Raw genomic sequence first — 57,671 nt, 5'->3', positions numbered from 1 at the left:
AAGGAAGTATCGTGCTTGCGGCTTCTCCTCAATTAAAAAAGGACTTTGGGATTAAAACAGGATCAAGGGTTTTTGAAATACCAAAAGATCCGAGGATTAAAATTGTAAATCCTTCAATGTCAAAATACCTAGAAATCTCAACAAATATCGTAAAGTTATTAAATGAATTTGTACCTTTAGAGGATTTACATGTATACAGTGTTGATGAATGTTTTTTAAAGGTGGATGGAGTAAAAAAATTATGGGGGGATGCATGGAAGGTCGCCGAAAAAATACGTGCTGAAATTATGGCACGATTCCAATTACCTTGTGCAATTGGGATTGGTCCGAACATGCTTTTGTCAAAGCTCTGCTTAGATTTAGAAGGGAAAAAAGCTGGGATAGCGGAATGGACTTATGAAGATGTAGAAAAAAAACTATGGCAGGTGAGTCCTCTTAGCGAAATGTGGGGAATCGGTAAAAGAACTGAGCGAACTTTAAATGCAATGGGGATTTTTACGGTAGGACAGCTGGCGAAATATCCTCTTCATTTGCTTGAAAAGAAATTCGGAGTAATGGGTAATCAACTATATCATCATGCGTGGGGAGTGGATTTGTCTGAGCTAGGTGCGCCAATTATGAACGGACAAATTAGTTTTGGTAAAAGCCAAATATTAATGAGAGATTATACAAAAGTAGACGAAATTAAATTCGTTATTCGTGAAATGTGCGAAGAGGTTGCGCGCCGAACTCGTAACGCTAAAAAAGCAGGACGAACGATTACATTAGGAATTGGATATAGTCGTGAAGAGTTCGGTGGGGGATTTTCTCATGCGTTTACAATGGATGAACCTACAAATATTACTTCAGATTTGTATGAAATATGTACAAAACTTTTTGATCGATATTATGAAGGGAAGACAGTTCGGCAAATTCTCATTTCCCTTTCGAATATTGTAAGTGATGAGATTATGCAATTAAATTTATTTGATCAGAAAAAACCTCAAAAGCGTAAATTAGGATATGTTATGGATGCAGTCCGAAAAAAATATGGATCAACCGCGCTCCTTTGGGCTGTTTCTTACGCAGAAGGAGGAACGGCACTTGCTCGAAGTAAGCTAGTAGGAGGACATAAAGGCTAAAAAGTTGGTTCTTAAAGTGCTCTACCTTGCTTTTCTCTTAGAAGTGAAAGCTACTAGCTCTTGCCCAAACAAAACGAAAGAAAAGGAGAAGAATGCCGATGATTCGTGACCGTGGCACGATTAAATGGACCTCAATGATGTTACCGGAACATGTAAAAATGCTTCGTGACTGGAAAGTATCACAAAACTACGAACAACAAAAGGATGTAGATGAACAATTATTAGAGGAAATGAACCGTCATCTTCAGCAGGCAATTCACGAGGATGAAAGTGTGCAAATTACTTATTATAAAGATCACTATCATCATAATGTAAAAGGAAAAATAGGAAAAATCAATTTACACCAAAATAGACTATCAATTTATGAAGAACAAGCTGGATATATGGAGCTATTATTAAGTGATATTGTGGACGTCAAAGTTGGCACATAAAAATTAAATTGAAAAAAATAATATACCGTTAACGAAAAATCCCTCCCTTTCCTGTATATATACATCGAAAGGGGGAGTTGAAAATGGCTCAAATTGCTACTCAACAACTAACATTGTATGTAAATTTACATGCAGGAAAAGACGCACAAGGAAAAATCATCATCAAGAGAAAGGCATATAAAAATGTCCGCGTGGATGTTGATTTAGTGAAGCTAAGCGAAGTAGGAAATGCTTTAGCCTCACTGCAAGACCTACCGTTAGTAGAACTAGAAGTATTAAGCAACGGACTACTTTTAAACAGTCTATAAAAAAGGAGGAAAGTGACATGATCCAAACATTAGAACTTAAATTTTTAAATGCAAATGAAAAGGTTGTTACGCTAACAGTCGACAATCCAACAATGCCAGTTAATCCAACACTAATCAATCAAGTAATGGATAAAATTGTAGCAAATAATGTTTTTACTTCTACAGGTGGAATTGTCGTAGCAAAGCAGGGTGCACGTTTGGTTGGTAAAGAGATTATTGAGATTGAGTTGTAGGATCTATTAATCTTTAGAAAGCGTAGGTCAAAAATTAGATTCTCAGGCTGATTGCAAGCGCTTGTCTNNGAAGAAAGCGAGCGTTTGGCGGTCAGTCTAAGACCTTCTGACATGCAGAAGGTCTTTTTTTGCGTTATAATAATAAAGAATGAAAACATAAATTAGTAAATAGTTAAATTGTAATAAGAAGATTTTAGTAGAATTAGTGAATACTTAGCATTCAGATTATAATAGAATAGTAGAAAAGGAGAGAACGACATGGCATTAATTGCAATTGATATGGATGGTACACTGGTAAATGGTAAAAATGGGATACCAATAGAAAACATTGAAAGCATCCGGGCAGCGCAAAAGGAAGGAATCCATGTTGTCATTTCTACAGGTAGAATGTACGAAAGTGCGAAGGAAGTATTAGATGAAGCTGGACTAACTTGTCCGATCGTTTGTTTAAATGGCTCTCAAATCTATGATTATGAAGCGAAAATTTTGCAAAACGATTCAATGGATAAAAACATTTTTGCAAAAGCCTTAAGTATATGTGAAGCCGAAAATAAAACATTTATTATTAGTACTAGTGAAGGATCATTTACAAAATGTCGAGATACATTATATGATGAATTTTTTACTGATAAGAAAACTGGCAAGGCATACAAAGTTACTGCTACTTTAAGAAAGATTCGAAATTACGCTTCAATTGAAGATTTTAATGATCTTGATGTATATAAAATATTATTTCTTTCCAATAACGAAGAGGCTATTAACCGTATCCGACTAAAATTAATGCAAGAAGAGGAGCTACTAATTACTTCGTCAGGTTCAAATAATGTTGAAATTAATGCGGCGAATGTAAGTAAAGGAGCAGCATTATTAAAGCTTGCACCAATTCTTGGAGTAGAGTTAAAAGAGAGTATGGCAATTGGTGATAGTTTTAATGATGTTTCTATGTTCAATCGAGTAGGATTTCCAGTAGCAATGGGAAATGCAAAGGATGAGCTAAAAAGCCACTGTTCATTTGTTACAAAAACAAATGAAGAAGCAGGCGTAGCACATGCAATCTATCATTTTTTAGATCAAAAACAAAAAAAGAAACAAAACTAATTCAAAGAGGGAGTTCAAAAGTCAAAGTACTTTTGAGACTCCCTTTTTATTTATGGCAAGCAATACGAACACTTTGTGTACTTTATTGATAAAGCTGTGAACTTTGTTCATAAAGTAGTTTTTTAGTGCATAAAACAATGAATTTGGTTCATAAACTATTTTTACCCATTCAAGGTAGGGGGATAGAACATATTTGAAATGAAGTTCAGATTAGTAGAAATCTCCAACAATTTCTTTAAAAGGGGCAGTAATTTAACAAAAAACACAGTAAACCAGGTGGAATTAATTTATAAACACCTCCTAGATTGTAGACATAAAGATTAGGCGAGTAAACATAATCTAAATAAAAACTATAAAGGGTGTGGAAAGTAAAATGGATGCATTCTTAGGTATATTCCCGCTTGTTATTATACTTTTTTACATTGCAATTCCTGCAGGTATTATAGCGATTATCTACTTCTTTTATAAATTATTTAAAGATCGAAATGAGGAATTAAAAAAGCAAAATGAGATATTAAATCGGATTGCTAATGTACTAGAAAGGTCTTAGGCTTTCATACTATTTTATGTTTAAAAGAACTTAGTCCAATGATGACTAAGTTTTTTGTTCTATTAAATTAAAAAAAGTTAAAAAACTAGTGGACATGCTGTAACGAAAAGGAAAAACTTTCATATTAATAAACTATATTACAATAAAGACAAGCCTTTAATATGTTACTTCTAAGAGGGGTTAAGTCGAATAATAAGAAAGGTGATAGTATGAGACATCCAAGACCACATAGACATCATTTTCCACCAATACCTCCTGGGGAAAGCTTTGCATTTGTTACAAATAGTGGAGGAACTGTTAATGTAGTAAGTGAAGGTACAAATGTAACTTTTCCATCATTTCAATATTTAGGTGAAGGAATTACAATTAATCAAGCAAATGATCGACTAGCTGTTGAGGAACCAGGAAATTATTTTATTGATTACTCAGTGAATTTAAATGCACTATTAGATTTATCTACAAGAATACTAATAAATGGTAGACCTATAAATGCATCCACAATTGCACATGAAGTGAATAGATCGATCTTTGCTAGTCAAATGATCTTACCATTAGAAGCTGGAGATACAATTTCACTTCAACTGTTTGATTTTGTGGGAGCTGTTACGCTTTTACAAGGCGCTGGAGCAACAATTAACCTATTCAGAGTTCATTAATACAAGTTGCGCTTCAAAAGGTTGTTCTATACCGTTACAAGAATGCACTGCCTTTTAAAAGGAGTGCATTTTTAATGCGTTAAAATCATAGTGTAATAAAGGGGAAATTAGTAATAGTCACGAAAGTACATAATTGTAAAGATAAAAAAGAAAAAGGGAGAATGATATATGGGTAAAAAAGAATTTATACTAGATCAATTGGAAGTCTGTCGGAATGTTGGAAGTTGGATCCAACCATTAAGTGTAGCACTTGAAAATTTACGATTAGAGGATATTAGTTGGAGACAAAATGATTCTACTCATACGATTGGTGAAATCGTCTATCATCTATACTTCTATAATCAAAGGTGGTTGAGAAGATTTAAAGGGGAAACACCAACTGAAGTGATCGAAAGTAATGCTTCAACTTTTCGAAGTATGGAAAATTTAACGCAGGAAGGCTGGCGGGACCTTGTTGAGCGGCTAGATGAAAATTTAGCGAATTGGCAGCAAGCTATAAAAGAAATGGATGAGTCAAAGCTTTATGAACAAATTCCAAACTTTCCAGTCGATGCAGCCTGGTGGGGCGCTTTATCTAATCTATGCACCCATATAACATATCATATAGGGCAAATTATCTATATTCGAAAAGCACAAGGCTCATGGGTATCAAAAGAAGAGTAGGAATCTTTATTTTTTATGATTCGGTACTATTTTAGAAAAAATAAAAATGAAGGCCGTTTTTTTATTGAAGTTTGAGAAATTGTAGGCTAATTTTGAGGAAGTAAGAATTTATAGAAATAGGATTGAGAAAGGATACATATAAAAATAAGGGGAAAATGGGGATCAAAAGATGATAGAACAAAATGTTAAGGCTTACATTTTGAAAAAATACAATAAAAGCGAAGCGGATTTTTTAGGAAAGGGACAAGAAGCAGAAGTTTACTCTTATGATCATGGAAGAGTTTTAAAATTATATAAAGCTACAGCATACCCAAAGCTAAACATATTAAAGCAATTTTATGAATCAATGGATTCTAGTGACGTAGACTTTGAATTGCCAAAAATTCACGATATCATAAAAGAGAAAGAAGTAGTTTTAACAATTGAAAAACGAATTGAAGGTAGAAATATTCAAAAGGATTTATCAAAATATGATGATGTAGAATTGGATTCTTTTTTTGAAAACTATTTATCTACAATATTAAGTATTCAAACGATTAAATTAGAAAATCGTTTTGATGGGATCAAATTATTAAGTGACTATGAAATAGAATCAAAGGATTGGTTTGATTTTATAAAACAGTCGTTACTTAAAAAGAATATAGAAGTACAAAGCTATTTGAAAAAAGATGTATTAGATTATGAAGTAAAGCTAAACCGATTACTAGAAGCGTTTTCAGTTAAATACGAAGGGAAATATGCGTTAGTTCATGGGGATTATTATCCATCAAATCTATTAGTAAATAAAGAAGGGCGTATCAATGGTGTAATTGATTTCGGATTAATGACATTATATGGAGATCCATTATTTGATGTAGCATTAAGTTGGATTCTATTTGATTTATATGATGAATTAGGAGAAATAAAATTAAATAAGTATTTAAATAAAGTAGTAAATAAATTGGGTGAAAAAAATAGAGGTACAATCCATTTATATATTCTTTTTTATAGCATTTATTCAGCTAATTTCTTTTCAGAAAATTGCAGTGATGGACACTATCAATGGAGCGTACGTAATTTAAATAATGAAAAATTTTGGTCTGTACTAGAAAATTAAAAATATATAAGACTACTAATAATAAAAAATGCTCACTATTAATAGCGAGCATTTTTTTATTATTTATTTATTCACTTCAGATTTAGCTAAACTAGCGACAAGTATATAACGTTGTGGTGCATGTCCAATAAAATTAAATGGATAACACGTGCTTACCGTTAAAGTCGGTCTTGGTTTTGGAATAATAACAGTGCGATCATCTTTATCGACAATACGAATTTTGTGAACTTTGTAAGTAAAAGTACCAGCAGATGTTTTTACAATTAACAAATCGCCAATTTTTACTTCGCCAAGATGACGAAATACAGTATCTCGATGACCGGCAAGGACACTATTATCTCTTTCACCTGGCATCACAGATTTAGCGTAATGACCGATTCCCTTTGCAAGCTCGTCCTCATCTGTCCCGTGGAAGATTGGTAAAGTCGATTCAATTCTAGGAATTGTTAATGTACCCATTTCTTCGCCAAATTTAGGATAAGTCTTATAAAGTGGTTCATTTTTTTTAATTTGCTTCAGATTAGTCGCAGTTTCTTTATTGATTTCTTTTTTGAAATCATCCTTTGACTGTTTATACAGTACATAGGTTTTAAGCATAGAAAAAGCATTCGTTGAAGCAAAAAATAACCCGACAATAAAAAGGAGTGCTGCAAAAATAAGAAGAAATTTTCGTTTCATAGCTTATCGTTTAGCAATTACCTTTTTACGTAAAACAACAGCAGCTAACATCATGATCATGCCAAGCATTGTCCATTCAGTTGTATGAGTAGCAGTATTTGGAAGTTTTCCACCATTTTCTGTTCTAACTGTAACAGTTGACTTTGTTGGTTGTTTAATTGCTTTTGCAGTATCTTTAACAATATCGACTACTTTGTCATCGCCTAAAAGCTCATCTGGTGAAAATACAGCGTCTAATAATAGATTACCAGCGTTATCGTAAATCTCTAAATATACTTTTACATTTTCCATCGATTCCATAGAATCATCCATAGTAAGTAATTTAGCAAAAGTTAAAGGTGTTTTAACGCCATTTTGTTCAATTGCAATTTTAATATCTATTTTTAAAGTAGATTGAAGCTCTTTTACGATATTCATTAGTTCTACTTTTAATGCATCAGGTAATTCTTCTGGAGCAGCCTCAGTATCCATTGAGAAAAATTCAGGATAATTTTCTTCTAAAGCAGTAGCTCGGTCAGCTAAAGCTTCTAATTTTGCTTCGATAGCAGGATCATCATTCACAACTTTTTCTAAGTATGAAGATAGATTATTAATTTCTGCCTCAGTAATTCCAAACTCCGAAAAAACATCAGAAAGATCTTCCGTAGAAGGGAATTCGTCTTCTAAACTACCAGACTCATCTTCATCTAAATAAATTAAATTTTCAATATCAGAAGTAAAGTAGTACGTGTCTAATAATGATGCATTTTCGTCCATATCATCATAGTAGACTGCTAGATCAATGATTTCATCTTCAGTATAACCGTATTCATCAAGAAGATCGTCTAACGTTTTTTGCGTAAGTCTTTCACCTAAAGTATCCTTCAACTCATCAACTGAATCGAAATCAGAGATCGATTCACCGTAGTAAGATTGTAAATAATCCTCTAATTGCTTTTGAGTCAAATCGATACTCACTAAATAAGTTTTTAATTCATTTGTATCTGGTGCTGCGTATGCGGTTACACCAGGTGCAACTAATGCTGCGGATAAAACGATTGCTGCTACTGCCTTTTTCATGACGCTTCCCCCTTAAAAGTGCGATCCTTTAAATGTAAATGTGGTTAGTTTGGTTAAATGAAAGATAGATTCAAATGTACGTAAGGTATGAGTGCATAAGAAAGCCGATTATTTAGATGGATCAATAATCGGCGTCAGAAAAATAATATTATTCTGATTCTTTAGGAACTCGGACAACAGATTCGAATCTTCCTTTATGAGTACCGTCACAATATGGTAATTTACTTGACAAACCGCATCGACATAATGAGAAAGCTGCTTTTTGCGGGTATGAGTTCCCTTCAGCATCAACTAGATCAACAGTACCAGTGACACGTAAAGGACCATTATCTAAAACCTTAATTTGAACATCAGACATATTCATTTCCTCCTACACATTTAAATTTATTATATATTACATTAACATTAAATTAAAAGGGGTATTTTAATATAATATTAACTTTTAACATGATATCTACATGAATATGGTATAAAATGATAAAGTTGTTTTTTAGAATACTAAAAAATAATTAAATAAATCACATTAAGGAGTGACAATCATGATTCGATTAGCCAAAAAAGAAGATGCAAACCAAATTGTCCCTCTAATTGTACAAGCAATTGAAGATATTGTATTTATGTTAACCGGGACAACGTCATTTGAACAAGCAACGCCAATTTTAGAATACTATGTTCAATCCGAACAAAATCGACTAAGTTACCATAATTGTTTAGTTAAAGAAATAGAAGGACAAATCGTAGGAATTATCATAGCTTATCATTCCTCAGAATTATCAGTGTTAGATCGTGAAATGCTTGAAGTCATAAGTCGTAATTTAAATATCCAAAATGTTAAAGTTGACAAAGAAGCAGATGATGAGGACTTTTATATTGATACACTGTCAGTAGATCCAAATTATCAAGGCAAAGGAATTGGAACTGAATTATTAGAAGGTCTCATTTCTTTTGCCAAAAACAAGGGAATTGACCGAGTTTCATTAAATGTCGATCAAGACAAACCATCTGTTCGTCGTTTATATGAAAAAGTTGGCTTTAAATATGAGAAAGTAAGATTTATAATGAACCATTCATACGATTACTTAGTTTTCCCAATAAATGAAAAAATATTCGAAACAAAAGTCGTTTAAGATGCATCCTTTCGACTGTTTAAGTTAAAATTAACCTTGAGCAAAAGGAGGGATACATATGAATTTTTTTACATTTGCAAATCCAACAGAATTAATATTTGGTAAGGATAGTGTACAAAAGTTAAAAGAAAAATCGACTAGCTTTGGAAAGAATGTTTTACTTGTATATGGTGGTGGAAGTGTTAAGAGAAATGGCTTATACGATCAAATTGTAGGTATTCTTAAAGAAGCAGACAAAACGATATATGAACTAAGTGGAGTTGAACCAAATCCAAGACTATCAACGGTTCATAAAGGTATTCAAATTTGTAAAGACGAAAAAATTGACTTTATTTTAGCTATTGGTGGTGGGTCTGTAATCGACTGTACAAAAGCTATTGCTGTTGGTGCGAAATTTGATGGCGAGATTTGGGATGTTATTACACGTAAAGCAGTCCCTAATGATGCTTTAAAATTTGGAACAGTATTAACGCTTGCAGCAACTGGTTCAGAAATGAACGCAGGGTCAGTTATTACAAATTGGGAAACAAAAGAAAAATTAGGCTGGGGAAGTAAATTTAGTTACCCTACATTTTCAATTTTAGATCCTCAAAATACATTCACAGTTCCTCGTGATCAAACAGTTTATGGATCCGTGGATATTATGTCACATGTTATTGAGTCATATTTTCATCATGGAACGAATACAAAAATTCAAGATCGCTTCTGCGAAGGAATTTTAAAAACTGTTATTGAAACTGCTCCGATAGCAGTTGAAACATTAGATAATTATGAAGCACGTGAAACACTATTATATAGTGGAACGATGGCACTAAATGGAATTTTAAGTATGGGTGTTCAAGGTGATTGGTCAACACATAATATTGAGCATGCAGTATCTGCAGTAACAGATATTCCTCACGGTGGAGGATTAGCAATTATTTTCCCTCATTGGATGGAATATGTAATGAACGAAAATGTTGATCGCTTCTGTCAGTTTGCAGAAAGAGTTTTTGATATTAAACAAGATTCAATGTCAAAAGAAGAGTGGGCATTGGCGGGTATTAAAGCTTTACGTACTTTCTGGAGCTCAATCGGTGCACCAAGCTGTTTAAGTGAGTACGGTATAACAAAAGAGCAACTACCTGAAATGGCAGCCAAAACCGTTAAATATGGTCCATTTGGTTACTTTAAAAAATTAGATCAAGAAGCTGCATTGAAAATCCTAGAGGCAGCACTTTAATAAATTCTATAAAATAAAAAGGACAGAGAGGAAATTCTGTCCTTTTTATAATGAATTATGTTCAATACCAATATTATTTAAAAAAGATGAAACAATTGAATAATATTCATCTCTATTTTCATTTAAACTCATTGCATGTGCACCTTTTTTTGCAATGAATAATTCTCTTTTATCTTGAATTTTCGCATCAAATAATTTGAGTGTATGTGTATAAGGAATATAAGGGTCTAGTTTACTATGAACAAATAATACAGGTTTTTTTATATTATGTGTTGCTAGTATCGGAGAAATATCTTTAATGAAAAATCCATTCCGAAGCTTTAACCAAATGCTAGAAACTGGAAGAATTACCCATTTTGGAAGATTATAATCCATTTTTAAACGATATGTAAGCTGCTCCTTAAATGTAGAGAATGCACAGTCAGAAATATAAAAAGCTGCAGAATCCTCAACCAACCCAGCGTATTGTAGCATCGTACAAGCGCCCATTGACTCCCCATGAATACCAAGAACAATATCACCTTTTAAATCTTTTAAATAGTGAACAATTGTTTGTAAGTCATATTTCTCGTAAAATCCATAGCTAGTTGTATGACCACCTGACTCACCATGTCGTCTATGATCATAAGTAAGAACATTAAAACCAAGCTTTAAAAATAACTCAGCATATTTAATAGAGTTATTTTTGTTAACCGTTACACCATGTGTAATGATAACCCAATTATTTGTATCAAAAGCCTCGAATAAGTACCCCTTTAATTCATAGCCGTAACGAGATTGAACAGAAAAAGGTTGTTTTTGAACAGAGCGATACAAGCCCTCATCAAATCGGAAATTTTCCAATTCGCGTTGATAAATAAACTCAAGCGAATTTGTTTTCATAAACAAAACTTGCTGCGTAAAATAAAAACCAACTCCAGTAAAATAAATAAGAAAAAGTAAAGCCACAACAAGCCAGACTATTATCATATTAGCATCATCACTCTCTTACCCAAAAAGAATATCAAGAATAGTTGTCAACTCACCGCGGGTTTTACCTTCTAAAATTGAAGGATTATAAACCTCAACAAAACCGCAATTTAAACAAGAAACAAATAAATAATGATTATAGTCAATATCTAATAATTTACTTAAACCTGAACCTGCCATTGATACCTCTTTAATTTTAGCGTTCGTATGTTTACATTTCGAACAAACAAATTTATCCTTTATTAATTGTTCAGCTCTTGCCATAAGACCACTCCTTTTTAGTAAAGTGTATCATAAGAAAAAGAATAGTTTGTAAATGGATTTTGACAATAAAATTAAGAAAATATTGGAATGACTAGTTTGAAGTTTGAACTTTGTCGATTTTTGATTACAACCATTTTCCTAACTCATGAGGGGGCCATGAGTTAGGAAACAGGGGAAAAAAGAGATTTTTTAACTCATGAAGGTTCATGAGTAAGGAAAAGAGTTGAAATCTGAGAATTAGTAACACATGAGGGGTCCATGAGTAAAAAAAAAGCAAAAACATAAGGGGTCATGAGTTAGTAATAAACAAAAAAATGACCATTTTTAAGAGTTTGCTTGAGTAAACTCTTTTTTGAGTTTTAAACAAGAGTCATCATACCACGTTAGAGTAACGAACAAAAAAACTGTACATAAAATAGCAATATATTGGACATGCATTCATTTTTTCTTTCATTAATTGAATGTAATCCGAGCCAATTTTGTTTTTGTAATAGATATTAAATTATTACTAGGAGAATGGCTATGAGCATTGAATTTTTTTCGCTATCACCAACAGCATTTCAAGTATTGAAAGTGGGAGAAGCACAGCCTAAAAAAGTAAAGCGAATTGTGTATGGGCAAGCTACGTCGGACCCAAATGGTGTAGCAACACTTTATTTTACAGACAATGGATTATCTACAGGTAATCCGTTGTTGACAGAGATTGACTAAGCAGTGGCAAGTGTCTATTCAACAAATGTTAGTATAAATGCAAGACCGAGAGTACAAATGCGAGAAAAGAATGTTTCTGGAAAATATGTATCTGCTAATGTAACGAATATTAGTGGTGTAACAGTGTTAGGGATTAGTGTATTGGGCTCAGAAAATCCTGTAAGTGGAGCATTAGTAGATTTTATGATCTTAGGTAGTTTTAATAGTTAGTGATGAAAAAAATGATCGACTAAACTGGTCGATCGTTTTATTTTCGCTAAATGTTAAAATTTCTAGGGGACAACTAGACAAGAGTTTATGTTTTATGATAAATTATACAAGAAAAATTCCTTTAAAAACTACATATTTAAATCGATGAAAAGGAAAGTAGTTTTTGCTATATTCGATAGAGAGCCGGGGATGGTGGAAGCCTGGTGATGAAGCATGAATGAAGAACACCTTTGAGTTCTAACCGAAAGGGATAACTTAAGTAGGCTTAGACGTTACCAGCACGTTATTAACTGGAATAAGCAATAGTAGCTTTAAAGTTGGTCATATTATGACAATTTGGGTGGTACCGCGGAAGTTAGTCTTTCGTCCCTTTTATAGGGATAGAAGGCTTTTTTTATTGGAAAATTAATATAAGGAGGCTAATTATGATTAAGACTGTAGTAAAAGATTTATACAGAAATCAAGAAAATTTTAAAGATAAATCAGTTCAAATTTCAGGATGGATTCGTACTCTTCGCGATTCTAAAACGATTGGCTTTATGGAGTTAAATGACGGTACATTCTTTAAGAGTGTACAAATCGTATTTGAGGACAATCTTGATAACTTCAAAGAAATTACAAAGTTACCAATTAGCTCTACTGTTACAATAGAAGGTGAGTTTATTCCAACTCCGGAAATGAAACAGCCTTTTGAAATTAAAGCGACAAAAATTATTGTTGAGGGATTATCGGATGTAGATTTTCCTTTACAAAAAAAGAGACATTCTCTTGAATATTTAAGAACAATCGCTCACTTACGTCCAAGAACGAATGCTTACTCAGCGGTTTTCAGAGTAAGATCTCTTGCATCATATGCTATTCATAAATTCTTCCAAGAAAAAGGATATGTATATGTACATACACCAATCATTACAGGAAGCGATACTGAAGGCGCAGGAGAAATGTTCCGTGTGTCAACAATGGATTTAAACCAGCTTCCAAAAACGGAAGACGGTAGAGTGGACGAAAGCGCAGATTTCTTCGGTAAAGAGACTAATTTAACTGTTAGTGGCCAATTAAATGGGGAAGCGTATGCACTTGCATTCCGTAATGTGTATACATTTGGTCCGACTTTTAGAGCAGAAAATTCAAATACTGCACGACATGCTGCAGAATTCTGGATGATTGAGCCGGAAGTTGCCTTTGCAGAACTGCCTGATATTATGGATCTTGGGGAAGACATGGTCAAGTATGTTATTAATTACGTATTTGAACAAGCACCTGAGGAAATGGAATTCTTTAATAGCTTTATTGATAAAACACTTATCGATCGATTAAAGAATGCGTTAGAATCTGAATTTGGTCGAGTTACTTATACTGAAGCTGTTGAATTATTACAGAACTCTGGTAAAAAGTTTGACTACCCTGTTGAATGGGGAACAGATTTACAAACTGAACATGAACGTTACCTAAGTGAGGAAATCTACAAGCGTCCTGTTTACGTAACTGACTATCCGAAAGAAATTAAGGCGTTTTATATGAGAGCGAATGAGGATGGCAAGACGGTGGCTGCGACAGACTTACTAGTTCCTGGTATTGGCGAGTTAATCGGAGGAAGCCAACGTGAAGAAAGAGAAGACGTCCTTGTAGAACGTATTAAAGAACTTGGTATGAACGAAGAAGATTACTGGTGGTATTTAGAGCTTAGAAAATACGGTGGTACAAAGCATTCTGGCTATGGAATTGGATTTGAACGACTTGTTATGTATTTAACAGGAATGAAAAACATCCGTGATGTAATACCATTCCCTCGTACACCAGGAAATGCAGATTTTTAATTTAATCTAAAAATGAACAATAGGATGCTACGGCATCCTATTATTGTTAAGAAGCACTTTTCAATCCAATTAACCGTAAAGAGTATGAATTTTAGCATTTGAAGAATAGTGAATAGTAGTTTAATAATATGAGTAAAGACGAATTACTTCTCTTTCTACTATAAATTCGTGTTAAAATAATGGAAATGGAAGGTGATAGAAAATGAAAAAAAGAAAGCCACAACAGCCTGTAAAACCAGCATACGAACAGAAAGAAAAAATATCATTAGGATCATTAATGAATGAAGACATTCTTCAAAAACTAAAGAATACCAAAAAACAATTGCAAGAAAATGAAGTAAAGCTAAAAGAGGAAGAAGAAGCTCGTATTCGAAAAGAAAAAAGATTACGTGAGAAAAATAAATCATTCGAAGAGCTATTAAACGAAAGTAATATTTCTTGGAAAGACTTTAAATGATAAGGCGTCTAATATGATGTCTTATTTTTTTTATACAATCTAAAGAGAAAAATGCTGATCAACTTGAATAGCTTCCAAAAATAAAGATGAATTTAATCATTTTTTTTATAAGAAATTTCACATTATGAAATTTTTTGATTGTTCTAAATTTTATAATTTTTTATAGTGAAATTAAGGTAAATAAAAAGTAGTAGGTGGTGCAAATAATTTAGGATAGTGAAATTGAATTTTATGAAAGCGCTTTAAAAAAATTTCCGAATTCGATTTAAAAACCAATGGTAAAAAATTACATATCGGAGTGGAGGAATTAATAAATGGGTATTCGTACAGGAGCGCAATATATTGAGGGGCTAAGATCTAGAAAACCAGAGGTATGGTTAGGTGGAGAAAAGGTTGAAGATATCGTAAACCACCCAGTCTTTAAACAACCTATTTTAGAGATTGCAAAATTATATGATATGCAGTTCGACCCAGCTTATCAAGAAAAAATTACACATATTTGTGAAGAAACTGGGGAACGAATTTCTAATGCTTTTTTAGTGCCTAAATCATATGAAGATATTAAAGCGCGTGGAGAATTGTTCGAAGCATATGCAATGTCGACATTTGGTTTAATGGGAAGAACACCAGATTTCTTGAACATTGTATTAACTTCAATGGCTAGTAATTCATGGTTTTTAGATAAATATAATCCAGAGTGGTCAAAAAATGTCCAAAATTATTTCAAATTTGTTCGTGATAATGATGTCTTCTTAACACATGCAATTATTAATCCTCAAAATGATCGAAGCAAGCCATCGTATGAACAAAAAGATCTTTTTACTCATTTAGGAGCTGTAGAAGAAACGGCTGAAGGGTTAGTTGTTCGAGGGGCTAAAATGCTTGCAACATTAGCACCGATTACAGATGAGGTAATCATCTATTCATTCCCTGGATTCCACCAAGGTGATGAGCGATATGCTTTAGCATTTGCACTTCCAATTGATACTCCGGGATTAAAGATTTTATGTAGAGAACAAATGCAAGATGGTAAAAGATCATTCTTTGATCATCCACTAGCTTCTAGATTTGAAGAGATGGATGCTGTACTTGTATTTGAAGATGTGTTGGTTCCTTGGAATCGAGTGTTTATTCATAATAATGTTGAAGCAGCAAATAATCTATATCCAAAAACAGGTATTGCACAACAACCTGCACACCAGTCAGGCGTACGAGGCTACGTAAAATTAGCATTTGTAGTGGAAGTAGCTTGTAAACTAGCAGATTCAATTGGCGTAGATGTTTATTTAAATGTACAAAATGACTTAGGTGAATTGCTACAATCGGTTGAAACAATTCGCGCATTACTTCGAGTGTCAGAAATAGAATATGAAACACTACCTTCAGGCGAAGTAAGACCGGCGTGGGAGCCGCTTGAGACGATCCGTGGCCTGCTACCAACTATGTATCCAAGAGCAATTGAAGTCATTCAAACGATCGGTGCAGGTGGCTTATTAATGTCACCAACAGAAGCAGACTTTGAACATCCGGAGTTAAGAGATGCAATGGATAAATACTATGTTGGTCGTGAAGGTGTATCATCCTTAGACCGAGTTCAGTTATTCAAACTTGCTTGGGATTTATGCGGAGAGGCATTTGGACAAAGAGCACTTCAATATGAACGATATTATACTGGTGATCCAATTCGAAAAAGAGCAATTTACTATAACCAAAAGAAACGTAAAAAAACATTTAGTATGGTAGACGATGCTTTAAATGGAGCAAAATACTTAAAAGGAGTATCTACTAATCTAGCGAATTCTAAAGTTAACTGATTAATTTTAGAAAGCAGGGGTTTTATGAAATTTTTTAGCATCAATGAGGAGGGGATCTAATGATCTCTTCAGTTCAAAAGATTTCTAGAATATTAGATTGCTTTACAGAAGAAGAGCCAGTACTAGGAAATTTAGAAATAGCTGAAAAGTTGAATATGAATGCGAGTTCAGTCCATCATTTAGTACGAACACTTTGTGCTGAAGGAATATTAATTCAGGATAGCAAAAAGAAGTATCGACTTGGCTGGAAGTTGCTTGAATGGAGTAATCACGTTATGTATCAACAAGATATTTATAGAGAAGCTATTCCATTATTAGAAAATCTACTAAAAAATTATGATAGTACAGTTCATATCGGAATGTTTGATAAAGGGGATGTAAGATTTGTCTTAAAAGTTTCCTCCAAACATTCGATACCAGTTCCGACATTTATAGGCGCTAAACGTCCTGCATATTGTACGAGTAGCGGTAAAATTCTACTATCATATAATCCAGCGTATTTAAAAACGACAATTGATAGAGGGTTTAAAGCTTATACAGCTAATACGATTACAAATATTGATGCACTAAAAAAAGAGATGGCTGCGATTAAAGAGAATGGATATAGCATTAGTAACAACGAAAATGATTTAGGATTATTCGGTATTGCAGCTCCGATTCAAACATATACTGGTCAAACTTTTGCAGCATTAAATATGGTTGGACCAGTTTCGTATATGATGAGCCAAGACATCGGTCGAATGATTCAAGATGTTGTGAAAACTGCTAAAACAGTTTCAAATCAGCTAGGTTATATTAATGCATAATGATAGCGCTTACTAAACGTCGAATAAAAATGAATTAATTGGGAGGATTAGAGATGAATTTAAAAAGTCGAGTTTTTAATATTTTCAAATTGATTGAGGATAATAAAGAGCTGTTAAAGCCACCAGTTAATAATAAAGTTATTTGGGAAGATTCCGAGTATGCTGCAATGATCGTTGGAGGACCAAATAAACGTAGAGACTTCCATATCGATCCTGCAGATGAATTTTTCTATCAAATTAAAGGTAATTGCTACGTTGAGTGTATTACACCAGATGGTAAGCGCGAAGTTGTAACAGTTTCTGAAGGTGAAATTTTTATGCTTCCTTCTTTTGTTCCACATTCACCTCATAGAGTAAAAGATTCATATGGAATTGTACTAGAAAGAAAAAGAGCAGAAGGTGAATTAGAAAGCTTTGTTTGGTTCTGTGATGAGTGTAATGAAGAAATGCATAAAACGACAGTTCAATTAACTGATATTGGTACGCAAGTTAAAGAAGCAATTGAACAATTCAATGGTAGCCTTGAATTGAGAACGTGTAAAAACTGTGGTCATGTCATGAAAGAGGAAGCGGATGAATGGGTATGCGTATAGACTTCCATACACATATAATTCCTGAGGATTTACCGAATTTTTTTGAAAAGTATGGTCATGAAAGATGGCCAATTTTACAACCGACCTGTTCATGTGGTGCAAATATTATGGTTGCTGGGAAAGTATTTAGAGAAGTAACTGATCAAGTATGGAGTCCCGAAAAGAGAATTGAGGACATGAATAATGAAGGCGTCACAATGCAAGTGTTGTCACCAATTCCAGTTACATTTTCGTATTGGGCACCAGCTCAAGTCGCATTGGAAATGGCGCAAATTCAAAATGATTTTATAGCGAATACGGTTAAAAATAATCCATCTAAGTTTATTGGATTAGGAACAATACCAATGCAGAATGCTGAAATCGCCATTCAAGAAATGGATCGTTGTATTCATACACTTGGATTAAGTGGATTAGAAATTGGTACGAATGTGAATGGTACAAATTTAGACAGTGATGAATTTAGTCCATTTTTTGAAATGGCTGAAAAATGGAATGTACCATTGTTTATTCATCCGTGGGAAACGTTAGCTAAAGATCGCACCCCGGATCATAACTTTATGTACACCGTTGGAATGCCGAGTGAAACGGCTTTAGCTGCTGCCAGCTTAACATTTGGTGGAGTAATTGAAAAATATCCAAAACTAAGAATATGTTTTGCACATGGTGGAGGTTCATTCCCATTTATTCTACCTAGGCTAGATCAAGGATGGAAGGTATGGCCACACTTGAGAAAAACAGCCTATCCACCAAGTCATTATGTAACTAATTTCTATTTTGATTCGCTTCACTATGATCCTATTAACATTCAATTTTTAATTAACCGTTTTGGATATGACAAAATTGTGATGGGTTCGGATTATCCTTTCTTATTAAGAGAAACGCCACCTGGAAGAGTCATTAATCAAATGGATCTTAATAAAGAAATGAAAGAAGCTATTTTAGGAAAAAATGCTCTGAAATTTTTAAATATAAAGGAGGCAGATTTACTTCATGGAAAACAAAGTATTGACTCCAGAAGATAGATTAATAAGTTTAGGTTATACAATCAAACCAATTAGACCGGCATCAGGAAACTATGTTAAGTCTGTTCGTACTGGAAATCTACTATTTACATCGGGTCAAGGTGTAGATGAATACCGTGGCAAACTAGGCCGAGAGTTAACACTCGAGGAAGGGTACGCAGCTTCTCGAGAGTCAATGTTAAATTTAATTAGTGTACTAAAGTACGAATTAGGTGAACTTTCGAAAGTAAAACGAATTGTCAAAATATTAGGCTTCGTAAATAGTACAGAAGATTTCTATGATCATCCAAAGGTGATGAATGGAGCTTCTGACCTTTTAGTAGAAGTATTTGGTGAAAGAGGAAAACATGCTAGATCAGCTGTTGGGATGGCGCAGCTTCCGCATAATACAGCGATCGAAATTGAAATGGTTGTAGAAATAGAGGATTAAAAAAATTGGTGGCACTTGTGTCACCTTTTATTCTATTAGAATGGTAGGTGCTAGAGTATGCAAGTTACTGAGAAAAAAAATAAAACATTACCGATTGATTGTAAGCATTTTATTGATGGACAATCTATTCCTTCTTTTAATCAAAAAACATTTTTAAATATTAATCCTGCAACTGAAGAAGTATTAGGCTCTGTATCTGAAGGTGGAGAGTTAGAAATTGATTTAGCAGTGAAAGCGGCAAAACGAGCTCTAAAAGGTGAGTGGAAACAATTAACTAGCAATCAGAGAGCGGCAGTATTAAGAAAAATTGGAGATGGTATATTAGCGCGAAAAGAAGAATTAGCGGCTTTAGAGGCGATGGATACTGGAAAGCCATACGATCTTGCTTTAGAAGTTGATATTACTAGATCTGCTCATAATTTCTACTTTTTCGCTGACTATATTACAACATTAAGCTCTGAGTCTCACATGCAAGATCAAACAGCCCTGCATTATACATATCGTAGGCCAGTTGGAGTTGTCGGAATGATTAACCCATGGAATCTACCGTTATTACTACTAACTTGGAAGCTAGCTCCTTGTTTAGCGGCAGGAAATACAGCAGTTATGAAACCAGCAGAATGGACGCCTATGACAGCAACTGTTTTAGCTGAGATTTGTAAAGATGCAGGCGTACCGGATGGAGTTGTGAATGTTGTCCATGGATTTGGAGCTAATGCGGCAGGTTCAGCTTTAACAGAACATAGCGATGTTGATGCAATCACATTTACAGGTGAAACAAAAACAGGTACAGCAATTATGAAGGCAGCAGCTCCAACATTAAAAAAATTATCGTTTGAGCTTGGCGGGAAAAATCCAAATATTATTTTTGCAGATTCTGATTTAGATGAAGTAATTGAAACAACGTTAAGATCATCGTTTATGAATCAAGGAGAGGTCTGTTTATGTGGATCTCGAATTTATGTGCAGAGATCAATCTTTGATGAGTTTATTGATAAATTTGTCGCGAAAACAAACGAATTAAAAATTGGTGATCCATTTGAAGAAGGTACAAAAGTCGGTGCGGTTATTAGTAAAGAACATTACGAAAAAGTATTATCTTATATCGAGATTGCAAAAGAAGAAGGCGGCAACATTTTAACTGGAGGAAGTAGACCAGCATCAATGGAAAAAGGATGCTTTATCTCACCTACAATTATAACTGGTTTAAGTCGTGATTCTAGATGCGTTAGAGAAGAGATATTCGGTCCAGTTGTAACAGTTATGCCGTTTGATACCGAAGATGAAGTAATTGAATGGGCAAATGATACTCACTATGGTTTAGGCGCAACAATTTGGACAAATGATTTGCGCAGAGCTCATCGTGTTGCACATCAAATTGAAGCCGGAATTATTTGGGTAAACACTTGGTATTTAAGAGATCTACGTACACCTTTTGGAGGTATGAAGCAAAGTGGTTTAGGTCGTGAAGGTGGAATTCATAGCTTTGAGTTTTATAGTGAATTATCGAATATCACGATTAAATTATAAAAATCCAAAGGGGTGGAGAACGTGAAAATTACTAGTGTAGACGAGCTAACGATTCTGCTACAAGAAGCAGAGGAGACTGGAGTTAGTATAAAAGCTTTAACTGAGTTTTATCCTGGAATTACTGAGAAGGAAGCATATCAGATTCAACTAACAAATATCGAAGAAAAATTAAAAAAAGGACAGAAAATCATCGGTAAAAAAATCGGATTAACTTCGATTGCCATGCAGGAGCTATTAGGGGTAGATGAACCAGATTATGGTCACTTATTAACAAAGATGAAAATCCCTAATTTCGGTGAAGTACAGGTTGGAAACATGATTTTACCAAAAGTAGAAGCTGAAATTGCCTTTGTTTTAAAAAAGGATTTAATCGGTTCGAATATTACGTTTGAGGATGTAGTAGATGCAACAGATTATATTGTGCCTGCTATAGAGGTAGTTGATAGTAGAATTGAAAATTGGAAAATCCGTTTAGAGGATACAGTAGCTGATAACGCGTCATCCTGTTTATTTGTTCTTGGAAATGAGCGTTTCGATGTAAAGGAAATCGATTTACCGAATGTCACGATGGACCTATATCGTAACGATGAACTGATGAATTCAGGTAAGGGAGAAGCAGTGCTAGGAAATCCAATTCATTGTGTAGCATGGTTAGCGAATAAACTATGCGAGTTTGGAATTTCGCTAAACGCTGGTGAAATTATTTTATCTGGAGCTTTATCAGCTGCAATAAATGCAAACGCTGGTGACCAATTTACTGCAAAGTTTCCTTTACTAGGTGATGTATCGATTTCATTTAAATAAATGAGGTGAATTTATGAATAAGTTAAAGGTCGGAATCATTGGTTCAGGTAATATTGGTACTGATTTAATGATGAAATTACAAAACAATCCATTTCTTGAGTTAACGGTGATGATTGGAATTGATCCAGAATCTGATGGTTTAAATCGTGCAAAGGAAATGGGAATTGAAGTAATTGATAATGGTATACAAGGATTTGTTGGAAGAAAAGAACTGGCTGATTTATTGTTTGATGCGACATCTGCTAAAGCACATTTTCATCATGCAAAAGTGCTGGGTGAATTAAAGAAACGTGTCATTGATTTAACGCCTGCTGCCATTGGTCCATTTGTCGTACCGCCTGTTAATTTAGGCTCACATATAGTAGAAGGCAATGTCAATTTAATAACATGTGGTGGGCAAGCAACAATCCCAGTTGTACATTCAATCAGTCAAATTGCAGAGGTTGAGTACGCAGAAATCGTTGCAACGATCAGCAGCAAAAGTGCCGGACCTGGAACACGTGCGAATATCGATGAGTTTACTGTAACAACGGCTAAAGGCCTTGAAGAGATTGGCGGAGCTAAAAAAGGAAAAGCGATTATTATTTTAAATCCAGCAGAGCCGCCAATTATGATGAGAGATACAGTTTATTGTAAGGTAACAAATGAAGATTTTAACCATGAAAGCATGATTAATTCAGTTAAACAAATGGTTAAAAAGGTTCAAGAATATGTACCTGGATACCGATTAAGAATGGACCCGATTATAGATGGTTCCACTGTAACAGTATATTTAGAAGTTCAAGGGTCGGGTGACTACTTACCTAGCTATGCAGGAAACTTGGATATTATGACCGCATCGGCAGTAAAAGTAGCAGAAGAGATTGCGCAATTTGAAGTTGTAAAAACTGTCTAAACAAACTATTGATGAAAGTGAGGGATTGGAATGCTAGGAAAAAAGGTCATTGTAACTGAAGTAGCACTTAGAGATGGAAGCCATGCAATTGCCCATTCGTATACAGTCGACCAGGTAGTAAGAATTGCAAAAGCTCTAGATGATGCAAAAATGCCTTTTATTGAAGTGTCACATGGAGATGGTTTAGGTGGTTCTTCATTACAATATGGTTTATCGACAACAAATGAATTTGAATTGATCGAAGCAGCAGTAAATACATGTAATCATTCAAAGATTGCTGTTTTACTATTACCTGGTATTGGAACTGTAAAAGAATTGAAAACAGCAGCAGGTATTGGAGCAAAAATGGCTCGTATAGCTACACATGTAACTGAGGCTGATGTTTCGAAACAACATATTTCAATGTCCAAGGAACTTGGATTAGAAACTGTCGGATTTTTAATGATGTCCCATATGGCGTCTGTTGAGAAATTAGTAGAGCAAGCAAAATTGATGGAAAGCTACGGTGCAGATGTTGTGTATATGGTCGACTCTGCAGGTGCATTTCTTCCACATGAAGTAAAAGAGCGAATTGCTGCTTTGCGAGGTTCTCTTACTATTGAAGTGGGGTTCCATGCTCATAATAATCTTTCTCTAGCGATGGCTAATACATTAGTAGCGATCGAAGAAGGAGCAACAAGAATTGATGGAAGTGTACGTTGCTTAGGGGCAGGAGCTGGAAATACTCAAACTGAAGTATTAATTGGCGTATTAGAGCGCTTAGGAATCAAAACAGGAATTGATTTCTATAAAATGATGGACCTAGCAGAAGACATTGTGGCACCAATTTTACAAACACCACAAGAAATTACAAAGGGAAGCCTGATTTTAGGATATGCAGGAGTGTATTCAAGCTTTCTATTACATGCAAATCGAGCAGCTAAAAAATGGAATGTTGATGCAAGAGATATATTAATTGAATTAGGAAAACAAAAAGTTGTTGGTGGGCAAGAGGACATGATTCAAGAAGTAGCATGTATGCTAGCAAATAAAAAATTGACTGTTTTTTAAAGAGGAGTGTAAACAAATGATTACTGAAATTGCGAAAAATATATATATGCACCAAAAAAATGGGTTAGAAATGGATAAAATTACGATTGAACATCCAGAATTAAACGTAAATAATGCTTATGAAATTCAAAAATTAAGCATTGATTATGCGATTAAAAATGGGGATCCATTAATTGGTTGGAAAATGGGGCTAACAAGCATTGCGAAACAAAAATCGGTTAACGTGGATGAGCCAATCTATGGACGTTTAACGAAATCGATGGAATTAGAAGAAAATGAATTAAAGATGGAAGGATCAATTCATCCTAGGGTTGAGCCAGAAATTGCATTTATGATTAATAAGCCATTATTTGGACAAGATGTAACAGCTAAAGACGTATGGGATGCAACTGAATATATCGTACCTGCATTAGAAGTAATCGATAGTCGTTATAAAAATTTTTCATTTACACTTACAGATGTAGTAGCAGATAATGCATCTTCATCAAAATTTATCATTGGCAAACAACAATATTCACCTACATATACTTCTTGGGATCAAATCAATGTTGAATTATATAAAAATGGCAAAAAAGTACAAAGTGGTGTAAGTTCTGATGTACTAGATCACCCAGTTGAATCTGTCGTAAAGTTAGTACAGATGCTGAGTAAAAACGGTGAACAAATTGAGCCGGGAATGATTATTTTAACTGGTGGTATTACAGAAGCGATTCATGTTGGCGATGGCGATATCGTAGAAGCTCGTTTTGAAGGAATCGATACAATGACACTTCAAGTAACGAGGTAATGGATGATGCCGATTATTCAAATTCAATTACTTGAAGGTAGAAGTACAGAGTTGAAAAAGCAATTAATGAGAGAAATAAATGAGGTAGTTTGTCGCACATTAGACGTTCAGCCACCACAAGTAAGGATCTTAATAAACGAATTACAAAAAGAAAACTGGTCCGTCGGTGGTGTTGCTAAGGATGAATAGAAAAGCCCCTGATTTTAAGGGGCTTTTTATCTTGTAAAGAATAGTTTTTTTATCTTAGACAGAATTGGTCAATTACTAAATGATAATAGTTAATGATTGATTTCGTCTTCTAATTTACTTAGATTAACGACGTAAAAATCTTTGCTATCAAGTGAAATGGCAGCTTTTTTCCGTAGTTGGGTTAAAGTTCTACTTACTGTTTCCCTTGAGGTACCAATCATATTGGCTAGTTCTGTATTTGTGAATTTAGTTGTGATTTTGTAGGAGTCGCCAATTTTCTCGCCATTTGATTTAGATAATCGTATTAAAAGCATAATCACTTGTTCGTATGTATTGTGAAGTATTTTTTCTTCAAGACGATTTTGTAAATCAACAATTTTTTCTCCCAATACTCGAAACATTTTTATACATAGTTCAGGATAACTTATTAAAATTTTCTCAAAATCATTTATTGGTGTTACGATTAGCTGTGCATTTTCAATTACTTCTGCATTTGCAGGAAACGTCCCTTTTCGGAAAAAACCAGCATGGGGAAACATTTCTCCTTCTTTTAGGACAGATACAATTTGTTCTTTGCCATTTGCATCAGTTTTATAAATTTTCACTGTACCAGTATGGATAAAGAATACACGGTCTAACAATTCGTCTTGCATAAAAATGATGGAATGAGCATTATATTTTCTCGGTGAAGAAATTGAGATAATAGGTTCTAACTCTTCTTCAGTTAATTCTTTAAATAACGGAACTGTTTGCAAATGCTTTCTAATATCATCTCTTTTTATCATTGGAATACTCCCTTCAAGATTGAACCTTAGGAATATAAACACATGCTGGCTCACTTTCTAAGTAATCACCAGTTAGTGCATAAGCTCTAGAACGAGATCCACCGCAAACATAGCGATATTCACATTTTCCACATTTTCCTTTATATTTATCAGGATTTCTTAATTCTTTAAAAATTGGAGAATAACGATAGATTTCTGAAAGCGATTTTTCTCTTACATTGCCGGCTTTAATGGGAAGCAGACCACTAGGAAATACGTCACCGATATGAGAAATAAACAATATCCCATTTCCATCATTTACGCCTCTTGGTGCTCTACCCAATTCGAACTGTCCTGTTTTACCAGCATTTAATGCATCTTGGTATTGAATATTCTTTTGAGTATCTTTATTTTTTCTTATTTTTTCTGAGATGACTACTCGCCGATAGTGCTGTGCAGCAGTTGTTTTAATATCAAAAGGTACTCGTTTGCTTAATTCATTTAGCCAACGGAATACTTTTTCGTGTTCTACTGGTGAAATCATGTCAGTTACTTTGCCTCTTCCTGTTGGAACAAGGAAAAATACACTCCACAATACACATTTTAATTGTTGAACCAAATCTGCCATTTCTTCTAAGAAATCGATATTATAACGCGAGATAACAGTGTTAATTTGTAATGGAAGTTCTAACTCGTGAATGTATTTAATTGCATTCATTGTTAAATCGAATGATCCAGAAGTACCTCGGAAGTGATCATGGATTTTTGCAGTTGGACCATCTAAACTAAATGCCCAACGAGCAAGACCTACTTCTTTTGCTCTTTCAATGGCTTCTTTTGTTATATTTGGTGTCGCACTAGGGGTCATGGAAACGCGCACACCTTTTTGAATCGCGTAAGAAGCAAGATCATAAACGTCAGGTCGCATGAGTGGGTCGCCACCGGTGAATACAAGCAATGGATTATTCATTTCATAAATTTCATTAATCAGTTTTCTACCTTCATCCAAGTCAAGTTCAAGAGGATGCCGTTTGTATTGAGCTTCAGCTCTGCAATGAAGACAATTGAGTTCACAGGCTCTAGTTAATTCCCATATCACAATAAATGGATCCTGATCAAAATTAGTCTCAAACATAGATATTCCTCCAATTGATAGCTTTTACTTTATGATACAGGACAATAATTGAAAGATTAGTGAACTATATCACAGAAAACTCCCATTTGTATAAGTATGATGGAAGAATAATAATGAAAGTGGGTGTTATAACGTGAAAATAGTAGTTCCAAACCAACACGGGGCTTGGGCAATGCTTTTAATTCCTTATATACTTGGTGTTGCCGCGAGTTCGTTTCGTTTAATTCATATCCCTTTATTTATCGGTTGGTTTTTTCTATACCTTGCAACCTATCCTTTAATTATGGTAATTAAAGGGAATCAAGTGTCATTTTATATTAAATGGGCGATAAGTTATTTTTTCATTTCATTCGTATTTTTAGCACTCGTGATGTTTGCTGAATGGAGATTGATCTACTTCGGTTTAGCCATGCTTCCATTCTTTCTATTAAACATATACTTTGTTAAGAGAAAAAACGAACGAGCCTTTACGAATGACATGATTGCAATAGGTGTTTTTTGTATAGGTGGATTGGCTAGTTTTTATATAGGGCAGGGGGCACTTACAAGTGAAGGCTGGAGTGTAGCAATCTTAGTATTTTTGTTCTTTTTAGGTAGCACATTTTTTGTAAAATCAATGATTCGAGAAAAAAAGAATAAGAGATTTCGTTGGTATTCATGGGGATACCATTTTATCGCTCTATTATTAATTATTACTTTAAAAGATTCTTGGCTTTGGATTATTCCTTTTGTCCCTAGTTTAATAAGAGCAATTTCCTTGTATAATAAAAAACTTACAATTATGCAATTGGGAATCATTGAGATTATCAATTCTGTCATATTTTTAGTGGTAACTAGTTTTCTATTTTTGTAAATTCTGCACATTTTTTTCAAACGTTCAAACTACAAAAGCGACTTCTGCTAATTGAAGTCGCTATTTTAGTATTATTCAATTCCTTTAAACTATCTTTTAAGCGTTAAATTTCAGATTAATTGTAGTAGCTAACTCATTATAATGATGAAATAGAATAGTATTCTCATCATAAATAGACGGAGTGTCTGAATTCTCGATAACTTCTTCAATCGGAAGTTTGGCAAGTACTTTCGTTCCTAATCGATCGGCTAATAAATCGCCTCCTCCTTTTCCGAATATATAGTACTTTTCGGATCTGTCGTTAGGTTGGAAGTAAGACATATTTTCAACTACTCCAAGAATATCATGGTTTGCTTTTAGGGCCATCGTTCCTGCTCTCTCGGCGACAATTGATGCCGTTTGATGAGGGGTAGTGACAATAATTTCTTTACTTTGAGGAATAATGTGATGCATATCGAGTGCGATATCACCTGTCCCTGGAGGCATGTCTAGAATGCAATAGTCTAATTCTCCCCAAATGACATCTTTACTGAAATGCTCAACCATTTTTCCTAACATAGGTCCTCTCCAAACAACTGGATCGTTGTTTTTGATGAAAAAACCCATCGACATAATTTTTACTCCGTGTGTCTCCACAGGGATGATTTTTCCATTAAAAGTTTTTGGACTGGTGAAGGTGTTTAGCATTTTAGGAATGCTAAATCCATAAATATCTAAATCAATTAAAGCGACTCTTTTTCCTTTTCTTGCTAGGGAAACTGCAAGATTTGCCGATACGGTTGATTTACCTACTCCACCTTTTCCACTTGTAATCGCAATTACATTACCTGATAACATGTTCTCACCTCTTTTAAAATTTTAAGGGTCAATTGTGTGATGTACTTCACAGTCTTGGAAATAGACTTTCTGTACAATTATGGCAAAGAAGACTTCATCTTGAATCTCATTCTATCAATTAATTAGGCACTTCGATGTTAAAAAAGTCACATGGAGGTTGAACGTAAGATGAGAAAGCCACTCGAACGCTCATTTTATTCAAAAAGCAGTATGTTTTCATTTTTCATTATTTTGTTTCTACTCTTTACAACGTGGGTTGGAACAGACCAGTTTTTACACTTCGATATGGCATTAATGGGGTATTTTATTTCTGCAATTATCTTTGCTGTAGGTTTAACAATCAGGATGTCTGCGTGGCTTATCAGGCCAGCAACTCATCAGGTAATAAAGCGTAGTTTAAAAAATTTAAAAGAAAATTCTAGAAAAAAACGTAATTTAAAATCTATTTTCAAAACAGCATTTGAAAATATTTTTTTGCAGAAATTTATTTTTAAAAGAGGGATTTACAGAGGTGTACAACATTTTCTAATTTCATGGGGATGCATCGGTTCATTTGCGATCACCTTTGGTTTGACATTTGGCTGGATGCACTTCGAACTCGTTGATCCAAATACTTACACGATTGTCGTTATGGGTGTAGATACCATATCTATGGCAGCACACGGTATATTCGCTGAAATGGTTTACAACGGCTTAAACATTACAGCTGTTATGGTTCTTATTGGTGTAAGCATGGCAATCGCAAGAAGAATTGTGAGCCAAGATGTGAAAGTGACACAGCGTGCTGAATTTGATTTATTACCTTTATATTTATTACTAGCTGTAACAGTGACGGGACTCTTATTAACTGTTTCATATGTTCTTTTAGATGGTTGGATGCATCATTACTTAACGCTAATTCACCAAGTGACAGTCGTTATTTTACTTATCTATTTTCCATTCGGAAAGTTATTTCATTTACCAATCCGTCCATTAGCAACAGCTGTTCCAATGAACTATCAGCAAGAACTTAGGGTAGATACGAGGCCATGTAAAAGATGTGGTACACCTTATAGTTCTGATGATCAAATCAGCGATGTAAAGGATATATTAGCTGTCCAAAGCTTTGATTTACAACTAGAAGATAGAAGTTATCTCTCAGACTATTGTTTACCATGCCGAAGAAGAATTAGAGTCATGAAACAGCTAAATTCAGAGCCACATCTTAAGAGCAGTAATCCAATTTCTACACTAAATGGAATTCAAATGTCTGGATTTAGCAAAAAGAGATCTAATGACTATTATCGTTTTCCAGAGGAAGTACAAAAAGATCTTGATCAATATAACGAAGGAGGTAGTGAAAAATGAGCCAATACATTGTCAAAGAAGGTGTTAAAAACCTTCATAAACCTGGAGAAAAGTTAATTACTACCCATTGTTGTTACTGTGGAATGCAGTGTGGAATGCATATACGTGTGAATGAGAAGTCAGGGAAAGTTGTTGGGGTAGAGCCAAGATATGACTGGCCAGTTACAAGAGGGAAAATGTGTCCAAAAGGAGTAACCGCATACCAAACTGTTGAGCATGATGAACGAATTCTTACTCCGCTTATTAAGAAAAATGGCGAATTTGTTAAAGCTACTTGGGATGAAGCGCTAGACCTTATTGCAGAAAACTTTACACGAATACAAAAAGAAAGTGGAAAGGATGCTTTATCTGTTTTTGGTGGAGTATCGATGACTAATGAAAAATGCTATTTAGTAGGTAAATATGCGAGAGTTGGTCTCGGTACAAGGTTTATCGATTACAACGGTCGATTTTGTATGAGCTCTGCCGCGGGAGGATTTTTAAAGACCCTCGGAACTGACAGAGGTTCAACCCTTCCGTGGCCTGAATTAGAACATACGGATTGTTTCTTTATCGCTGGCTCTAATACAGCTGAGTGTCATCCTACGAGCATTCAATGGTTGTGGAGAGCAAAGGACAAGGGAGCAAAACTGATTGTGGCAGATCCACGAGAGACTCCAACAGCGCGTGTTGCGGATGTACATTTGGATCTTATGCCGGGTACAGATTCTGCACTTGCGAACGGAATGTTGCATCTACTCATTAAAAATGGATATGTAGATCAAGACTATGTAAATGAAAGATGTAATAATTTTGATGAATTAAAGAAAACAGTTGAAAAGTTCACACCTGAATATACTTCAAAGATAACAGGCGTATCGATTGGAAAAATCGTAAAAGCTGCTCATATCTTTGGATTATCTCCAAAATCTGTTGTTATGTTTGCTAGAGGAGTAGAGCAACAGTCAAAAGGTGTAGATAATGTTTCGCTTTATACAGCGATGGCACTCCTTAGAGGACAAATTGGTAAATTTGCTTCCGGGGTTGCTACTTTTACGGGTCAAGGAAATGGTCAAGGAGGAAGAGAGCACGGGCAAAAAGCTGACCTTCTGCCAGGATATAGAAAGCTAACAGATCCAGAAGCGGTGAAGTATGTATCAAAAGTATGGGGAATCAATCCAAGCGAAATGCCAAAGCCAGGTGTTTCTGCTTATGAAATGTTCGATGAAATTCAAAAGGGTAACATTCGTGGTATGCATGTTATTTGTAGTAATCCTGCAGTTTCTGCCCCGAATCTTGAACATATTTGGAACGGATTTAGGAAGCTTGATTTCTTAGTTGTCAGTGATTTTTTCTTATCTGAAACAGCAGAGTTTGCTGACGTAGTATTACCAGCCACAACTTGGGCAGAGGATGATGGAACAACAACCAATCTCGAAGGCCGGGTGATTCGAATTCGTAAAGTTCGTGAGCCTTTAGGTGAATCAAAACCAGATTGGAAGATTGTTAGCTTAATTGCAGAACGAATGGGCAAAGAGAAATATTTTCCATATAAAAATGCTGAAGAAGTTTTTGAAGAGTTTCGTATAGCTACTAAAGGTGGGAAAGCAGACTACTACGGAATAACATGGGATCGAATAGATAAAGAAGACGGAGTGTTTTGGCCTTGTCCTTCCAAAGACCATCCAGGTACTCCAACGATGTTTACAGAGCAGTTTGGAACGCCTGACGGTAAAGCAAACCTCCCAAGTGTCGAATGGAAGGAAGCTGGAGAAATTCCTACAAAGGAGTATCCATTGTTCTTAACTACAGGTAGGGTAGTATTTCACTATTTATCTGGTGCACAAACAAGGAGAGTCAAGTTTCTTATGGAACAATGCCCCGAACCATTTGCAGAGATGCATCCGGCACTTGCAAGCCAATATGGATTGGAGGATGGCGAGCTTGTAAAGTTGATAACACCGCGCTCCCATATGATTGTAAAAACGAAATTAACAAAAGCAACGAGAAGAGATACGGTATTTGTTCCTTATCATTGGGGAAAAGAATTAGCTGTCAATCAATTAACCAATCCTTGTTTAGATCCGATTTCGAGAATGCCAGAATTTAAAGTATGCTCACTGAAGATTGAGAAATATAAATAAATTGAAAGGAGTTGGGCTAGATGAATAAAATCATGTACCTAGAGTTTGAGCGATGTATAGGATGTCGTTCTTGTCAAGCAGCTTGCCGAGAATGCGGTGATCATGACGCAAAAGAAAGAAACTATGTAGAATATGTAGATTTCATGGAAAGTCGTCAAACTTATCCGATGCTTTGTATGCAATGTAAAGATCCAGCCTGTGCGCGTGTTTGTCCCGCGAATGCCATTCAAATAACAGAAGAAGGTGTAGTTCTTTCAGCAATGGAAGAGAAATGTATAGGATGTAGGAATTGTACCTTTGGTTGTCCGTTCGGTATTCCGAAGTTTGATTTTGAAGAAAATAAAATGTACAAATGCGACATGTGCTACGATCGCTCAAAATACGATATTGCACCAATGTGTGCTTCTGTATGTCCTAGTGATGCAATTCGTTTTATTGACTTTGATGAAATGCAGCAATTGCGTAGAAAAAGATCTCAGATGAATCTCGTTGAAGGTAAAAAACCACAAGAAGGAAATAAGTGGGAGTACGTTCCAGAATTCTTTGGAGTATATACAGAATAAGATCATATAAGGCGAAAGGAGACGTACCTATGCCCCAAGATAAAAAAGGTAAACGAAATGTAAAAGAATCAAATGATGATATGATTAACTTAATCGATAACTTAAACAGGGATGAAGATTTAAAATTAAACAGAAGATCTTTTCTGAAGTCTGTTGTAGGTGCTTCAGTTGCTCTTGGATTAGCAACTGTTCCATTTTCAGCTATTGCCCTTAAAAACAAGAAAGAGGATTTAAACAGACAGAAGATTATAACTTTGAAAGACTTTCCAAAGGATAGTTCAATGAATTTTAACTATCCTACAGTTGATGAACCTGCGATATTAGTGCACACAAAAGAAGGTAAGCTAAAAGCTTATAATAATAAATGCACTCATTTACAATGTCCTGTTTTTTACGATAAGGAAGAATCAAAGCTATTGTGCCCATGTCACCGCGGATTCTTTAGTGTGGATAATGGTCAGCCGCTAGCTGGTCCACCTCAGCGTGAATTACCTCTGATTGAATTAGAAGTAATAGATGGGGTTGTATACGCTGTCGGAAGGAAAGTTCGTCATGGTTCATAAAAAATATTGGATAATCATACTTATAACCTTAATTATTAATGTAGTAATGCTTCAATGGACGATTGAGTCTTATTATGGAGAAAAATATGATCATGTTTGGTTATTTTCTGTTATAGGAGTGTTTTCTTCTATCGTTTGCTTTCTTACTTACTTAAAATGGAGAAAGCAAGAATATCAAAATTAATCAAGGTTAACAGATAGATTGTATGCAGGAAAGTAATAATAAAAATCCCCCGGTTTTAAAAAACTGGGGGATTTTATTAATTACAAAAAACAGATTATTGATAGATTTTGTGTTTAGTTAAGTATATTCAGTTACCACTCGTTTGTTGGTTCAATTAATATATTGCTTCCTTTAAAGGACCTCTCACCAAAATGTGTAATCAATGTACATTCTGTAATATTTGATGATTGATCATCCATCTTGTAGCTTATAAACATACCGGAGGCAATTTCTTTGTTTGTTTCATCGAATAGATTTACTTTTTTTCCCTCTAAACTACGTAGTTTCGCTTTTTGAAGAAAGGCGACCCAGTCGGCCCAATTTGTAATGATGTATGCTCCTTTTCCATTTGTTAAATAACCTAATAGACTTTGAGAATCAGTATATTCAGCATTAAGAACGAGAATAAGATTCTTAATAATATTATGTACGATTGTATATTGTTTTAGGTTTAAATGTGGGGAGAAATTGATATTTAGAGATCTTTTATTGGAATCTATAACACATTCTAATTTAATATTATTGTTTGTGTAAATAAACGTTTCTTCTTGTTTTCTAAACCCTTTTATATAAAGAGTCTGTTCGATAGATTGATCTGGGCTAATTGTGTGTAATTCAATAGTTAACATGATGAATATAACCTCCTGTGAACTTTATCTCTTCTAACGATTTATTCACTATTATTATAGAAGATAACGAGGAAAGATACTGTGACATTTAATACAGGTAAATAAAATTAAGTTTAATAAGTATAGTTCGTTCAACACGCTAAAAGAAAAGGTGTCCCATTACAGGAACACCTTTTTGTTAAGTTGTTTAAGAATCAAACCAATAGATTCAATCTTTTATAGAATCTAATAAACTAGTTTTTTCACTTTCAGACAGGATGTTTTGAGCCATAGGAAACAGTACTTGTTCTTCTTTCATAAAATGGGAAGTTAATACATGATAAGCTTCAATTACTAGTTTACAAATTTCATCAAAGTTACTGTTCATACTTATGACCTCTGTTTGAGTCAGAAATTGTTTGAATAAACTTTTCGCCTGATCATGTTCCATTTCCATTACTACAATAGGACCAATTTCCCTTCCAATATATTTAGCCATTAATTCAAATAAATGACCTTCTTCTTTTTGAGAGTGACGATCTAGAATGGCTATAAATAGTATGACTTTGGAGCGTAGTTCTTCTAGTTTTATTAATTTATTTTCTAGCAAACTCTCTTTAATCAATGTATTTGAGCTTTCATATAAATCTAACTTCTGAGCATTTAATCCAATATGTTCATCCTTAAGTAATTGTAAGGCTTTACATAATTCTACTTGATGATTATTTTCAATTATATTATGACATTCAAACATATTTTTTCCTCCTAATAGAGTTATTTACTAACTTTAGAGTACAAAATATTGACTGACAGTGATGTGATTCTACTCACATTTTGAAGGAATATTTTTGAAAAATTATATAAGTCGTTACTTTTAGCTGCTTCAGTGAGATTCGCTACAGTTCGAGAATAAACACTATGAATAAATTAGTTTACTTTACTCTTACTCGAAGATATATCGTTAAACTGACCAATATAATAAATCACTTTGCCATTATCGTTACACACTTGAGTGATCGTCAGCCATTCTACATAAACCTCACCATTTTTACGTTTGTTCCAAATTTCACCTTGCCAATAGCCATGATCTTTGAGCTGTTTCCATAGTTGCGTATAGAATGCTTTATTGTGATGTCCAGATTGAAGGATGCTTGGCGTTTTCCCAATGACTTCTTCTTTATTGTAGCCTGTTACTTTAGTGAAAGAAGGGTTTACTTTTTGAATTACTCCTTGTTCATTTGTAACCATCATTCCTTGGGCTGTATTTTCTAGTATTTTATATTCTGTTTTTAATTTTTCACGGAAAGTCATCCATACTACAATAACGAAACTGAGAAGCGCAAATTCAGATAATGCCATAAATCCAATCGCATAATGTCCTGTCAAGCTAAACACAGTTGTTAAAATTAACGGAGGGAAGAAGCCTCCTAAACCTCCCATAGCAGCGACTAAACCATTTACAATTCCGGCTTGTTTTGTAAAGTAAAGTGGTACTAATTTAAAGATTGTACCGTTTCCGACTCCTGCACAAACTGCTACTAATAAAACTCCTATTGTATATAGCTTAATAGTAGGAGAAAAAGATAAAAGAACTCCAGAGAATGTTAATCCACCAAAGACAAACAATAATATGTTGAAAGGATTGAATTTATCTGAAAGAAGACCACCGATTGGTCGGAAAATTGTTGCTAGAGCAATGAATCCAGCCGTACGTATACCAGCGTCAACTGGACTTAAATTAAAATTATTAACTAAGAAATTTGGTAGATAGATTGTAAAAGCAACAAATGATCCGAAGGTAATGAAATAGAATAAATTAAGTGACCATAAAGTAGAATTACGATAAACTTCTTTTACCTGCTTTACAATCGGAATATTTACTTTCTTCTCATTTTTATCACCGAACAGAAAATTTAATAAGGCAAACGCAATTAATAATACTAAATAAAATCTGACTGTTGTTTCCCAATCAAATGATCTAGCTAAAACAGGTGCAGAAAATGCAGTAATAGCTGTACCGATATTACCAGAACCATAGATTCCATTCACAAAACCATGTTTATTTGAAGAGTAATACTTTGGTAGTGAAGTTACTCCTATTGAAAAGACTGCACCACCTATACCAATAAACAATCCCCCAATAACTAAATCTAAAAGTGAATCAGCATGACTAATGAAAAATACAGGAAATAAAAGTGCAAGAAAACAGATGGTGAAAATGGGTCTTGCTCCAAATCTATTTGTGTAATACCCGATTGGAATACGTAGGATGCTTCCTAAAATAACAGGGATGGCAGTTACTAAAGAGACCTGACCATTTGTTAATTCTATATCTTGGCGAATGTTTGGCATGAGCGAAGAAATGAGTACCCATACCATGAACCCTACGATGAGACTGGATGTTTGAAGTGGTAATTGAATTTTAGAACTTTTCATATAATGATTCCCCTTTCTACGGTTCAATAATAAAATTTACTAACTAAATATTACCAATCAAAAGAAAGAATCGTTGTGAACTATATCACACAAATGAGGCAAGGATGAATAACTTATTTTAAACGATTTGTTAACTCATTAAATTGAAGACTTCTTCGTAAGTTCCTCGAAGGTTTTTATGTAAAGAGCGCAAAATATTACGATTTAAAACAGGCTCTTTAATAGACAAATTTCTCATAAATAAAAATGGAACTTCTATATATGCCGAAGACTGGGTAACTTCAAGAAAAATGGAATGATTAACATGGGTATGAAGAAAGATACTAGGCAAGCAAACATCACCTGATTTTAAGTAGCCAATTCTATATTGAAGTCCATTTGATTCTTTCATATGAACATTTACATTTCCGGTTAATATGATAATCAGATTGTGTTCATTGTGAATATGTATATTTTCATTTGTTTCTCTAAAGTATAACTTGGAGGCATCAAAAATTTTTTTTAAGAGGTTATGATTGATATCTTGAAACAAACAGAGGCTTTTCAAATAAAGTAAATAATCCTGTTTATACAATTTTTTCACCGCCTATATTACAAGACTGCATATTTTCATCATTATATAAAAACGATTTGAGCTAAACTGTGACTCTTTTCACACAAATAGCCCCACAAGTAATCAAAAAAAATAACCTTAACTATTTAGAAACAAAGTTAAGGTTACTTACTATGACGCTTTTAATAAAATTATATAAAGGACAAATTCAAATAGCTTAATATTAATATAGCCTTATAGAGAACTAATCTATGTTACAAATATCTTTTGGACAGTTATCACAGCCGATTTCATTTTTAAGAAATTGTAAGTCTTTGATGATAATTTTTCCATCAGAAGAATAACTAATAACATCTTTTTTCTTTAAATCGCTTAGCATCCGATTAACACTTTCTCTAGTAGCAGCACAAAACTTAGCTAAGTCTTGATTGGTAAGATGAATGTTAAGAAGAATTCCGTTTTCTTGTAATACCCCATAAGAGTTCGAAATACGGATAAGTGTGGAATAAAGTGCCCCTTTTTTTCCATTTAATACTAAGTCTCGAATTTTTGATTGATTTTTTCTAAGGTGAGTAGAAATCCATTTCATAAATTCAAATGTCAATGGAGCATGGTTAATTAGCTGTTTTTCTAAGATTTCTATAGGAATGATTTGCACTTCCGCTGCCTCTATAGCATAAGCACTTAGCATATAAGTTGCATTCTCAGAAAAAAGAGTCAATTCTCCAATTAAGTCATCTTTTTTACAAATGCGAAGATTTAATTCATCACCATCAAGGGTTAACTTACTTATTTGGATAATTCCTGATTTAATTAGATACAATTCTTTAGCATCTTCTCCTTCTTGAAATAAGAAGGTGTCTTTTTTTACTGAACGAGTCGATCCGATTGACTGTAATAAAGAAGCCAAATCTTCTGAAACGATTGAAAGGTCACTTTTTCTTTTATTATTTTTTTCCATCAAAGTATCTCCGCTTCATTATAGTTGAACACCAATGTTGTTTATCAAGAAAACATATATTATTTATATTACATTTATCACTATAATACCATGCTATTGAATTGCATAGAACAATATTCTAAGTAGATAGAATATGAATAAAATTGATGTGTTAGTGGGTTAGACTTGCATGCGGTAAATTTATAAGTTACTTGACCAACAAGGCATTCTATTTAGAAGAATAAATAGAACAATGAATTTGAATAGTTTAAACAACAGGATTGTGACATACATCATACGGTGAAATAATTTTGTATGCTAATATAAACGAAAATTCGTACAAAAAAATGAGAGGTGCGAAAAAAATGACGAATATTCTCGATACCCGCAATCGTCCATTATGTGATTTAAGAATATCTGTAACAGACCGTTGTAACTTTAGATGCAGTTACTGTATGCCAAAAGAGGTTTTTGGGATTGATTATCCTTTTATGAGTAAAAATGAAATCCTTTCCTTTGAGGAAATTGTTCGACTAGCAGAATTATTTGCAAAAATAGGAGTGGAAAAGATTCGTTTAACAGGAGGGGAACCTCTTTTAAGAAAAGACCTCCCAACACTGATTAAACGACTTTCAAAAATTGATGGAATAAAAAAGGTCACGTTAACCACAAATGGTGTATTTTTAGAGAAACACGCTAAAGCACTTAAAGAAGCAGGGATATGCCAAGTAAATGTGAGCTTAGATTCTCTTGATGATCATGTTTTCATGAAGATAAATAATATGAATACGAGCGTTTCCACAGTTTTAAAAGGAATAGCTGCAGCTAGAGAAGCAGGGTTAGAAGTCAAAGTAAATATGGTTGTAAAGAAAGGTTTAAATGATACTGATGTATTACCAATGGTGCGTTTTTTTAAAGAGAAAAATATAACATTACGATTTATAGAGTATATGGATGTTGGGTGTACCAATGGATGGAATTTTAAAGACGTTATCTCGAAGAAGCAAATATACGATATGATAAAAGAACATTATCCGATGGAGGCAGTAGAACAAGATTTCTTTGGTGAAGTAGCAAAAAGATATCGTTACAAAGGAACGAATACTGAGGTCGGATTTATCTCATCAGTTACAGAAACCTTCTGTGGTTCATGTACGAGAGCCCGCTTGTCTACAGATGGGAAGTTATACACCTGTCTTTTTGCTTCAGAAGGGTATGACTTAAGGGAGATGTTGCGTTCTGGAGTTTCGGATAAATACATTTTAACTACAATTCAATCAATCTGGGAAAAACGAGAGGACAGATACTCTGAGATCCGTACGGAAGAAAGTCATAAAAACCGTAAAATTGAAATGTCTTATATTGGTGGATAAAAAACAACTAGTTATAGTTGTTTTTTTGTTATAGCGTCACCGCTGAAACAAACAGAATAAAAAAACTTCTCATTTAAGAGAAGTTCCAGTGTGTAGACAAAGTTTCAAAAATTTGCTTTTTCATTTAGGATTTTATCCTTGTAATATTGTTTCCAAATCGTCTTGTGCATTTGTGATTAATTTTAACCCAAATGTATCAACTAATACATTTAATACGCCTTCATTAATAAAGTCAGGGGCTTTTGGTCCGATTCGAATATCTTGGATTCCAAGGCTAAATAACCCTAATAAAATGGCCACGGCTTTTTGCTCAAACCAAGAAAGTATAATACTTACTGGCAATTCATTGACACTACAATTAAAGCTTTTTGCTAATGCAGCCGCAATTTTAATTGTTGAAATTGAATTATTGCATTGCCCTAAATCTATAAATCTAGGAATGTTTGTACCAGATACAGTACCGTAGTCTACATCATTAAAGCGGAATTTACCGCAAGATGTTGTTAAAACTACTGTATCATTTGGTAAAGAAGTTACAAGCTCACGATAATATTCTCCACCTTTTCCTGGGGCGTCACAACCTGCTACAACAAAGAAGCGTTGAATCTTTCCGTTTTTTACAGCATCTACAATTTCAGGAGCAATAGACAAAACTGTTTCGTGATGGTAACCAGTAGTCATTACTTCTTCTGATTCTATATTTGCTTCTGGTAATTCTAATGCACGTTGAATTAATGGTGAAAAATCTTCCCCTATAATCTTTGTTACTCCTTCTAATCCTGCCACTTCATACGAGAAGAAGCGATCTGCATAACTTCCCTTTATTGGCATTACACAGTTTGTGGTAGCTAAAATCGCTCCAGGGAATTTTTCAAATAAACGACGTTGATCAAACCAAGCCTTTCCTATATTACCTTTTAAATGTGGATATTTTTTCAATGCTGGATAACCGTGAGCCGGTAGCATTTCAGAGTGAGTGTATATATTTATCCCTTTCCCATCTGTTTGCTTTAACAATTCTTCTAAAGCAAATAAATTGTGACCAGTCACAACTATGCATTTTCCTTCAATTTTATTTGAAGAAACTTGTACAGGCTCAGGAATTCCAAAATGTTTTGTATGAGCTTCATCTAATAGCTCCATTACTCGAATGGCAGCTTGACCTACTTTCATAGCCATATCAATGTGTTCTTGTAAGTTAAAATTAGAATTTGTTAAAGTCATATATAAAGCTTCATGTGTTACTTGGTCAACAAATGGATCTGTATATCCTAATTGAGCTGCATGTGTACGATAAGCCGCAATTCCCTTTAACCCATAAACCATCGTATCTTGTAAACTTGCAATTGTTTCATCTTTTCCACATACACCAATAATCTTACAACCGCCTACCGGAGTTTGTTCACATTGGTTACAAAACATCATTCATCCTCCTAACAATATTTACTAACATAATTATACGTCGGCATTTAATCGTTATTTGTGACATAAATCACATAATATCGTTAAACTAACAAATAAATTATTCGAAATAAAAAAAGATATAGAAATAAGAAAAACAAGTAGAGAGGGGATAGTAGTATTAAATGGCGAGTGTCCTTATGGTGTGTTCTTAAAAGAAGTTTTTAGAGAAGTTGAATGGATTCTTGTTGTGAAATCTGGTGACTACTCGGACGGGTATAATTGTAAAGTTGACTGTGGATCATACTTTGAAATCCTAAAAAATATGAAGATAGCATGCTTTCGGTTGATTTAAAAAACGAACAAACTATAAAAATAGTTAAGAGAGGAAATAGATGGATTAATGAAGATTTATAAAGTATTTCAACGCAGTACCAAAGGAATGTGTTAGTTTAATATAATTTACAAAAGGCAGTCTAAAATAGACAGCCTTTGTAGTTCAAAAATCAACATTTGATTTAACAGTATCACATTCTAATTTTAAGTATTTTTATCATTCTTTTTGCGAGCAGTAGATTATGAGATTAATAGAGTAAAATTAAGAGATTAATGTACTATTTACCATCCGAGTAGCTTTTAGGTAACTTAAAATGATTTTGTTGCATTACAACACGTAGTCGGTCAGGGTAATCAGTTATTATTCCATCAACACCATCATCAATTAGCTTTTGCATAGTTGGTTGGTCGTCAACTGTCCATGGTATAACCTTCATACCGAATTTGTGAGCTTCTTGAACCATATTTTTAGTAATATAAGGCGTGTAATTTACATCAGTAATTTTGCCATTCTGTGGGAAACCATGTACTGGGGAAATTGCATCTACACCTAATGAATGAGCCGCAGTAACAAGATTCCCATCAAAGTCATCAATATCAATGCCACCTAACCAAGGGGATTTACCAGGTTTGCCAGGTTGTAGAAACTCTGGTCCATTAGTTAGTGCTATAAGAGGCAATCGAGGTTCAACTTCATGCATAAGCTTAAGCGCACCCCAGTCAAAACTTTGAATTGACACCTGGTTAAGCATCCCTGCTTCTCGAACTTGTTTGGCAACAATTTGAACGAATTCTTCGCGAGGGGCAGTCTGTTCAGGTGCACCAGCTTCGACTTTTGTTTCAATATTCATCCACACTTTTTTAGCTTTGTATTGCTTTACAAGATCAAATATCTCGGTTAACAGTGGCATGCGGGCACCAGGACTTAGCTGTTGACCTGGGAATTGGGGTAGACCTTTTGAACCACAATCAAGCGTCCTTACTTGTTCTAGCGTTAAGTCTTTTATGTATTTGCCAACGTATGGATATTCCGAATCACCAACGAAAGCAGGTTTAGTGTCGGAGCATTTTGCACCTGATATCTTTCGGTCGTGTGTTATGACAGCTTGATGATCCTCAGTTATTTGTACGTCTAGTTCGAGAGTGCTTACGCCGAGTTCAAGTGCTTGAGAAAAGGAAGCTAAAGTTGACTCAACTGTAAGCCCAAGTCCTCCACGGTGTGCTTGAAGGTCAAATCCTTTTGGACCAAATGACTTTAACGAATTCTGGTTCTCAAGAGTTGATTGTGCAAAAACTTGGGTAACTCCTGAATACACCATTACTGATGTCATTGCTGCTAAAATTAACTTTTTTCCATTCAATTTAAATCATCTCCTCATAGAAATCTATTACTCTATAAGAATAGATGACAAATTTAAAGTTCAGGTTATTAAAATAATAAAAATAAGTAAAAAAAATGTTGAGATATGTAAAAATAAAGAAAAAAATAAGCCAAATCCATTTAATTAGGATTTAGCTTTATTTTTATTGGGCTTTTTTCGCTCGATTTTCTTTAACTTCAAATGTTAATTTTTCTTTACCCATTAAGATAATGGCGATAAAACCTAAAGTAATCGGAATTAATGTCCATTTAAAAGTAGTTGCAACTGAATGAGCCATTGCTTCTGAGATTTTATGAAGTACTTCAGGTGGAATTTTAGCTCTTGCATCAGCTGATAATAAAGCACGTGAATCAACTTTACCAAATGCACCTAAATTACCAAGTAAATCACTTAATTTATTTTTAAACACATGGTTTTGAATCGTACCAAAAATTGTAACACCGATGGTCATACCTAATGTTCTAAAGAATGTATTTGTAGATGTAGCAATTCCTCGTTTTTGAGGTTCAATTTTGTGTTGAGTTGCCATACTTAATAATGAGAATGAACAACCCATTCCAAGACCAGCGATAATCATGTAGAACGTTACAGTAGATCGAGCAGTATCTGTATCTAATGTACTTAATAAATACATTCCTATAAAGAATAAGACAACTGATACTAACATGATGCTACGGTAACTAAACTTACGTACGGACTGACCTGCTACTTGGCTACCTACAACAGAACCAAGCATCATCGGAATTAGAATGATACCAGAATTTGTAGCTGTCCCACCATAAACTGATTGAACAAAAAGTGGGATTAATACAGTTGTAATAATAAAAGCAGAACCATAGAAAAATGCTACACCTTGAGTTGCCGCAAATAGTTGCTTTTTAAATAAACTAAATGAAATAATTGGCTCCTCAACTTTTCTTTCAATTATAATAAAGGCGATAAACAGTACTGCAAAGATTGCAAATAAAGAAATAATTGGACCAGAATTCCAATCATATTCATTTCCACCTAGTTCAAGTGCAAACATTAAACTCACAACTGAACCGACTAGCGTAATCGCACCCATCCAGTCGATTTTAAGTTTTCTTAGATGTAAATTCTCTTTATAAAACTGAGAAATTAAATATAAAGAAATGATCCCTAAAGGTAAGTTGATGTAGAAAATCCAACGCCAATCAATTTGATCAGTAATATATGCTCCGAGTAGAGGTCCAAATACACTAGAAAGACCAAAAACTGCACCAAATAAACCAGTCATTTTTCCTCGTTTTTCAGGAGGGAAAATATCGAAAATTATCGTAAAGGCAATCGGCATTAATGAGCCTCCACCAATCCCTTGAATTGCACGATAAATACTTAATTGAACAATGCTATTTGCTGTTCCACATAATGCAGAACCAATTAAGAAAATTATAAGTCCTAATAAATAAAATCGTTTACGTCCATACATATCTGATAACTTACCAAAAATCGGCATACTTGCCATTGTAGCAACCAAATATGCAGAGGTTACCCAAATAAATTGGTCTAAACCACCTAGTTCTCCAACAATTGTAGGCATCGAAGCTGAAACAATTGTGTTATCCATAGCCGCCATCAACATTCCTAATAATAGTCCTGCAACGACAAAGCCAACCTTGCTCTCTTTAGAAACCATCAAGTTTCCCCCTTACTCACAGCGATTTAATTTTTTTGTCTCTTTTGGAATTAACTCATTAATATCATTCCAAAATCTAAATAATAATGTTAACTCTTCATCATCGTACTGGTTAAAAATATTAGAAAGAGAGTCAGATAATGGTTTGAAAAGATCTGCTAATTCATCATCACGCTCATAAACAGGTTGAATAATCACACGTCTACGGTCATTAGGATCTTGAATTCGTTCAACAAGTTTGACTTTTTCAAGTCGGTCAATAACGCCTGTAATCGCACCAGTAGTAAGATGTGTTAATTGAGATAACTTTCCTGCTGTAATTGGACCAGTGTGGCAAAGTAACTCTCGACATCTTAAATCAGTCGCATTTAAATGTAGGTTAGAGGCAAGCCCTTCGTTAAAAAGAACGATTGAAGTGCTAAATTTTCTAAATTCCATTATTAGTGACGGAATAAACTCGCTTCTGCTGATTGGTTTTTCGGACATTGCATTCTCTCCTTAAAATATAGGAAGTACTATAAAAAGTTAATGTAACTAAATATCTTAGTAACTAAAATAATTATAATTCAAAGAAACCAATTAAAGTAGAAATTGAGAGTATTTTAACCAAAATTTAATTTAGTATTAAATTGCGATTTTTGAGCATTTTCGAGTTGGAAAAACAATGAAAAATGAAGGTGAATTAATCAATAAATAAGAGCTCATTAACGAATGCTATAAAAATAAGTTAATTAAAAAATGTAGGTGTATTTGATGAAAAAGAAGATTGAAATCGTACCTTATCGCACTTCATGGGAAGAAGATTTTCAAACTGAAAAAAAGACTATTGATTTGTTATTACAAGAAAAAGCAGCAATTTACCACATTGGAAGTACTTCGATTCCAAATATGTTTGCAGAGCCTATCATTGATATGATGATTGTCGTGAAAAGCTTAAAAAAGTTTGATGAATATAGCGATGTATTACTAACCTTAGGATACGAACAGATGGGTGATCAATGCAATCAAGACAGAAGATTTTTTATAAAATGTGATGAAAAGTGCAGTTTTCATATTCAAGTATATGCTGAAGGGAATACTGCAATCGAACGAAATATTGCATTTAGGGAATATATGATTGCTCATACCGATCAAGCAATAGAATATATAAAATTAAAAAAAGAACTTGTAAAAAACAATCCTAAAAGTAAAGAAGAATATAAAAGAGGTCGAAAAGAGTTTATAGATGATATCGATCAAAAAGCAGGTGAATGGAAGAAATAACTCCTTCCATCTAAGGAAGGAGTAGTTTAACGATGATCCTCATACTTTGTGAAATGCGAAATTTCTTTAATATGAGTGAGTTGAATTGAATTTAAAGGTTTCGAATTATAGGCATTCAGATTGTCCATTAGTTGTTCTTTATTTCGAGCACCAACAGCTAATGATGAAACTGCTTTATGACTAAGTAGATAGTGTAAAGCTAAGCTATGTAAAGATTGTTCTTCATCTAGCAGTTGGAGAAGTTTGAATATAGTTTCTTTGCATTCATATTCGGAATACGACAGATAACCCTTATTAGTCAGTTTTTCATCCCATTTACTAGTTAATAGTCCTTTTGCGACTGAACCGCGTGCAATGACAGAAATATTGTTACCCTCAAAAAGTGGGAAAAATTCTTCAGGTCTACGCTCTAACACATTGTATTGCATCATCACACCTTGTATAGATGAATGATTTACAAAACGATTTATCACATTAGGTCGAATAGAAGAGATACCATAATAACGAATTAAACCTTCTTTTACAAGTTCATCAAACGTATCAATCGTTTCTTCATATTGATCTTCAATCGTTCCACCGTGTAGCTGATAATAATCAATATAGTCGGTATTAAGTCTGCTTAAACTGTCCTGCACAGCATCTTTAATGTATGTTCTTGATGGATCCCAGTGCCACTTATCGTTTGACTCATTCCAACGGTTGCCGACCTTCGTTGCAATAATGACTTGATTTCTGCGACCCTTTAATGCTTTTCCTACGATTTCTTCGTTTTTGCCAAAATCATATAAATCAGCTGTATCAAAGTAATTAATACCAGCATCGATTGCTGCATGAATTGTTGAAATTGCCTCACTTTCTTTTGTTCCAAGTGACATACAACCTAAACCGATTTCGGATATCTCTAATAATGTAGAACCAAGTTTACGTTTTTTCATATCAATCCCTCCAAGTTTAATTGTAGGGAAAAGAGAATTATTTTACAACATAGAGTAACTTGCCATTGGAATTTTGAATCCATTCTTGAACCGTTTTATATTGCATGCCAATAACTTCAAGAGTTTTTAAAATTTCTGTTTTGGAGCCTACAAGGACAACAGAATTTTCCGTCATACACATTTTCATCAGACTACCTCTCTTCAAAAAGTATTTTGACTAAATAAATGATAAAATGTATGTGACAACCCTATAAATTAGAACAAGGTGATGAAAAAAATGAAAAAATTTGAAGAAAAAACACTAGCAGAAGAAAAAATATTCACTGGAAGAGTTATCTCTCTTTATCATCAAAAAGTAGAACTGCCTAACGGAAATACTGGCACACGTGAAATTGTTAAGCACCCTGGGGCAGTAGCTGTTATTCCAATTACTGATGAAGGCAAGATTGTTTTTGTAGAACAATACCGAAAAGCACTAGAAAGAAGTCTTCTAGAAATCCCTGCTGGAAAATTAGAAAAAGGTGAAGAACCACTTGTAACGGCTAAAAGAGAGCTAGAAGAAGAAACTGGTTATGAAGCAGAGGAGTGGGAACACATACAATCTTTTTTTACTTCACCAGGATTTGCAGACGAGTACATACATATATATGTAGCAAAAGGATTAAAGAAATTAGAAAATAGTGCAGCTTTGGATGAGGATGAATTTGTCGAAATTTTTGAGCTTACAATAGAAGAATGTCTAGAAGAGCTAAAAAAGGGATCAATACATGATGCGAAAACATGCTATGCAGTCCAATATTTACAATTATTAAAATAAGATTAAGTAAAAATAAAAATAATTCTCAAAAATTGGTAATAAATATGTTAGAAGGAAGTGATATTTTTGGGAGAGGAATGAGTAGATGAGAATTTCATCAATTAAAAGAACAGCTAAAAATCGACTATCTGGAAATTGGGGAAAAGCGATTTTGACGCTCGTATTATTTGGTGTAATACAAGGACTTATTAATATGATACTTAATGGGCCAGTTAATTCCCATTATACTGGGACTGTATTTCCAAATCCTGATCAACAAGAATTAGTCCCAGGCGGAGTACAATCAGTTATAGAGATTATTTCATGGATTGTGAATACATTACTAGGATATGGTTTGATTGTTTACTTTTTAAAACTCGTTCGCGATGAGGAAAAAAGCATAGGGGATTTATTTTACTATTATAAAAATGGAAAACAATTTGGAAGAGCAATTTTAGTTGGGTTTTTAGTAACTGTGTTTACAATATTATGGACATTATTATTAGTAATACCTGGAATCATCAAGTCGATTGCTTATTCACAAGTTGGCTATATTCTAAAAGATCATCCAGATATGAATGCATTAGATGCAATTACGCTAAGTAGAAGAATGATGGATGGGTACAAATGGAAATTCTTCTTATTGGGCCTTTCATTCATCGGTTGGCTTCTTTTAATCATTATTACTTTGGGGCTTGCTTTATTTTATGTAGGACCTTATTTCTATGCTTCACAAGCCCAATTTTATGAAGAAGTAAAAGGAGCTTATGAAGAAAAAAATGAAACAATTCAATAAGTTAAATTAACTGAGTAAGAAAATCAAATTTTTGGGACTTTGTCTACACACTGAGACGTTAAAAATATTTTAACGTCTTTTTGACGTTGCTAATGCTTTATCGAAAAATAGTATATATGTTAAGCTAAAGAAAAATAGAAAACAAGAAAAATGAATACAATAAGAAAAATAATCAAAAACGTTGAAGGTGAGAATATTGTTAGTTACTGGTGAACTCGGCACATATCACGTTCGAGTAAAAGGTGATGGTAAAGTTACAGTCCTTTTAGAATGTGGGATGATGCATACACTTCATCAATGGAAGTATTTACAAGAAGAGTTGAGTAAGTATGCCAAAGTTATAACGTATGATCGATTAGGTTATGGAAAAAGTGGAATATGGACGTCAGAGCGCTCAACAGAGCAACAAGCATTTGAATGCTATGATATTTTATTAGCACTAAATATTAAAAGTCCATTAATTGCTGTGGGACATTCATTGGGGGCATATATTGTATTTCAATTATCTCGGCTCTTTCCAAATGCTATTCAATCAATGATTTTACTAGACCCAACACATCCAACACTAGAGGAGCATGAGCAGAAAATATATGATAAAGTACTCTATCGATTTGCATTAATGATGAAGAAAGCGAATCAATTTAAGATAACTAAAGCTATTCCAAATAAATTCATAAATAAACTACTGAATACCGATCCTGAAAACCGATCTGATATACTTAGCTCAATTAAAAGCTTTAAGCATTGGAAGACGGTTGTCAGTGAATGGAAAAACTTAAGTTATAGCAACAGACGTATAAAAGATGCATTAAAAATAAACATTAATACACCTTTACTAGTTTTAACTGCTTCGAATCAAAGTGGATTACAATTCAATGCAAAGAAAAAAAAGAAATTACTAAATATAGTTGAAAAATATCATAAAGAATATTGCGAAACAACGAATCAAGGTATTCATAAAACACTAGAAGGCCACAATCATTCAACTATTTATGGTAACAATGAAGAGAATGCAAAAACAATTAGTCAAATTATTAAAACGTATATAGATTTATTAAACTAAAAAAAGCTGTTTAAGTCGTCCCAGACTTAAGCAGCTTTTTTTATGAATTAGATAAATTACGGTAACTTTTTTTAAAGCTAACATGAAAAAACTTATTAAAGTAATGATCTAAATTACCTAATTGAAGCATGAACATGCAGTGGTAATCAACGTTCTTCTTTCTTAGATAAGATGTCACAAATCAAAAGCAGATTATTAGTTGTTTATTTTAAGGAATAAACTTGTTCATAAATTCTCTTAACGATCGTAATTCTTTAGACTTTTATAAATAAATAGAATAAATTACTTGTCCACTCATAAAATGAAGAGAGAATATAGTCCAGGAGATGATATCATGACAAGAAGCTCAATCCAATCAACGATGAAAAAACATGTTAAAGATTATTTGTCACTCTATATTTTTGTTAGTGTGATTTTACTTTTTGGAGTAGTGTTTGGAGCGGTTATTGTTAATAGTATGAATGTGAGCCAAAAGCAGGATATTCTATCCTTTATTACACATTTTTTTGGACAAGTTAATAATGGAGATTATATTAGTGGGAATGAAGTATTCCTATCTAGCTATTCTTCGCATTTGAAGTTTTTAGCGTTAATTTGGGTATTAGGAATTTCAATAATTGGATTACCAATCATTCTTATTTTATTATTTATGAAAGGGTTGGTAGTTGGATTTACTGTTGGTTTTTTAGTAAATCAATTAGGTTGGCACGGTATTTTATTAGCTTTTTCTTCTGTATTCCCACAAAATGTTATTGTATTACCATTATATATACTACTAACGGTTTTAGCTGTTCAGCTTTCCATTCGGATGATTCGAAAGCAATTTATTAAAAACGATAATGAACCAATTATGAAACAATTAGTCTCATATTCTATTGTTTTCGGATTAGTTGCGGTTTGCTTAAGTATTGCAAGTATTATTGAGGCATATGGTTCAACTTATTTTTTAAAAGCCATCTCAGAAATAATTGTTACAAAAAATTAACAAATAATTTTTGACACTTTCTCTTTCTTTGTTATAATTATTATCAAGTGGCGAGGGAGTGAAAAGAATGGAAGAACGAGTTGAACGAATAAAGAAACAACTACATTTAGCAGGATATAAATTAACACCACAACGGGAATCCACTGTTCGTGTTTTATTAGAAAACGAAGAAGATCACCTTAGTGCAGAAGATGTTTACCTCCTAGTGAAAGAAAAATCGCCGGAAATTGGACTTGCTACTGTTTATCGTACGTTAGAATTACTAACTGAGTTAACAATTGTTGATAAAATAAATTTTGGTGATGGAGTTTCTAGATACGACTTAAGACATGAAGGTGCTCAACATTTTCACCATCATTTAATATGCACGGTTTGCGGAGCAGTAGATGAAATTCATGAAAATCTATTAAGTGAAGTTGAAAAGACAGTTGAAGAACGTTGGAATTTTAAAATTAAAGATCATCGATTATCATTTCATGGTGTATGTCATCGTTGCCATGATCAAAACGAAGAGTAATAAAATGATTTTAATTTATTAAAATCATTTTATTTTTAATTCTTAAAAAGTAGAGCAGTTCAATAAAAAGAGTCTGCTCTTTTTTACGTCTTTAAAAAAAGACACTGGATATGATGAATGTTAATTTTTACTATTTATTGAAGTATGATTTGTCCAATTTTTGCATAGTATGTAGTAATGATGTCTTTACTTCTAGCAAAAAGGTGGTGGTCATATGAAAAAAAGAGCAAGTATTGTTTTTAATGTAATAAAAATTGCAATTTTATTCATCACATGCACAATTTTATTTTATTTTGCTATTCAATGGATTCATTCTGAATATGAAAATATGCATCGATATGACCGACCAGAAGGCTCTATGTTAAAGGTGGACAATCATCAGAAGGATGGTGCGCTTAACCAATTGGTACGGTTTTATCAAAACGGGGAGTAATGTAATGTGACAACGACTGATAAAACACCTTTTAAAAAAGAGTTTGATTTTGCAGCAGAGGATTATATCCATTTTATCCAAGTTGAAAAAGGTTTATCTAAAAATACAATTCTATCATATAGTAAAGATTTGGAAAGCTACGGAAAATATTTGGACGTTGTTGAAAATATAAATGGTCTTTCAAATATAACTAGGATACATATTATTAGTTATTTAAAATATTTAAAAGAAAGAGATTTAACGGCTCGAACGATGGCTCGTCAATTAGCAACAATTCGCTCATTTCATCAATTTTTAATTCGTGAAGTTGATGGAATGAAAGACGATCCTTCATTATTAATAGAAATTCCAAAAGCGCCTAAAGTGCTTCCAAAGGTTTTATCACTACAGGAAGTAGAGGCTTTATTAGAAGTACCTAATCATTCAACATTTGGATTAAGAGATAAAGCAATGTTAGAATTGTTATATGCTACAGGAATGCGTGTGTCAGAGTTATTATCATTAAATTTATCTGACATTAATTTAACGATGGGATTTGTTCGATGCTTAGGTAAAGGAAGTAAGGAAAGAATCATTCCTTTAGGTAAGCTAGCGATTGAATCAATTGAAAACTATTTAAGATTAGCGAGAAAAGAATTAACTGGAAAAACAAATAATGATGCTTTTTTCTTAAATCATCATGGAAATAGAATGTCTAGACAAGGATTTTGGAAAAATTTAAAAAAACAAGCTGAAAAAGCAAATATTCAGCATGAATTAACACCGCATACTTTACGTCATTCATTTGCAACACATTTATTAGAAAATGGAGCTGATTTGAGATCGGTTCAAGAAATGTTAGGACATGCAGATATATCTACAACACAAATTTATACTCATGTTACGAAAAATAGACTGAAGGATGTTTACAAAGAGTTTCATCCAAGAGCTTAAATATAGACAGATAACAAGGACTGGCAGAAAGAAATTTTTCATTTAGTCTAAAACATTATATTTTGGGACTTTGTTTAAACATTAAGAGCTTAAATTAAGCTCTTTTTTCTTTTAAAATGATTGTTATATTGTAAAAAGCGTAATATATTAAATTAATCATAGATGAACTGAACTAGGTTATTGAGAGGATGAATAAAATGATTACAATTAAGACTGAACGTGAAATTAACTTAATGAATGAAGCAGGGAAATTATTAGCTGCTACACATAAGGAAATTGCAAAAATGATCAAACCAGGTATTACAACTTGGGAAATCGATCAATTCGTAGAAAAGTTTTTAGCTGAAAACGGAGCGAAGCCAGAGCAAAAAGGGTATCGAGGTTATGAATATGCAACTTGCGCATCAATTAATGACGAAATTTGCCACGGATTTCCTCGTAAAAAACCGTTAAAAGATGGAGATATTGTTACCATTGATATGGTTGTAAATTTAAATGGAGCACTTGCTGATTCTGCTTGGACTTACGGTGTGGGGAATATTTCCAAAGAAAACATAGAATTATTAAAAGTAACCGAAGAATGCTTATATAAAGGTATTGAACAGGCTGTAGTAGGTAATCGTATAGGAGATATTGGCTTTGCGATTCAATCTTACGCAGAATCATTAGATTATTCTGTAGTGCGTGATTTTACTGGCCACGGTATCGGACCGACTTTGCATGAAGAACCATATGTCCCACATTTCGGTTTGGCAGGGAAAGGATTAAGACTTCGAGAAGGAATGGTTATTACGATCGAACCGATGATTAATTTAGGATCTTGGCACTCAACAATGGATAGTAACGGCTGGACAGCAAGAACAAGAGATGGTAAAAATTCAGCTCAATATGAACATACATTAGCCATAACAAGTAATGGACCAAAAATTTTAACAAAGCAATAAATTTTTAAGTAAAATATTGACATTGAATGGTCATGTAAATATAAATATTATGAATGCGTAAAAGGTTGTTAACGAGAAAACCTTAAATTAAAAATGTATTAAAATCTATTGACATAATGGACTAGGTCGAATAGTATTATATTATTAACAAACAATCGAATACTCCAAAGGGGAGTAGCGTCAGGAGAAATCCTGAAACAAAGTCGTCAGTTCATGAGAAACTTTTCTCATCGGCTTTGTTGGCATACCTATTGTATGCTCAGCAAGACCTTTGCCGTAGATCTACAACTATTGGCAAGGGTCTTTTTATTTTGTAGGCACGGGTACAGGTTGTTTACTAAAATAGTAGTTTATAAGGGGGAAGAGACATGGATTTATTTGAAGGATTAAGTTTAGGTGTACTACTAAATGTAATTTTTATCGACCTGTTATTAAGTGGTGATAATGCTATTCTAATTGCATTAGCAGCAAAGAATTTACCAGGAGATCAAAAGAAAAAAGCAGTTTTATATGGTACAGCTGGTGCGATTGGACTACGCATTATATTTGCAGCAGTAGTCGTATTTTTACTAAAAATCCCATTAATTTATGCATTTGGAGGTTTAATGTTATTATGGATTGCATTTAAATTATTAGTCGATGATGCAGGACACGATGACGTTAAAAGCGGTGCTACATTATGGGGAGCAATTAAAACAATTATCATTGCAGATGCTTTAATGAGTCTTGACAATGTTTTAGCTTTAGCTGGTGTATCACACGGTAATATAGTTGCAATCGTTGTTGGGATCTTAATTTCAATTCCAATTATCGTAGGTGGAAGCTCGTTATTAATGAAAGTAATGAACAAATTCCCTATTATTACAACAATTGGTTCTGGTATTTTAGCTTGGACTGCAGCAGGTATGATTACTCATGACAAAATGATAAAAGATGTTTTTGAAAATGAAACAATCACTACTATCTTTAAAATTGGAATGACTTTAATCGTAGTAGTAGCAGGTACAATTGTTGCTAAAAGAAAAGCTCAAAAACAACAAATTGCAAATTCTCAAGATCAAACAGCATAATTCATTAAATGGCCCAGTTAAAATAGCTGGGCTTTTATTTTTGTTCAATTTTCAGGGTGAAAAAATTAACAGATTATCATGATTAGTATCTAGAAAAAAAGAATTTATATTTAAGAAATTTTTATGTCAAATTACAGTAATCTGGGGAATTATAGTATCAATAGACACAAATTGGAAAATATAATCCTTGAAAAGAAATAGGACAATAAGTATACTTTAGTTGTCAGACATCTGACGCTATTGTTATGTTTCAGTTTGTTTTGATGAGTTAGGAGGAAAACAAATGAATAAAAAATTTAATAGAGTGTTCCTCGTTGTTATGGATTCTGTAGGGATTGGAGAAGCTCCTGATGCAGAAAAATTTAATGATGTTGGTTCAGATACACTAGGTCATATTGCTGAAGAAATGAATGGATTACATATGCCGAACATGGCAAAACTAGGTTTAAGTAACATCAGAGAATTGAATGGGATTCCAAAAGCTGATCAACCACTTGCCTATTATACAAAAATGGAAGAATCATCAGTAGGAAAAGACACAATGACCGGCCATTGGGAATTGATGGGTTTACATATTGATAAACCATTTAAAGTATTTGCAGATGGTTTCCCTAAAGAATTAATAAGTGAATTAGAAGGTCATTTTGATCGTAAAATAATTGGGAATAAACCAGCTTCAGGGACAGAGATTTTAGTTGAACTTGGTGAGCAACATATGAAAACAGGTGATTTAATCGTCTATACGTCTGCTGATTCAGTTTTACAAATTGCAGCTCATGAAGAAATTGTACCTTTAGAAGATTTGTATCGTTATTGTGAGATTGCTCGTAAATTAACATTAGATGATCCATACATGATTGGTCGTGTAATTGCGAGACCATTTGTAGGTGAACCTGGAAACTTCAAACGTACACCGAATCGTCATGACTATGCATTAAAACCATTTGGACGTACAGTTATGAATGAGCTGAAGGATGCAAATTTTGATGTAATCTCAATAGGTAAAATTGCAGATATCTTTGATGGAGAAGGTATTACGAAAGCTTTACGTACTGTTTCAAATATGGATGGTATGGATAAATTAATTGATACATTAAAAATGGACTTCAAAGGATTAAGCTTCTTAAATTTAGTTGACTTTGATGCAGTTTATGGTCATCGTCGTGATCCATTAGGTTACGGAAAAGCACTTGAAGAGTATGATGCAAGACTACCGGAAGTATTTGAACTAATGAAAGATGATGATTTATTAATCATTACTGCTGATCATGGTAATGACCCAACCTTCCATGGTACAGACCACACAAGAGAATATGTACCATTACTTGTTTATAGTAAACAGTTTTCAGAAGGTAAAGAATTAGAAATACCGAAAACTTTTGCTGATGTTGGGGCGACAATTGCAGAAAACTTTAGTATTAAAATGCCATCACATGGATCAAGTTTTTTAGAAAAATTGAGATAAGGTGGAGTTATATATGAATAAAGAAAATATCGATAAAGCCGCTAGTTTTATTAAAAGTAAGGTTGACAGACAGCCTAAAATTGGATTGATTCTAGGTTCAGGCTTAGGAATTCTAGTAGATGAAATAGAAAACCAAGAAAAAATTCCGTATCATACGATTCCTGAATATCCAACATCAACAGTGGAAGGTCATGAAGGTCAACTAGTATTCGGAACAATTCATGGTATTGAAGTAGTAGCAATGCAAGGGAGAGTTCACTTCTATGAAGGCTACAGCATGGAAAAAGTTACGTTCCCAGTACGTATTATGAAAGAATTAGGTGTAGAAAAATTAATCGTAACAAATGCAGCAGGTGGAGTTAATACTTCATTTGAGCCTGGTGATTTAATGTTAATTACAGACCACATCAACTTTACAGGTACAAGCCCATTAATTGGACCAAATAATCCAGAGCTTGGTGTTCGTTTTGTTGATATGTCATATCCGTATGACCGTGAATTAAGAGAACTGGCTAAAGATGCTGCGAAGGAAGTAAATGTTAAGATGCAAGAGGGAGTTTATGCTGCATTAACAGGACCTTCTTATGAAACACCAGCTGAAATTCGTATGTTTAGAACATTAGGTGCTGATGCGGTAGGTATGTCTACAGTATCTGAAGTAATTGTTGCTCGACATGCTGAATTACGTGTACTTGGTATTTCATGTATTTCAAACATGGCAGCAGGTATTTTAGACCAACCTCTAAACCATGAAGAAGTAATTGAAACAACCCAAAAAGTAAGAGCATCATTTTTATCATTAGTAAAAGAAATTATCCGCAAAATCGGTTAATAGAAAGTTTTTTAATCATACAAAAAAAGTTTACGAAAAATAAAAGGACTTCTGCATTTTGTAGAAGTCACGGTGTGTAGACAAAACACAAAAGCTTGATTTTCAAACGGTAATGAGCACCGCAGATAGGCGATGCAACGAAGAAAGCGAGCGTTTGTCAACAGTTTGGGACTTCTGCATTTTGTAGAAGTCACTTTTCATTAGAAGTAATATACACAAATTAGAAAGAGGCGTTTCCAAAAATGAGAATGGTAGATTTAATCGAAAAAAAGCGAGATGGAAAAACATTAACAACAGAAGAAATCAATTTTGTCATTAAAGGCTTTACTGACGGTAGTGTACCTGATTATCAAATGAGTGCTTTTGCGATGGCTGTATTTTTAAAGGGCATGACAGAGAAAGAATATAGTGATTTAACAATGGCTATGGTTCATTCTGGTGATACAATCGATCTTTCAAATATTGAAGGAATCAAAGTAGATAAACATTCAACTGGCGGTGTAGGTGATACAACTACACTAGTATTAGGACCATTAGTAGCATCTTTAGATATTCCAGTTGCTAAAATGAGTGGACGTGGATTAGGTCACACAGGTGGTACGATCGATAAATTAGAAGCAGTAGAAGGGTTCCATGTAGAATTAACAGAAGATGAATTTATTAAACAAGTTAATGATATTAAAGTAGCTGTTATCGGACAAACAGGAGACTTAACTCCTGCTGATAAAAAGTTATATGCATTACGTGATGTAACAGCAACTGTTAACTCAATCCCATTAATTTCAAGTTCAATTATGAGCAAAAAAATTGCTGCTGGTGCTGACGCAATAGTTTTAGATGTTAAAACTGGTGCAGGTGCATTTATGAAAGATATCGATGATGCACGTGATTTAGCAAAAGCGATGGTTAAAATTGGAAACAACGTTGGTAGACAAACTGTTGCAGTAATTTCAGATATGAGTCAACCATTAGGTTTTGCAATTGGTAATGCTTTAGAAGTTAAAGAAGCTATTGACACATTAAAAGGCGAAGGTCCAAAAGATCTAGAAGAATTATGCTTAGTTTTAGGTAGCCAAATGGTCGTATTAGCTAAAAAAGCGGACACATTAGAAGAAGCAAGAGCTAAACTGTTAGAAAATATGAAAAACGGAAAAGCTTTAGAAGTATTTAAAGCATTTTTAGTAGCGCAAGGTGGAGACGGTTCAGTAGTAGATGATCCATCAAAACTACCACAAGCTAAATATTTAAAAGAAGTAGTAGCACAGCAAGATGGTTATGTTTCACGAATCGTAGCTGATGCTGTAGGAACTGCTGCAATGAAACTAGGTGCTGGCCGTGCTACAAAAGAATCTGTTATTGACTTAGCAGTTGGCTTAATGCTAAACAAAAAAGTTGGCGATGCAGTTAAAAAAGGCGATTCACTAGTAACTGTTTATTCAAACACAGAAGATATTAGTGAAGTAGAAAAAGACTTACTAGAAAATATTAAAATTTCTTCTGAAAAAGTAGAAGAACCTACTTTAGTTTATGATTTAATTATGGAAGCATAAAATGATTAAAAGCTATTCTCAGGAAATAAAATGAGAATAGCTTTTTTATTACGGCAGAAATGAAAAACAAAAAGAGTAGTGGTTATAAGGTCTGATCTGCAAATAAGTCTTATAGCAGCGCAAATAAGAAGGGCTAACCGTGCAAATAAAAGGTGCTATGGTGCAAATAATTGAAGAACTGCAAATAAAATTTGATAATCGCGATTAAAATTGACAAAACAGCAATTAAATTTCAAGAATAGCAAATAAAATTAGCAAAACTGCAATTAAAACTAAAGAAATCGCAAATAAGATGAAAAATTACCCATACCAGTTACGGTATAATAGCTTACAAATGATAAAATTTAGTCAGTTTAATTGGAAAAAAGCAAATTTGATCTAAATCTTTAAAAATTAGGCTCTGTT

64 protein-coding genes and 1 other annotated feature (1 of these 65 running past the window's edge) are annotated in these 57,671 nt (G+C 33.8%); of the genes, 45 read left to right on the top strand and 19 right to left on the bottom strand.

The window, feature by feature from the left end; genetic code table 11:
- The 9 genes from COC46_RS10100 to COC46_RS10065 all read left to right on the top strand — a co-directional run.
- On the top strand, positions 1-1,121 hold the 3' portion of the coding sequence (locus COC46_RS10100; protein ID WP_098809584.1) for a Y-family DNA polymerase. It extends 142 nt beyond the left edge of the window; 1,121 of the gene's 1,263 nt are visible here — the last part of the coding sequence; its start codon lies beyond the left edge, outside the window; the stop codon is at positions 1,119-1,121.
- A gap of 98 nt (positions 1,122-1,219) precedes the next feature.
- Entirely contained in the window at positions 1,220-1,552 is a 333-nt protein-coding gene (locus tag COC46_RS10095) for a YolD-like family protein (protein ID WP_098809583.1), read from the top strand.
- Positions 1,553-1,635: 83 nt separating this feature from the next.
- A complete protein-coding gene (locus COC46_RS10090) occupies positions 1,636-1,860 on the top strand; it encodes a DUF1659 domain-containing protein (RefSeq protein WP_098809582.1) in 225 nt (74 codons plus the stop codon).
- Positions 1,861-1,877: 17 nt separating this feature from the next.
- Positions 1,878-2,093, top strand: a complete 216-nt coding sequence (locus tag COC46_RS10085; RefSeq protein ID WP_098809581.1) for a DUF2922 domain-containing protein — start codon at positions 1,878-1,880, stop codon at positions 2,091-2,093.
- A gap of 258 nt (positions 2,094-2,351) precedes the next feature.
- Positions 2,352-3,191 (top strand): Cof-type HAD-IIB family hydrolase, encoded by an 840-nt coding sequence (locus COC46_RS10080; RefSeq protein ID WP_098809580.1) that lies wholly within the window; start codon positions 2,352-2,354, stop codon positions 3,189-3,191.
- A 373-nt stretch (positions 3,192-3,564) separates the two neighbouring features.
- Positions 3,565-3,741, top strand: coding sequence for a hypothetical protein (locus COC46_RS22160; RefSeq protein WP_176545118.1), 177 nt, complete (start codon positions 3,565-3,567; stop codon positions 3,739-3,741).
- A gap of 209 nt (positions 3,742-3,950) precedes the next feature.
- Entirely contained in the window at positions 3,951-4,397 is a 447-nt protein-coding gene (locus COC46_RS10075; RefSeq protein ID WP_098809579.1) for a BclA C-terminal domain-containing protein, read from the top strand.
- 168 nt (positions 4,398-4,565) lie between these two features.
- On the top strand, positions 4,566-5,060 hold the full coding sequence (locus COC46_RS10070) for a DinB family protein (protein ID WP_098809578.1): 495 nt from the start codon (positions 4,566-4,568) through the stop codon (positions 5,058-5,060).
- A gap of 169 nt (positions 5,061-5,229) precedes the next feature.
- Positions 5,230-6,156, top strand: coding sequence for an aminoglycoside phosphotransferase family protein (locus COC46_RS10065; RefSeq protein ID WP_098809577.1), 927 nt, complete (start codon positions 5,230-5,232; stop codon positions 6,154-6,156).
- 63 nt (positions 6,157-6,219) lie between these two features.
- Here the strand turns inward: COC46_RS10065 and COC46_RS10060 are convergent, their stop codons facing one another.
- The 3 genes from COC46_RS10060 to COC46_RS10050 form a co-directional block, all read right to left on the bottom strand.
- The gene (locus COC46_RS10060; protein ID WP_098809576.1) at positions 6,220-6,834 is read right to left on the bottom strand and encodes a class D sortase; all 615 of its coding nucleotides are present in this window, start codon (positions 6,832-6,834) and stop codon (positions 6,220-6,222) included.
- A 3-nt stretch (positions 6,835-6,837) separates the two neighbouring features.
- Entirely contained in the window at positions 6,838-7,893 is a 1,056-nt protein-coding gene (locus COC46_RS10055) for a processed acidic surface protein (RefSeq protein WP_098809575.1), read from the bottom strand.
- Between the two features lie 148 nt (positions 7,894-8,041).
- Positions 8,042-8,251, bottom strand: coding sequence for a CDGSH iron-sulfur domain-containing protein (locus COC46_RS10050; RefSeq protein WP_098809574.1), 210 nt, complete (start codon positions 8,249-8,251; stop codon positions 8,042-8,044).
- Between the two features lie 181 nt (positions 8,252-8,432).
- Here COC46_RS10050 and COC46_RS10045 point away from each other — a divergent pair, with 181 nt between their 5' ends.
- Positions 8,433-9,020: a GNAT family N-acetyltransferase gene (locus tag COC46_RS10045; RefSeq protein ID WP_098809573.1), complete on the top strand. Its 588-nt coding sequence runs from the start codon at positions 8,433-8,435 to the stop codon at positions 9,018-9,020.
- 58 nt (positions 9,021-9,078) lie between these two features.
- Positions 9,079-10,242: an iron-containing alcohol dehydrogenase gene (locus COC46_RS10040; protein ID WP_098809572.1), complete on the top strand. Its 1,164-nt coding sequence runs from the start codon at positions 9,079-9,081 to the stop codon at positions 10,240-10,242.
- A 45-nt stretch (positions 10,243-10,287) separates the two neighbouring features.
- Here COC46_RS10040 and COC46_RS10035 read toward each other — a convergent pair whose 3' ends face one another.
- Together COC46_RS10035 and COC46_RS10030 are read right to left on the bottom strand one after the other, a co-directional pair.
- Complete coding sequence (locus COC46_RS10035; protein WP_098809571.1) at positions 10,288-11,211, bottom strand: alpha/beta hydrolase; 924 nt, start codon at positions 11,209-11,211, stop codon at positions 10,288-10,290.
- 18 nt (positions 11,212-11,229) lie between these two features.
- Positions 11,230-11,475, bottom strand: a complete 246-nt coding sequence (locus COC46_RS10030; RefSeq protein ID WP_098809570.1) for a zinc ribbon domain-containing protein — start codon at positions 11,473-11,475, stop codon at positions 11,230-11,232.
- Positions 11,476-11,997: 522 nt separating this feature from the next.
- On the opposite strand from COC46_RS10030, the gene COC46_RS22685 reads away from it, so the two are divergent.
- The 15 genes from COC46_RS22685 (at position 11,998) to COC46_RS09960 (ending at position 24,590) form a co-directional block, all read left to right on the top strand.
- Positions 11,998-12,186: a hypothetical protein gene (locus tag COC46_RS22685; protein ID WP_255294867.1), complete on the top strand. Its 189-nt coding sequence runs from the start codon at positions 11,998-12,000 to the stop codon at positions 12,184-12,186.
- A gap of 3 nt (positions 12,187-12,189) precedes the next feature.
- Positions 12,190-12,396, top strand: a complete 207-nt coding sequence (locus COC46_RS22680) for a hypothetical protein (protein WP_255294866.1) — start codon at positions 12,190-12,192, stop codon at positions 12,394-12,396.
- A gap of 135 nt (positions 12,397-12,531) precedes the next feature.
- Positions 12,532-12,770 (top strand) — a binding site (T-box leader).
- A 51-nt stretch (positions 12,771-12,821) separates the two neighbouring features.
- The gene (gene asnS, locus COC46_RS10020; RefSeq protein WP_098809569.1) at positions 12,822-14,213 is read left to right on the top strand and encodes an asparagine--tRNA ligase; all 1,392 of its coding nucleotides are present in this window, start codon (positions 12,822-12,824) and stop codon (positions 14,211-14,213) included.
- A 202-nt stretch (positions 14,214-14,415) separates the two neighbouring features.
- Positions 14,416-14,670, top strand: a complete 255-nt coding sequence (locus COC46_RS10015) for a YqkE family protein (protein ID WP_098809568.1) — start codon at positions 14,416-14,418, stop codon at positions 14,668-14,670.
- Between the two features lie 314 nt (positions 14,671-14,984).
- Entirely contained in the window at positions 14,985-16,484 is a 1,500-nt protein-coding gene (locus tag COC46_RS10010; protein WP_098809567.1) for a 4-hydroxyphenylacetate 3-hydroxylase family protein, read from the top strand.
- Between the two features lie 59 nt (positions 16,485-16,543).
- On the top strand, positions 16,544-17,290 hold the full coding sequence (locus COC46_RS10005; protein WP_098809566.1) for an IclR family transcriptional regulator: 747 nt from the start codon (positions 16,544-16,546) through the stop codon (positions 17,288-17,290).
- A gap of 53 nt (positions 17,291-17,343) precedes the next feature.
- Entirely contained in the window at positions 17,344-17,883 is a 540-nt protein-coding gene (locus COC46_RS10000) for a 3-hydroxyanthranilate 3,4-dioxygenase (RefSeq protein WP_098809565.1), read from the top strand.
- A complete protein-coding gene (locus tag COC46_RS09995) occupies positions 17,868-18,905 on the top strand; it encodes an amidohydrolase family protein (protein WP_176545117.1) in 1,038 nt (345 codons plus the stop codon). Before COC46_RS10000 ends, COC46_RS09995 begins: the two co-directional genes overlap by 16 nt.
- Entirely contained in the window at positions 18,874-19,335 is a 462-nt protein-coding gene (locus COC46_RS09990) for a RidA family protein (RefSeq protein ID WP_098809564.1), read from the top strand. Before COC46_RS09995 ends, COC46_RS09990 begins: the two co-directional genes overlap by 32 nt.
- A 57-nt stretch (positions 19,336-19,392) precedes the next feature.
- Entirely contained in the window at positions 19,393-20,865 is a 1,473-nt protein-coding gene (locus tag COC46_RS09985; protein ID WP_098809563.1) for an aldehyde dehydrogenase, read from the top strand.
- A gap of 27 nt (positions 20,866-20,892) precedes the next feature.
- Positions 20,893-21,669 carry a 2-keto-4-pentenoate hydratase gene (locus COC46_RS09980; RefSeq protein ID WP_369700042.1) on the top strand — a complete coding sequence of 259 codons (777 nt, stop codon included), beginning with the start codon at positions 20,893-20,895 and terminating at the stop codon, positions 21,667-21,669.
- 13 nt (positions 21,670-21,682) lie between these two features.
- A complete protein-coding gene (locus COC46_RS09975) occupies positions 21,683-22,564 on the top strand; it encodes an acetaldehyde dehydrogenase (acetylating) (protein ID WP_098809561.1) in 882 nt (293 codons plus the stop codon).
- Between the two features lie 30 nt (positions 22,565-22,594).
- Entirely contained in the window at positions 22,595-23,614 is a 1,020-nt protein-coding gene (dmpG, locus tag COC46_RS09970) for a 4-hydroxy-2-oxovalerate aldolase (protein WP_098809560.1), read from the top strand.
- A 16-nt stretch (positions 23,615-23,630) separates the two neighbouring features.
- On the top strand, positions 23,631-24,401 hold the full coding sequence (locus tag COC46_RS09965; RefSeq protein WP_098809559.1) for a 2-keto-4-pentenoate hydratase: 771 nt from the start codon (positions 23,631-23,633) through the stop codon (positions 24,399-24,401).
- 3 nt (positions 24,402-24,404) lie between these two features.
- Complete coding sequence (locus COC46_RS09960) at positions 24,405-24,590, top strand: tautomerase family protein (RefSeq protein WP_255294865.1); 186 nt, start codon at positions 24,405-24,407, stop codon at positions 24,588-24,590.
- Positions 24,591-24,679: 89 nt separating this feature from the next.
- On the opposite strand, the gene COC46_RS09955 is transcribed toward COC46_RS09960, so the two are convergent.
- Positions 24,680-25,372 carry a Crp/Fnr family transcriptional regulator gene (locus tag COC46_RS09955; RefSeq protein WP_098809596.1) on the bottom strand — a complete coding sequence of 231 codons (693 nt, stop codon included), beginning with the start codon at positions 25,370-25,372 and terminating at the stop codon, positions 24,680-24,682.
- A gap of 16 nt (positions 25,373-25,388) precedes the next feature.
- Entirely contained in the window at positions 25,389-26,489 is a 1,101-nt protein-coding gene (locus tag COC46_RS09950) for a TIGR04053 family radical SAM/SPASM domain-containing protein (protein ID WP_098809558.1), read from the bottom strand.
- Between the two features lie 133 nt (positions 26,490-26,622).
- On the opposite strand from COC46_RS09950, the gene COC46_RS09945 reads away from it, so the two are divergent.
- The gene (locus COC46_RS09945) at positions 26,623-27,342 is read left to right on the top strand and encodes a YwiC-like family protein (protein WP_098809557.1); all 720 of its coding nucleotides are present in this window, start codon (positions 26,623-26,625) and stop codon (positions 27,340-27,342) included.
- Between the two features lie 96 nt (positions 27,343-27,438).
- Here COC46_RS09945 and COC46_RS09940 read toward each other — a convergent pair whose 3' ends face one another.
- A complete protein-coding gene (locus COC46_RS09940; RefSeq protein WP_098809556.1) occupies positions 27,439-28,179 on the bottom strand; it encodes an Mrp/NBP35 family ATP-binding protein in 741 nt (246 codons plus the stop codon).
- A gap of 168 nt (positions 28,180-28,347) precedes the next feature.
- Between COC46_RS09940 and COC46_RS09935 the strand changes: the two genes are divergently transcribed.
- Genes COC46_RS09935 through COC46_RS09920 form a run of 4 tightly spaced genes read left to right on the top strand, consistent with a single transcriptional unit; the run spans position 28,348 to position 32,775 of the window.
- Positions 28,348-29,526, top strand: a complete 1,179-nt coding sequence (locus COC46_RS09935) for an MFS transporter (RefSeq protein ID WP_176545116.1) — start codon at positions 28,348-28,350, stop codon at positions 29,524-29,526.
- Positions 29,523-31,649 (top strand): formate dehydrogenase subunit alpha, encoded by a 2,127-nt coding sequence (gene fdhF, locus COC46_RS09930; protein WP_098809555.1) that lies wholly within the window; start codon positions 29,523-29,525, stop codon positions 31,647-31,649. Before COC46_RS09935 ends, fdhF begins: the two co-directional genes overlap by 4 nt.
- A 20-nt stretch (positions 31,650-31,669) precedes the next feature.
- The gene (locus tag COC46_RS09925) at positions 31,670-32,212 is read left to right on the top strand and encodes a 4Fe-4S dicluster domain-containing protein (RefSeq protein ID WP_098809554.1); all 543 of its coding nucleotides are present in this window, start codon (positions 31,670-31,672) and stop codon (positions 32,210-32,212) included.
- Positions 32,213-32,241: 29 nt separating this feature from the next.
- The gene (locus COC46_RS09920) at positions 32,242-32,775 is read left to right on the top strand and encodes a QcrA and Rieske domain-containing protein (protein WP_098809553.1); all 534 of its coding nucleotides are present in this window, start codon (positions 32,242-32,244) and stop codon (positions 32,773-32,775) included.
- Positions 32,776-33,090: 315 nt separating this feature from the next.
- Here COC46_RS09920 and COC46_RS09910 read toward each other — a convergent pair whose 3' ends face one another.
- The 5 genes from COC46_RS09910 to COC46_RS09890 form a co-directional block, all read right to left on the bottom strand.
- On the bottom strand, positions 33,091-33,627 hold the full coding sequence (locus COC46_RS09910) for a hypothetical protein (protein WP_098809551.1): 537 nt from the start codon (positions 33,625-33,627) through the stop codon (positions 33,091-33,093).
- 208 nt (positions 33,628-33,835) lie between these two features.
- Positions 33,836-34,360: a hemerythrin domain-containing protein gene (locus COC46_RS09905; RefSeq protein ID WP_098809550.1), complete on the bottom strand. Its 525-nt coding sequence runs from the start codon at positions 34,358-34,360 to the stop codon at positions 33,836-33,838.
- Positions 34,361-34,533: 173 nt separating this feature from the next.
- Complete coding sequence (locus COC46_RS09900) at positions 34,534-36,042, bottom strand: nitrate/nitrite transporter (RefSeq protein ID WP_098809549.1); 1,509 nt, start codon at positions 36,040-36,042, stop codon at positions 34,534-34,536.
- Positions 36,043-36,172: 130 nt separating this feature from the next.
- Positions 36,173-36,616, bottom strand: coding sequence for a cyclic nucleotide-binding domain-containing protein (locus tag COC46_RS09895; protein ID WP_098809548.1), 444 nt, complete (start codon positions 36,614-36,616; stop codon positions 36,173-36,175).
- A 223-nt stretch (positions 36,617-36,839) separates the two neighbouring features.
- A complete protein-coding gene (locus tag COC46_RS09890; protein ID WP_098809547.1) occupies positions 36,840-37,556 on the bottom strand; it encodes a Crp/Fnr family transcriptional regulator in 717 nt (238 codons plus the stop codon).
- A 344-nt stretch (positions 37,557-37,900) separates the two neighbouring features.
- Between COC46_RS09890 and moaA the strand changes: the two genes are divergently transcribed.
- On the top strand, positions 37,901-38,908 hold the full coding sequence (moaA, locus tag COC46_RS09885) for a GTP 3',8-cyclase MoaA (RefSeq protein ID WP_098809595.1): 1,008 nt from the start codon (positions 37,901-37,903) through the stop codon (positions 38,906-38,908).
- A 132-nt stretch (positions 38,909-39,040) separates the two neighbouring features.
- Here moaA and hcp read toward each other — a convergent pair whose 3' ends face one another.
- The 4 genes from hcp to COC46_RS09865 form a co-directional block, all read right to left on the bottom strand.
- Positions 39,041-40,330, bottom strand: a complete 1,290-nt coding sequence (gene hcp, locus COC46_RS09880) for a hydroxylamine reductase (RefSeq protein WP_098809546.1) — start codon at positions 40,328-40,330, stop codon at positions 39,041-39,043.
- Between the two features lie 593 nt (positions 40,331-40,923).
- The gene (locus tag COC46_RS09875; protein ID WP_255294864.1) at positions 40,924-42,006 is read right to left on the bottom strand and encodes a glycerophosphodiester phosphodiesterase; all 1,083 of its coding nucleotides are present in this window, start codon (positions 42,004-42,006) and stop codon (positions 40,924-40,926) included.
- A gap of 163 nt (positions 42,007-42,169) precedes the next feature.
- Positions 42,170-43,684 (bottom strand): MDR family MFS transporter, encoded by a 1,515-nt coding sequence (locus tag COC46_RS09870; protein ID WP_098809545.1) that lies wholly within the window; start codon positions 43,682-43,684, stop codon positions 42,170-42,172.
- Between the two features lie 12 nt (positions 43,685-43,696).
- Positions 43,697-44,170, bottom strand: a complete 474-nt coding sequence (locus COC46_RS09865; RefSeq protein WP_098809544.1) for a MarR family winged helix-turn-helix transcriptional regulator — start codon at positions 44,168-44,170, stop codon at positions 43,697-43,699.
- Between the two features lie 267 nt (positions 44,171-44,437).
- Here COC46_RS09865 and COC46_RS09860 point away from each other — a divergent pair, with 267 nt between their 5' ends.
- Positions 44,438-44,947, top strand: a complete 510-nt coding sequence (locus COC46_RS09860) for a GrpB family protein (RefSeq protein WP_098809543.1) — start codon at positions 44,438-44,440, stop codon at positions 44,945-44,947.
- Positions 44,948-44,973: 26 nt separating this feature from the next.
- Here COC46_RS09860 and COC46_RS09855 read toward each other — a convergent pair whose 3' ends face one another.
- Together COC46_RS09855 and mciZ are read right to left on the bottom strand one after the other, a co-directional pair.
- Positions 44,974-45,882 carry an aldo/keto reductase gene (locus COC46_RS09855; protein WP_098809542.1) on the bottom strand — a complete coding sequence of 303 codons (909 nt, stop codon included), beginning with the start codon at positions 45,880-45,882 and terminating at the stop codon, positions 44,974-44,976.
- Between the two features lie 37 nt (positions 45,883-45,919).
- A complete protein-coding gene (gene mciZ, locus COC46_RS21905) occupies positions 45,920-46,069 on the bottom strand; it encodes a Z-ring formation inhibitor MciZ (protein ID WP_129688645.1) in 150 nt (49 codons plus the stop codon).
- Positions 46,070-46,159: 90 nt separating this feature from the next.
- Here mciZ and COC46_RS09850 point away from each other — a divergent pair, with 90 nt between their 5' ends.
- The 12 genes from COC46_RS09850 to COC46_RS09795 all read left to right on the top strand — a co-directional run bounded on the left by COC46_RS09850 (position 46,160) and on the right by COC46_RS09795 (position 57,266).
- Positions 46,160-46,699: an NUDIX domain-containing protein gene (locus COC46_RS09850; RefSeq protein ID WP_098809541.1), complete on the top strand. Its 540-nt coding sequence runs from the start codon at positions 46,160-46,162 to the stop codon at positions 46,697-46,699.
- Between the two features lie 85 nt (positions 46,700-46,784).
- A complete protein-coding gene (locus COC46_RS09845) occupies positions 46,785-47,474 on the top strand; it encodes a DUF975 family protein (protein WP_098809540.1) in 690 nt (229 codons plus the stop codon).
- A gap of 196 nt (positions 47,475-47,670) precedes the next feature.
- Positions 47,671-48,537, top strand: a complete 867-nt coding sequence (locus COC46_RS09840) for an alpha/beta fold hydrolase (RefSeq protein ID WP_098809539.1) — start codon at positions 47,671-47,673, stop codon at positions 48,535-48,537.
- A gap of 334 nt (positions 48,538-48,871) precedes the next feature.
- Positions 48,872-49,522: a stage II sporulation protein M gene (spoIIM, locus tag COC46_RS09835; protein ID WP_098809538.1), complete on the top strand. Its 651-nt coding sequence runs from the start codon at positions 48,872-48,874 to the stop codon at positions 49,520-49,522.
- 67 nt (positions 49,523-49,589) lie between these two features.
- A complete protein-coding gene (gene fur, locus COC46_RS09830; RefSeq protein WP_056466931.1) occupies positions 49,590-50,039 on the top strand; it encodes a ferric iron uptake transcriptional regulator in 450 nt (149 codons plus the stop codon).
- Between the two features lie 214 nt (positions 50,040-50,253).
- The gene (locus tag COC46_RS09825) at positions 50,254-50,472 is read left to right on the top strand and encodes a YqzK family protein (RefSeq protein ID WP_098809537.1); all 219 of its coding nucleotides are present in this window, start codon (positions 50,254-50,256) and stop codon (positions 50,470-50,472) included.
- Positions 50,473-50,478: 6 nt separating this feature from the next.
- Positions 50,479-51,405: a site-specific tyrosine recombinase XerD gene (xerD, locus tag COC46_RS09820; RefSeq protein ID WP_098809536.1), complete on the top strand. Its 927-nt coding sequence runs from the start codon at positions 50,479-50,481 to the stop codon at positions 51,403-51,405.
- A gap of 197 nt (positions 51,406-51,602) precedes the next feature.
- Entirely contained in the window at positions 51,603-52,349 is a 747-nt protein-coding gene (gene map, locus COC46_RS09815) for a type I methionyl aminopeptidase (RefSeq protein WP_098809535.1), read from the top strand.
- Positions 52,350-52,717: 368 nt separating this feature from the next.
- Positions 52,718-53,419, top strand: coding sequence for a TerC family protein (locus COC46_RS09810; protein WP_098809534.1), 702 nt, complete (start codon positions 52,718-52,720; stop codon positions 53,417-53,419).
- Positions 53,420-53,702: 283 nt separating this feature from the next.
- Positions 53,703-54,884, top strand: coding sequence for a phosphopentomutase (deoB, locus tag COC46_RS09805; RefSeq protein WP_098809533.1), 1,182 nt, complete (start codon positions 53,703-53,705; stop codon positions 54,882-54,884).
- Positions 54,885-54,897: 13 nt separating this feature from the next.
- Positions 54,898-55,716: a purine-nucleoside phosphorylase gene (locus COC46_RS09800; protein ID WP_098809532.1), complete on the top strand. Its 819-nt coding sequence runs from the start codon at positions 54,898-54,900 to the stop codon at positions 55,714-55,716.
- A 242-nt stretch (positions 55,717-55,958) separates the two neighbouring features.
- Positions 55,959-57,266, top strand: a complete 1,308-nt coding sequence (locus COC46_RS09795; RefSeq protein ID WP_098809531.1) for a pyrimidine-nucleoside phosphorylase — start codon at positions 55,959-55,961, stop codon at positions 57,264-57,266.
- The last annotated feature ends 405 nt before the right edge of the window (positions 57,267-57,671 follow it).

Source organism: Bacillus sp. AFS041924 (assembly GCF_002577195.1).
Taxonomy (GTDB): Bacteria; Bacillota; Bacilli; order Bacillales; family Bacillaceae_G; genus Gottfriedia.
This window is presented reverse-complemented; position numbering and strand designations above follow the sequence as displayed.

Bases quoted from the DNA above. Each gene is read 5' to 3' on its own strand.
- COC46_RS10095 (WP_098809583.1), top strand. From the start codon at position 1,220: ATGATTCGTGACCGTGGCACGATTAAATGGACCTCAATGATGTTACCG.
- COC46_RS10090 (WP_098809582.1), top strand. From the start codon at position 1,636: ATGGCTCAAATTGCTACTCAACAACTAACATTGTATGTAAATTTACAT.
- COC46_RS10085 (WP_098809581.1), top strand. From the start codon at position 1,878: ATGATCCAAACATTAGAACTTAAATTTTTAAATGCAAATGAAAAGGTT.
- COC46_RS10080 (WP_098809580.1), top strand. From the start codon at position 2,352: ATGGCATTAATTGCAATTGATATGGATGGTACACTGGTAAATGGTAAA.
- COC46_RS22160 (WP_176545118.1), top strand. From the start codon at position 3,565: ATGGATGCATTCTTAGGTATATTCCCGCTTGTTATTATACTTTTTTAC.
- COC46_RS10075 (WP_098809579.1), top strand. From the start codon at position 3,951: ATGAGACATCCAAGACCACATAGACATCATTTTCCACCAATACCTCCT.
- COC46_RS10070 (WP_098809578.1), top strand. From the start codon at position 4,566: ATGGGTAAAAAAGAATTTATACTAGATCAATTGGAAGTCTGTCGGAAT.
- COC46_RS10065 (WP_098809577.1), top strand. From the start codon at position 5,230: ATGATAGAACAAAATGTTAAGGCTTACATTTTGAAAAAATACAATAAA.
- COC46_RS10060 (WP_098809576.1), bottom strand. From the start codon at position 6,834: ATGAAACGAAAATTTCTTCTTATTTTTGCAGCACTCCTTTTTATTGTC.
- COC46_RS10055 (WP_098809575.1), bottom strand. From the start codon at position 7,893: ATGAAAAAGGCAGTAGCAGCAATCGTTTTATCCGCAGCATTAGTTGCA.
- COC46_RS10050 (WP_098809574.1), bottom strand. From the start codon at position 8,251: ATGTCTGATGTTCAAATTAAGGTTTTAGATAATGGTCCTTTACGTGTC.
- COC46_RS10045 (WP_098809573.1), top strand. From the start codon at position 8,433: ATGATTCGATTAGCCAAAAAAGAAGATGCAAACCAAATTGTCCCTCTA.
- COC46_RS10040 (WP_098809572.1), top strand. From the start codon at position 9,079: ATGAATTTTTTTACATTTGCAAATCCAACAGAATTAATATTTGGTAAG.
- COC46_RS10035 (WP_098809571.1), bottom strand. From the start codon at position 11,211: ATGATAATAGTCTGGCTTGTTGTGGCTTTACTTTTTCTTATTTATTTT.
- COC46_RS10030 (WP_098809570.1), bottom strand. From the start codon at position 11,475: ATGGCAAGAGCTGAACAATTAATAAAGGATAAATTTGTTTGTTCGAAA.
- COC46_RS22685 (WP_255294867.1), top strand. From the start codon at position 11,998: ATGAGCATTGAATTTTTTTCGCTATCACCAACAGCATTTCAAGTATTG.
- asnS (WP_098809569.1), top strand. From the start codon at position 12,822: ATGATTAAGACTGTAGTAAAAGATTTATACAGAAATCAAGAAAATTTT.
- COC46_RS10015 (WP_098809568.1), top strand. From the start codon at position 14,416: ATGAAAAAAAGAAAGCCACAACAGCCTGTAAAACCAGCATACGAACAG.
- COC46_RS10010 (WP_098809567.1), top strand. From the start codon at position 14,985: ATGGGTATTCGTACAGGAGCGCAATATATTGAGGGGCTAAGATCTAGA.
- COC46_RS10005 (WP_098809566.1), top strand. From the start codon at position 16,544: ATGATCTCTTCAGTTCAAAAGATTTCTAGAATATTAGATTGCTTTACA.
- COC46_RS10000 (WP_098809565.1), top strand. From the start codon at position 17,344: ATGAATTTAAAAAGTCGAGTTTTTAATATTTTCAAATTGATTGAGGAT.
- COC46_RS09995 (WP_176545117.1), top strand. From the start codon at position 17,868: ATGGGTATGCGTATAGACTTCCATACACATATAATTCCTGAGGATTTA.
- COC46_RS09990 (WP_098809564.1), top strand. From the start codon at position 18,874: ATGGAAAACAAAGTATTGACTCCAGAAGATAGATTAATAAGTTTAGGT.
- COC46_RS09985 (WP_098809563.1), top strand. From the start codon at position 19,393: ATGCAAGTTACTGAGAAAAAAAATAAAACATTACCGATTGATTGTAAG.
- COC46_RS09975 (WP_098809561.1), top strand. From the start codon at position 21,683: ATGAATAAGTTAAAGGTCGGAATCATTGGTTCAGGTAATATTGGTACT.
- dmpG (WP_098809560.1), top strand. From the start codon at position 22,595: ATGCTAGGAAAAAAGGTCATTGTAACTGAAGTAGCACTTAGAGATGGA.
- COC46_RS09965 (WP_098809559.1), top strand. From the start codon at position 23,631: ATGATTACTGAAATTGCGAAAAATATATATATGCACCAAAAAAATGGG.
- COC46_RS09960 (WP_255294865.1), top strand. From the start codon at position 24,405: ATGATGCCGATTATTCAAATTCAATTACTTGAAGGTAGAAGTACAGAG.
- COC46_RS09950 (WP_098809558.1), bottom strand. From the start codon at position 26,489: ATGTTTGAGACTAATTTTGATCAGGATCCATTTATTGTGATATGGGAA.
- COC46_RS09940 (WP_098809556.1), bottom strand. From the start codon at position 28,179: ATGTTATCAGGTAATGTAATTGCGATTACAAGTGGAAAAGGTGGAGTA.
- COC46_RS09935 (WP_176545116.1), top strand. From the start codon at position 28,348: ATGAGAAAGCCACTCGAACGCTCATTTTATTCAAAAAGCAGTATGTTT.
- fdhF (WP_098809555.1), top strand. From the start codon at position 29,523: ATGAGCCAATACATTGTCAAAGAAGGTGTTAAAAACCTTCATAAACCT.
- COC46_RS09925 (WP_098809554.1), top strand. From the start codon at position 31,670: ATGAATAAAATCATGTACCTAGAGTTTGAGCGATGTATAGGATGTCGT.
- COC46_RS09920 (WP_098809553.1), top strand. From the start codon at position 32,242: ATGCCCCAAGATAAAAAAGGTAAACGAAATGTAAAAGAATCAAATGAT.
- COC46_RS09910 (WP_098809551.1), bottom strand. From the start codon at position 33,627: ATGTTAACTATTGAATTACACACAATTAGCCCAGATCAATCTATCGAA.
- COC46_RS09905 (WP_098809550.1), bottom strand. From the start codon at position 34,360: ATGTTTGAATGTCATAATATAATTGAAAATAATCATCAAGTAGAATTA.
- COC46_RS09900 (WP_098809549.1), bottom strand. From the start codon at position 36,042: ATGAAAAGTTCTAAAATTCAATTACCACTTCAAACATCCAGTCTCATC.
- COC46_RS09890 (WP_098809547.1), bottom strand. From the start codon at position 37,556: ATGGAAAAAAATAATAAAAGAAAAAGTGACCTTTCAATCGTTTCAGAA.
- moaA (WP_098809595.1), top strand. From the start codon at position 37,901: ATGACGAATATTCTCGATACCCGCAATCGTCCATTATGTGATTTAAGA.
- hcp (WP_098809546.1), bottom strand. From the start codon at position 40,330: ATGTTTTGTAACCAATGTGAACAAACTCCGGTAGGCGGTTGTAAGATT.
- COC46_RS09870 (WP_098809545.1), bottom strand. From the start codon at position 43,684: ATGGTTTCTAAAGAGAGCAAGGTTGGCTTTGTCGTTGCAGGACTATTA.
- COC46_RS09865 (WP_098809544.1), bottom strand. From the start codon at position 44,170: ATGTCCGAAAAACCAATCAGCAGAAGCGAGTTTATTCCGTCACTAATA.
- COC46_RS09860 (WP_098809543.1), top strand. From the start codon at position 44,438: ATGAAAAAGAAGATTGAAATCGTACCTTATCGCACTTCATGGGAAGAA.
- COC46_RS09855 (WP_098809542.1), bottom strand. From the start codon at position 45,882: ATGAAAAAACGTAAACTTGGTTCTACATTATTAGAGATATCCGAAATC.
- mciZ (WP_129688645.1), bottom strand. From the start codon at position 46,069: ATGAAAATGTGTATGACGGAAAATTCTGTTGTCCTTGTAGGCTCCAAA.
- COC46_RS09850 (WP_098809541.1), top strand. From the start codon at position 46,160: ATGAAAAAATTTGAAGAAAAAACACTAGCAGAAGAAAAAATATTCACT.
- COC46_RS09845 (WP_098809540.1), top strand. From the start codon at position 46,785: ATGAGAATTTCATCAATTAAAAGAACAGCTAAAAATCGACTATCTGGA.
- spoIIM (WP_098809538.1), top strand. From the start codon at position 48,872: ATGACAAGAAGCTCAATCCAATCAACGATGAAAAAACATGTTAAAGAT.
- fur (WP_056466931.1), top strand. From the start codon at position 49,590: ATGGAAGAACGAGTTGAACGAATAAAGAAACAACTACATTTAGCAGGA.
- COC46_RS09825 (WP_098809537.1), top strand. From the start codon at position 50,254: ATGAAAAAAAGAGCAAGTATTGTTTTTAATGTAATAAAAATTGCAATT.
- map (WP_098809535.1), top strand. From the start codon at position 51,603: ATGATTACAATTAAGACTGAACGTGAAATTAACTTAATGAATGAAGCA.
- COC46_RS09810 (WP_098809534.1), top strand. From the start codon at position 52,718: ATGGATTTATTTGAAGGATTAAGTTTAGGTGTACTACTAAATGTAATT.
- deoB (WP_098809533.1), top strand. From the start codon at position 53,703: ATGAATAAAAAATTTAATAGAGTGTTCCTCGTTGTTATGGATTCTGTA.
- COC46_RS09800 (WP_098809532.1), top strand. From the start codon at position 54,898: ATGAATAAAGAAAATATCGATAAAGCCGCTAGTTTTATTAAAAGTAAG.
- COC46_RS09795 (WP_098809531.1), top strand. From the start codon at position 55,959: ATGAGAATGGTAGATTTAATCGAAAAAAAGCGAGATGGAAAAACATTA.